The sequence below is a fragment of the Nocardia sp. NPDC057227 genome (assembly GCF_042669725.1).
Lineage (GTDB): Bacteria > Actinomycetota > Actinomycetes > Mycobacteriales > Mycobacteriaceae > Nocardia > Nocardia asteroides_A.
Window position 1 is genome coordinate 1 of sequence record NZ_JBHUXA010000008.1, and the last position, 55,327, is coordinate 55,327.

The 55,327-nt window shown below is 71.9% G+C and carries 56 protein-coding genes and 2 pseudogenes (1 of these 58 cut by a window edge); 29 read left to right on the top strand and 29 right to left on the bottom strand.

What is annotated here, in order from left to right:
- Positions 1-54: 54 nt before the first annotated feature.
- The 4 genes from ACFUJ1_RS13265 to pdxH form a co-directional block, all read right to left on the bottom strand.
- A complete protein-coding gene (locus ACFUJ1_RS13265) occupies positions 55-414 on the bottom strand; it encodes an FKBP-type peptidyl-prolyl cis-trans isomerase (protein WP_378645357.1) in 360 nt (119 codons plus the stop codon).
- 22 nt (positions 415-436) lie between these two features.
- Positions 437-1,750 carry a citrate synthase gene (locus ACFUJ1_RS13270; protein ID WP_378645358.1) on the bottom strand — a complete coding sequence of 438 codons (1,314 nt, stop codon included), beginning with the start codon at positions 1,748-1,750 and terminating at the stop codon, positions 437-439.
- Positions 1,751-1,910: 160 nt separating this feature from the next.
- A complete protein-coding gene (locus ACFUJ1_RS13275) occupies positions 1,911-3,194 on the bottom strand; it encodes an MFS transporter (protein ID WP_378645360.1) in 1,284 nt (427 codons plus the stop codon).
- A gap of 25 nt (positions 3,195-3,219) precedes the next feature.
- The gene (gene pdxH / locus ACFUJ1_RS13280) at positions 3,220-3,903 is read right to left on the bottom strand and encodes a pyridoxamine 5'-phosphate oxidase (protein ID WP_378645362.1); all 684 of its coding nucleotides are present in this window, start codon (positions 3,901-3,903) and stop codon (positions 3,220-3,222) included.
- A gap of 111 nt (positions 3,904-4,014) precedes the next feature.
- On the opposite strand from pdxH, the gene ACFUJ1_RS13285 reads away from it, so the two are divergent.
- Positions 4,015-5,142 carry a citrate synthase 2 gene (locus ACFUJ1_RS13285; protein WP_378645363.1) on the top strand — a complete coding sequence of 376 codons (1,128 nt, stop codon included), beginning with the start codon at positions 4,015-4,017 and terminating at the stop codon, positions 5,140-5,142.
- Positions 5,143-5,153: 11 nt separating this feature from the next.
- Here the strand turns inward: ACFUJ1_RS13285 and ACFUJ1_RS13290 are convergent, their stop codons facing one another.
- Positions 5,154-5,798, bottom strand: a complete 645-nt coding sequence (locus tag ACFUJ1_RS13290) for a hypothetical protein (protein ID WP_378645364.1) — start codon at positions 5,796-5,798, stop codon at positions 5,154-5,156.
- Positions 5,799-5,861: 63 nt separating this feature from the next.
- On the opposite strand from ACFUJ1_RS13290, the gene serC reads away from it, so the two are divergent.
- The 3 genes from serC (at position 5,862) to ACFUJ1_RS13305 (ending at position 9,090) form a co-directional block, all read left to right on the top strand.
- The gene (gene serC / locus ACFUJ1_RS13295; protein WP_378645365.1) at positions 5,862-6,986 is read left to right on the top strand and encodes a phosphoserine transaminase; all 1,125 of its coding nucleotides are present in this window, start codon (positions 5,862-5,864) and stop codon (positions 6,984-6,986) included.
- 145 nt (positions 6,987-7,131) lie between these two features.
- Positions 7,132-8,211, top strand: coding sequence for a septation protein SepH (sepH, locus tag ACFUJ1_RS13300; protein ID WP_378645367.1), 1,080 nt, complete (start codon positions 7,132-7,134; stop codon positions 8,209-8,211).
- A 102-nt stretch (positions 8,212-8,313) separates the two neighbouring features.
- Entirely contained in the window at positions 8,314-9,090 is a 777-nt protein-coding gene (locus tag ACFUJ1_RS13305; protein WP_378645369.1) for a DUF6928 family protein, read from the top strand.
- Positions 9,091-9,198: 108 nt separating this feature from the next.
- Here ACFUJ1_RS13305 and ACFUJ1_RS13310 read toward each other — a convergent pair whose 3' ends face one another.
- Positions 9,199-9,486, bottom strand: coding sequence for a DUF2537 domain-containing protein (locus ACFUJ1_RS13310; protein WP_378645370.1), 288 nt, complete (start codon positions 9,484-9,486; stop codon positions 9,199-9,201).
- Positions 9,483-10,286 carry a TrmH family RNA methyltransferase gene (locus ACFUJ1_RS13315; protein WP_378645371.1) on the bottom strand — a complete coding sequence of 268 codons (804 nt, stop codon included), beginning with the start codon at positions 10,284-10,286 and terminating at the stop codon, positions 9,483-9,485. Before ACFUJ1_RS13315 ends, ACFUJ1_RS13310 begins: the two co-directional genes overlap by 4 nt.
- A gap of 76 nt (positions 10,287-10,362) precedes the next feature.
- Here ACFUJ1_RS13315 and ACFUJ1_RS13320 point away from each other — a divergent pair, with 76 nt between their 5' ends.
- Both ACFUJ1_RS13320 and ACFUJ1_RS13325 read left to right on the top strand, forming a co-directional pair.
- On the top strand, positions 10,363-11,553 hold the full coding sequence (locus tag ACFUJ1_RS13320) for a GNAT family N-acetyltransferase (RefSeq protein WP_378645372.1): 1,191 nt from the start codon (positions 10,363-10,365) through the stop codon (positions 11,551-11,553).
- Between the two features lie 32 nt (positions 11,554-11,585).
- Positions 11,586-11,999, top strand: coding sequence for a YccF domain-containing protein (locus ACFUJ1_RS13325; protein ID WP_378645373.1), 414 nt, complete (start codon positions 11,586-11,588; stop codon positions 11,997-11,999).
- Here ACFUJ1_RS13325 and ACFUJ1_RS13330 read toward each other — a convergent pair.
- The gene (locus ACFUJ1_RS13330; protein ID WP_378645374.1) at positions 11,996-12,433 is read right to left on the bottom strand and encodes a MarR family winged helix-turn-helix transcriptional regulator; all 438 of its coding nucleotides are present in this window, start codon (positions 12,431-12,433) and stop codon (positions 11,996-11,998) included. The two genes, ACFUJ1_RS13325 and ACFUJ1_RS13330, sit on opposite strands and share 4 nt — an antisense overlap.
- A gap of 65 nt (positions 12,434-12,498) precedes the next feature.
- On the opposite strand from ACFUJ1_RS13330, the gene ACFUJ1_RS13335 reads away from it, so the two are divergent.
- On the top strand, positions 12,499-12,738 hold the full coding sequence (locus tag ACFUJ1_RS13335; RefSeq protein WP_378645376.1) for a DUF2530 domain-containing protein: 240 nt from the start codon (positions 12,499-12,501) through the stop codon (positions 12,736-12,738).
- Positions 12,739-12,749: 11 nt separating this feature from the next.
- On the opposite strand, the gene ACFUJ1_RS13340 is transcribed toward ACFUJ1_RS13335, so the two are convergent.
- On the bottom strand, positions 12,750-14,783 hold the full coding sequence (locus ACFUJ1_RS13340) for a neutral/alkaline ceramidase (protein WP_378645378.1): 2,034 nt from the start codon (positions 14,781-14,783) through the stop codon (positions 12,750-12,752).
- 114 nt (positions 14,784-14,897) lie between these two features.
- Here ACFUJ1_RS13340 and ACFUJ1_RS13345 point away from each other — a divergent pair, with 114 nt between their 5' ends.
- Positions 14,898-15,524: a TetR/AcrR family transcriptional regulator gene (locus ACFUJ1_RS13345; RefSeq protein ID WP_378645379.1), complete on the top strand. Its 627-nt coding sequence runs from the start codon at positions 14,898-14,900 to the stop codon at positions 15,522-15,524.
- A 3-nt stretch (positions 15,525-15,527) separates the two neighbouring features.
- Here the strand turns inward: ACFUJ1_RS13345 and ACFUJ1_RS13350 are convergent, their stop codons facing one another.
- Together ACFUJ1_RS13350 and ACFUJ1_RS13355 are read right to left on the bottom strand one after the other, a co-directional pair.
- On the bottom strand, positions 15,528-18,455 hold the full coding sequence (locus ACFUJ1_RS13350; RefSeq protein WP_378645716.1) for a sacsin N-terminal ATP-binding-like domain-containing protein: 2,928 nt from the start codon (positions 18,453-18,455) through the stop codon (positions 15,528-15,530).
- Entirely contained in the window at positions 18,452-19,315 is an 864-nt protein-coding gene (locus ACFUJ1_RS13355; protein ID WP_378645381.1) for a DUF3027 domain-containing protein, read from the bottom strand. Before ACFUJ1_RS13355 ends, ACFUJ1_RS13350 begins: the two co-directional genes overlap by 4 nt.
- A gap of 17 nt (positions 19,316-19,332) precedes the next feature.
- On the opposite strand from ACFUJ1_RS13355, the gene ACFUJ1_RS13360 reads away from it, so the two are divergent.
- Genes ACFUJ1_RS13360 through ACFUJ1_RS13370 form a run of 3 tightly spaced genes read left to right on the top strand, consistent with a single transcriptional unit; the run spans position 19,333 to position 22,470 of the window.
- Complete coding sequence (locus tag ACFUJ1_RS13360; RefSeq protein WP_378645382.1) at positions 19,333-20,109, top strand: glutaminyl-peptide cyclotransferase; 777 nt, start codon at positions 19,333-19,335, stop codon at positions 20,107-20,109.
- 49 nt (positions 20,110-20,158) lie between these two features.
- Positions 20,159-21,925, top strand: a complete 1,767-nt coding sequence (locus ACFUJ1_RS13365; RefSeq protein ID WP_378645384.1) for an MFS transporter — start codon at positions 20,159-20,161, stop codon at positions 21,923-21,925.
- A gap of 14 nt (positions 21,926-21,939) precedes the next feature.
- A complete protein-coding gene (locus tag ACFUJ1_RS13370) occupies positions 21,940-22,470 on the top strand; it encodes a DUF2771 domain-containing protein (RefSeq protein ID WP_378645385.1) in 531 nt (176 codons plus the stop codon).
- Between the two features lie 7 nt (positions 22,471-22,477).
- Here the strand turns inward: ACFUJ1_RS13370 and ACFUJ1_RS13375 are convergent, their stop codons facing one another.
- Positions 22,478-22,906, bottom strand: a complete 429-nt coding sequence (locus tag ACFUJ1_RS13375) for a cold-shock protein (protein ID WP_378645718.1) — start codon at positions 22,904-22,906, stop codon at positions 22,478-22,480.
- 141 nt (positions 22,907-23,047) lie between these two features.
- Between ACFUJ1_RS13375 and ACFUJ1_RS13380 the strand changes: the two genes are divergently transcribed.
- Positions 23,048-23,269 (top strand): hypothetical protein, encoded by a 222-nt coding sequence (locus ACFUJ1_RS13380; protein WP_378645387.1) that lies wholly within the window; start codon positions 23,048-23,050, stop codon positions 23,267-23,269.
- A 319-nt stretch (positions 23,270-23,588) separates the two neighbouring features.
- Complete coding sequence (locus ACFUJ1_RS13385; protein ID WP_378645388.1) at positions 23,589-24,212, top strand: resuscitation-promoting factor Rpf1 domain-containing protein; 624 nt, start codon at positions 23,589-23,591, stop codon at positions 24,210-24,212.
- A gap of 88 nt (positions 24,213-24,300) precedes the next feature.
- On the opposite strand, the gene ACFUJ1_RS13390 is transcribed toward ACFUJ1_RS13385, so the two are convergent.
- Positions 24,301-24,489 (bottom strand): hypothetical protein, encoded by a 189-nt coding sequence (locus ACFUJ1_RS13390; RefSeq protein WP_233015873.1) that lies wholly within the window; start codon positions 24,487-24,489, stop codon positions 24,301-24,303.
- A gap of 74 nt (positions 24,490-24,563) precedes the next feature.
- Between ACFUJ1_RS13390 and ACFUJ1_RS13395 the strand changes: the two genes are divergently transcribed.
- Positions 24,564-26,855, top strand: a complete 2,292-nt coding sequence (locus tag ACFUJ1_RS13395; protein ID WP_378645390.1) for a helicase-associated domain-containing protein — start codon at positions 24,564-24,566, stop codon at positions 26,853-26,855.
- Here ACFUJ1_RS13395 and ACFUJ1_RS13400 read toward each other — a convergent pair whose 3' ends face one another.
- Entirely contained in the window at positions 26,856-27,350 is a 495-nt protein-coding gene (locus ACFUJ1_RS13400) for a hypothetical protein (protein ID WP_378645391.1), read from the bottom strand.
- Between the two features lie 337 nt (positions 27,351-27,687).
- On the opposite strand from ACFUJ1_RS13400, the gene ACFUJ1_RS13405 reads away from it, so the two are divergent.
- Complete coding sequence (locus ACFUJ1_RS13405) at positions 27,688-28,554, top strand: hypothetical protein (protein ID WP_378645393.1); 867 nt, start codon at positions 27,688-27,690, stop codon at positions 28,552-28,554.
- Here ACFUJ1_RS13405 and ACFUJ1_RS13410 read toward each other — a convergent pair.
- The 5 genes from ACFUJ1_RS13410 to ACFUJ1_RS13430 form a co-directional block, all read right to left on the bottom strand.
- Complete coding sequence (locus ACFUJ1_RS13410; RefSeq protein WP_378645394.1) at positions 28,548-29,888, bottom strand: DnaJ C-terminal domain-containing protein; 1,341 nt, start codon at positions 29,886-29,888, stop codon at positions 28,548-28,550. The two genes, ACFUJ1_RS13405 and ACFUJ1_RS13410, sit on opposite strands and share 7 nt — an antisense overlap.
- 118 nt (positions 29,889-30,006) lie before the next feature.
- Positions 30,007-31,404 carry a M1 family metallopeptidase gene (locus ACFUJ1_RS13415; protein WP_378645396.1) on the bottom strand — a complete coding sequence of 466 codons (1,398 nt, stop codon included), beginning with the start codon at positions 31,402-31,404 and terminating at the stop codon, positions 30,007-30,009.
- A 42-nt stretch (positions 31,405-31,446) separates the two neighbouring features.
- On the bottom strand, positions 31,447-32,091 hold the full coding sequence (locus tag ACFUJ1_RS13420; RefSeq protein WP_378645397.1) for a LysE family translocator: 645 nt from the start codon (positions 32,089-32,091) through the stop codon (positions 31,447-31,449).
- Positions 32,092-32,138: 47 nt separating this feature from the next.
- The gene (locus ACFUJ1_RS13425) at positions 32,139-32,804 is read right to left on the bottom strand and encodes a DUF3239 domain-containing protein (protein ID WP_378645399.1); all 666 of its coding nucleotides are present in this window, start codon (positions 32,802-32,804) and stop codon (positions 32,139-32,141) included.
- Positions 32,805-32,845: 41 nt separating this feature from the next.
- Complete coding sequence (locus tag ACFUJ1_RS13430; protein ID WP_378645400.1) at positions 32,846-34,516, bottom strand: DNA repair helicase XPB; 1,671 nt, start codon at positions 34,514-34,516, stop codon at positions 32,846-32,848.
- Positions 34,517-34,606: 90 nt separating this feature from the next.
- On the opposite strand from ACFUJ1_RS13430, the gene ACFUJ1_RS13435 reads away from it, so the two are divergent.
- From ACFUJ1_RS13435 to ACFUJ1_RS13450, 4 genes are all read left to right on the top strand, one after another.
- Positions 34,607-34,906: a hypothetical protein gene (locus ACFUJ1_RS13435; protein WP_378645402.1), complete on the top strand. Its 300-nt coding sequence runs from the start codon at positions 34,607-34,609 to the stop codon at positions 34,904-34,906.
- Positions 34,903-36,102, top strand: a complete 1,200-nt coding sequence (locus ACFUJ1_RS13440) for a DUF6973 domain-containing protein (RefSeq protein ID WP_378645404.1) — start codon at positions 34,903-34,905, stop codon at positions 36,100-36,102. Before ACFUJ1_RS13435 ends, ACFUJ1_RS13440 begins: the two co-directional genes overlap by 4 nt.
- A gap of 139 nt (positions 36,103-36,241) precedes the next feature.
- Positions 36,242-36,634, top strand: a complete 393-nt coding sequence (locus ACFUJ1_RS13445; RefSeq protein WP_378645406.1) for a hypothetical protein — start codon at positions 36,242-36,244, stop codon at positions 36,632-36,634.
- Positions 36,635-36,695: 61 nt separating this feature from the next.
- The gene (locus ACFUJ1_RS13450; RefSeq protein ID WP_378645408.1) at positions 36,696-37,340 is read left to right on the top strand and encodes a LysE family translocator; all 645 of its coding nucleotides are present in this window, start codon (positions 36,696-36,698) and stop codon (positions 37,338-37,340) included.
- 4 nt (positions 37,341-37,344) lie between these two features.
- Here the strand turns inward: ACFUJ1_RS13450 and ACFUJ1_RS13455 are convergent, their stop codons facing one another.
- Entirely contained in the window at positions 37,345-37,890 is a 546-nt protein-coding gene (locus ACFUJ1_RS13455) for a dihydrofolate reductase family protein (protein WP_378645410.1), read from the bottom strand.
- 41 nt (positions 37,891-37,931) lie between these two features.
- On the bottom strand, positions 37,932-39,107 hold the full coding sequence (locus ACFUJ1_RS13460) for a pyridoxal phosphate-dependent aminotransferase (RefSeq protein WP_378645412.1): 1,176 nt from the start codon (positions 39,105-39,107) through the stop codon (positions 37,932-37,934).
- A gap of 170 nt (positions 39,108-39,277) precedes the next feature.
- Between ACFUJ1_RS13460 and ACFUJ1_RS13465 the strand changes: the two genes are divergently transcribed.
- Positions 39,278-39,481 (top strand): hypothetical protein, encoded by a 204-nt coding sequence (locus ACFUJ1_RS13465; RefSeq protein WP_378645414.1) that lies wholly within the window; start codon positions 39,278-39,280, stop codon positions 39,479-39,481.
- 39 nt (positions 39,482-39,520) lie between these two features.
- On the opposite strand, the gene ACFUJ1_RS13470 is transcribed toward ACFUJ1_RS13465, so the two are convergent.
- Positions 39,521-40,417, bottom strand: coding sequence for a sigma factor (locus ACFUJ1_RS13470; protein WP_378645415.1), 897 nt, complete (start codon positions 40,415-40,417; stop codon positions 39,521-39,523).
- Between the two features lie 91 nt (positions 40,418-40,508).
- Between ACFUJ1_RS13470 and ACFUJ1_RS13475 the strand changes: the two genes are divergently transcribed.
- Entirely contained in the window at positions 40,509-41,069 is a 561-nt protein-coding gene (locus tag ACFUJ1_RS13475) for a GNAT family N-acetyltransferase (RefSeq protein ID WP_378645417.1), read from the top strand.
- Between the two features lie 318 nt (positions 41,070-41,387).
- On the opposite strand, the gene ACFUJ1_RS13480 is transcribed toward ACFUJ1_RS13475, so the two are convergent.
- Together ACFUJ1_RS13480 and ACFUJ1_RS13485 are read right to left on the bottom strand one after the other, a co-directional pair.
- Positions 41,388-42,479: a 3-deoxy-7-phosphoheptulonate synthase gene (locus tag ACFUJ1_RS13480; RefSeq protein WP_378645418.1), complete on the bottom strand. Its 1,092-nt coding sequence runs from the start codon at positions 42,477-42,479 to the stop codon at positions 41,388-41,390.
- Between the two features lie 167 nt (positions 42,480-42,646).
- Entirely contained in the window at positions 42,647-43,114 is a 468-nt protein-coding gene (locus ACFUJ1_RS13485) for a carboxymuconolactone decarboxylase family protein (RefSeq protein WP_378645420.1), read from the bottom strand.
- A 221-nt stretch (positions 43,115-43,335) separates the two neighbouring features.
- Between ACFUJ1_RS13485 and ACFUJ1_RS13490 the strand changes: the two are divergent.
- The 5 genes and pseudogenes from ACFUJ1_RS13490 to ACFUJ1_RS13510 all read left to right on the top strand — a co-directional run.
- Positions 43,336-43,437, top strand: a pseudogene (locus tag ACFUJ1_RS13490) (hypothetical protein); the annotation flags it as partial.
- A gap of 78 nt (positions 43,438-43,515) precedes the next feature.
- Positions 43,516-45,451: pseudogene (locus ACFUJ1_RS13495) on the top strand (molybdopterin oxidoreductase family protein).
- Entirely contained in the window at positions 45,448-45,801 is a 354-nt protein-coding gene (locus ACFUJ1_RS13500; RefSeq protein WP_378614144.1) for a molybdopterin oxidoreductase, read from the top strand. The pseudogene ACFUJ1_RS13495 and the gene ACFUJ1_RS13500 overlap by 4 nt, the downstream one beginning before the upstream one ends.
- Before the next feature lie 113 nt (positions 45,802-45,914).
- Positions 45,915-48,350 carry a nitrite reductase large subunit NirB gene (nirB, locus tag ACFUJ1_RS13505; protein ID WP_378645720.1) on the top strand — a complete coding sequence of 812 codons (2,436 nt, stop codon included), beginning with the start codon at positions 45,915-45,917 and terminating at the stop codon, positions 48,348-48,350.
- A complete protein-coding gene (locus tag ACFUJ1_RS13510; RefSeq protein ID WP_378614143.1) occupies positions 48,347-48,682 on the top strand; it encodes a Rieske (2Fe-2S) protein in 336 nt (111 codons plus the stop codon). The genes nirB and ACFUJ1_RS13510 overlap by 4 nt, the downstream gene beginning before the upstream one ends.
- An 8-nt stretch (positions 48,683-48,690) precedes the next feature.
- Here ACFUJ1_RS13510 and ACFUJ1_RS13515 read toward each other — a convergent pair whose 3' ends face one another.
- Entirely contained in the window at positions 48,691-49,575 is an 885-nt protein-coding gene (locus tag ACFUJ1_RS13515) for an oxidoreductase (RefSeq protein WP_378645421.1), read from the bottom strand.
- A gap of 88 nt (positions 49,576-49,663) precedes the next feature.
- Here ACFUJ1_RS13515 and ACFUJ1_RS13520 point away from each other — a divergent pair, with 88 nt between their 5' ends.
- Positions 49,664-51,277: a (2,3-dihydroxybenzoyl)adenylate synthase gene (locus ACFUJ1_RS13520; protein ID WP_378645423.1), complete on the top strand. Its 1,614-nt coding sequence runs from the start codon at positions 49,664-49,666 to the stop codon at positions 51,275-51,277.
- 3 nt (positions 51,278-51,280) lie between these two features.
- On the opposite strand, the gene ACFUJ1_RS13525 is transcribed toward ACFUJ1_RS13520, so the two are convergent.
- From ACFUJ1_RS13525 to ACFUJ1_RS13535, 3 genes are read right to left on the bottom strand one after another with little or no spacing between them, the layout of a single operon-like run.
- Positions 51,281-51,760 carry a hypothetical protein gene (locus tag ACFUJ1_RS13525; RefSeq protein ID WP_378645425.1) on the bottom strand — a complete coding sequence of 160 codons (480 nt, stop codon included), beginning with the start codon at positions 51,758-51,760 and terminating at the stop codon, positions 51,281-51,283.
- A 57-nt stretch (positions 51,761-51,817) separates the two neighbouring features.
- Positions 51,818-52,468 carry a 2'-5' RNA ligase family protein gene (locus tag ACFUJ1_RS13530; RefSeq protein ID WP_378645426.1) on the bottom strand — a complete coding sequence of 217 codons (651 nt, stop codon included), beginning with the start codon at positions 52,466-52,468 and terminating at the stop codon, positions 51,818-51,820.
- Positions 52,469-52,473: 5 nt separating this feature from the next.
- Positions 52,474-53,760, bottom strand: a complete 1,287-nt coding sequence (locus ACFUJ1_RS13535; RefSeq protein ID WP_378645428.1) for a helix-turn-helix domain-containing protein — start codon at positions 53,758-53,760, stop codon at positions 52,474-52,476.
- Between the two features lie 163 nt (positions 53,761-53,923).
- Between ACFUJ1_RS13535 and ACFUJ1_RS13540 the strand changes: the two genes are divergently transcribed.
- Positions 53,924-54,124, top strand: a complete 201-nt coding sequence (locus ACFUJ1_RS13540; RefSeq protein ID WP_378645429.1) for a hypothetical protein — start codon at positions 53,924-53,926, stop codon at positions 54,122-54,124.
- Positions 54,121-54,552 carry a hypothetical protein gene (locus ACFUJ1_RS13545; protein ID WP_378645431.1) on the top strand — a complete coding sequence of 144 codons (432 nt, stop codon included), beginning with the start codon at positions 54,121-54,123 and terminating at the stop codon, positions 54,550-54,552. Before ACFUJ1_RS13540 ends, ACFUJ1_RS13545 begins: the two co-directional genes overlap by 4 nt.
- Before the next feature lie 197 nt (positions 54,553-54,749).
- Here ACFUJ1_RS13545 and ACFUJ1_RS13550 read toward each other — a convergent pair whose 3' ends face one another.
- A protein-coding gene (locus ACFUJ1_RS13550; RefSeq protein ID WP_378645432.1) for a salicylate synthase crosses the window boundary here: on the bottom strand, positions 54,750-55,327 show its 3' portion. The gene runs 673 nt beyond the window's last position; only the last 578 of its 1,251 coding nucleotides appear in the window; the start codon falls outside the window, past its right edge — the gene reads right to left on this strand; its stop codon occupies positions 54,750-54,752.

Consider the following 55,327-nt stretch of genomic DNA (forward strand, 5'->3'; position numbering starts at 1 on the left):
CTTCAACGGCAAGGGGCCCGCCACGTCGGTGGCGGGCCCCTTGCCGAGAAAGATTCAGTTCGCGTTCAGCAGATCGATGACGAAGACCAGCGTCTTGCCGGACAGCTGATGTCCGCCACCGGCCCGCCCGTACGCCAACTCCGGCGGAATCGTCAGCTGACGCCGCCCGCCGACCTTCATCCCGGGAATCCCGTCCTGCCACCCCTGGATCAGCCCGCGCAGCGGGAAGGTGATCGACTCCCCACGCCCCCAGGAGGAGTCGAACTCCTCACCGGAATCGAACTCGACACCGACGTAGTGCACTTCCACGGTCCCACCGGGCACCGCTTCCTGCCCCGACCCCTCGATGATGTCCTTGATCACGAGTTCGGTGGGCGCAGGGCCGGCCTGGAATTCGATCTCCGGCTTGCTCATTCGCTATCCCCTTCGATAGTTGTCAGCGGGTGGTGATGTCGTTGTAGTCGCGGGCGCCGTACCCGGTGTAGATCTGCCGCGGGCGGCCGATCTTCAGCGGCTCGCTGTGCATCTCGCGCCAGTGCGCGATCCAGCCCGGCAGCCTGCCCATGGCGAAGAGCACGGTGAACATCCGGGTCGGGAAGCCCATCGCCTTGTAGACGACGCCGGTGTAGAAGTCGACGTTCGGGTACAGCTTGCGCTCGACGAAGTAGTCGTCGGTGAGCGCCGCCTCTTCCAGCGCCTGCGCGATGTCGAAGAGCTCGTCGCCGCCGCCGATCTTGCTGAGGATGCGGTCGGCGTGCTTCTTGGCGAGCGCGGCGCGCGGGTCGTAGTTGCGGTAGACGCGGTGCCCGAAGCCCATGAGCTTCACGCCGTCTTCCTTGTTCTTGACCTTGCGGATGAACTCGTTGACGTCGCCGCCGGACTGCTTGATGCCGTCCAGCATCTCCAGCACGGCCTGGTTGGCGCCGCCGTGCAGCGGGCCCCAGAGCGCGTTGATGCCGCCGGAGACCGAGGTGAACAGGTTGGCGTCGGAGGAGCCGACGAGCCGCACCGTCGAGGTCGAGCAGTTCTGCTCGTGGTCGGCGTGCAGGATGAGCAGCATGTCCAGCGCGGCGGCGACCTCGGGGTCGACCTCGTACGGCTCGGCCGGGAAGCCGAAGGTCATCCGGAGGAAGTTCTCGACCAGCGAGAGCGAGTTGTCCGGGTAGAGGAAGGGCTGGCCGACGGACTTCTTGTAGGAGTACGCGGCGATGGTGGGCAGCTTGGCCAGCAGCCGGATGGTGGAGAGCTCGACCTGCTCGGGGTCGCGCGGATCCAGCGAGTCCTGGTAGTACGCGGAGAGCGCGTTGACCGCCGAGGAGAGCACCGGCATCGGGTGCGCGTTGCGCGGGAAGCCGTCGAAGAAGCGCTTGAGATCCTCGTGCAGCAGGGTGTGCCTGCGGATCTTGTCGGTGAAGTCGTCCAGCTGGGCCTGCGTCGGCAGCTCACCGTAGATGAGCAGGTAGCTGACCTCGATGAAGTTCGAGGTCTCGGCCAGCTGCTCGATCGGGTACCCGCGGTAGCGGAGGATGCCCTCCGCGCCGTCGATGTAGGTGATCGCCGACTTGGTCGGCGCGGTGTTCATGAAACCGGGGTCGTAGGTGACATACCCGGTGCTGGCCAGCAGCTTTCCCAGATCGATGCCGTCGTTGCCCTCGGCGGCCGGGGTGACCGTCATGGGGAAGTGACCGCCGGGGTACTCGAGTACCGGCTTGGCGTCGTTGTCGACCTTGGAGTTGTTCTCAACGGGCACGGCAGGATCCCTCTCAGGCTAGGACCGTCGGCATCGGAGTGCGCCTCGGCACGTCGGTGCGATCACCTAGACGCTAGTCGCACTCCGCCGACTGCGGCGGACGAGGGTGCCCGGGCACCGACCTCACAATCCGAGGATCGTCACGTGAGGGTTCTCCGCCTCAGCCCGCGGCGGGTACCTGCGTGGACCGGGTGATCCGGTAGCGGATGAAGGCCGGGAAGGCGACCGCGGCGAGCACCGTCGCGAGCACCACCAGAACACCGCCGCCCGCCGCCGCAACAGCGGTACCCAGGGAGGCGGCGGCGAAACCGTGGGCAACGTCACCGATCCGCGGCCCACCGGCCACGACCACGATGAACACGCCCTGCAGCCGCCCGCGCATCTCGTCGGTGGCGACCGTCAGCAACATCGCGGTGCGCAGTGCGGCGGAGACCATGTCGACCGCGCCGCCGAAGGCGAGGAAGCCGAGCGCGATCCAGAGCCAGACGCCGAGCCCGAACACGTGCCCGGCGAACCCGACCGCCAGCCCGAAGCCGAGCATGGCGACGCCCCACAGCACGATGCAGACGATCACCGCCAGCCCCTGCCGTCGAATCCGCGGTATCCAGCCGGAGAAGACCCCGCCGAGCACCGCGCCCGCGGAGAGCGCGGCGAAGAGCAGCCCGAGCGCGACCCCGCCGGAGGCCGGGTCGCCGAAGGTCTCGTGCGCGATCTGCGGGAAGAGCGCGCGCGGCATGCCGAAGACCATGGCGATGATGTCGACGACGAACGAGGCGAGCAGCACCTTCTGCCCGGCCAGGTAGCCGAAACCCTCGAGCACCGTGCGGAATCCGGCGCTGCGCACCGCCCCGGTCGGCGGGATGGCAGGCAGCCGCCAGACCGCCCAGAGCGTGGCGAGCAGCGCGACGGCGTCGATGAGGTAGAGCGTGGCGAGCCCGACCACCGGGATGAACATGCCTGCCAGCACCGGCCCGGCGATCGCGCCGGTCTGCATGACGGTCATGTTCAGCGAGCTGGCCGCGGCCATCTGCTCGGGCGGGAGCAGCCGGGAGATGGCGGCGTTGCGGGTCGGCTGGTTGACCGCGAAGAAGGCCTGCTGCACCGCGAAGAGCAGCAGCACCACCCAGACGTTGCCGAGCCCGGCGGCGGCCTGCGCCCAGAAGGCGAGCGCGGTCAGCCCGGTGCCGGCGGTGGTGATCAGCAGCAGCAGCCGCCGGTCCATGACGTCGGCGAGCGCACCGCCCCACAGCCCGAACACCACCAGCGGGACCAGCCCGAAGAGCCCGGCCAGCCCGACGTAGCCGGAGCTGCCGGTGATCTCGAAGATCTGCTGCGGAACGGCGACGACCGAGAGCTGCGCGCCGATCACGGTGACCACGTTCGAGGTCCAGAGCCGCCGGTAGGCGGGGGTGCGCAGCGGGGTGGTGTCGGCGAGCAGTCTCACCGAGCAGAGCTTAAAGGTAGGACGATTACGGCTGCAGCCGGGCGACCTGCGGCTCCGCACCGAGCCGGAGCACGATCCGGTTGTGCAGCCTGCCCCGCCTGCCCTGCCAGAACTCGACCTCCTCCGGGCGCAGCCGGAAGCCGCCCCAGAACGGCGGGAGCGGGACGTCCTCGGTGCCTGCGAAGCGGGCGGTGACCTCGGCGAGCCGCGCGTCCAGCTCGGCGCGCGACGCGATCGGCTCGGACTGCGCCGATGCCCAGGCGCCGAGCCGGGAATCGCGCGGCCGGGACCGCCAGTACGCATCGGTGACCTCGGGCGCCACCCGCTCGACCGGGCCGCGCAGGTGCACCTGCCGCGACACCGGCTGCCAGAGGAAGGTCGCCGCGGCGAACGGCACCGCGGCGAGCTGGCTGCCCTTGGCCGATTCGTAATTGGTATAGAAGTCGATCCCCTCCGGCGCGAGCCCCTTGCACAGCACGGTGCGGGCGACCGGGCGCGGCGTGCCGTCGACCTCGCGCACGGTGGCGAGCACCATGGCGTTGGGATCGACCGCACCCGCCGCGCGCGCCTCGTCGATCCAGCGGCGGAGCAGCGGGGCCCAGCCGTCGGCGACCCAGGTCTCGTCCAGGTCACCGGCGCCGTCGGCCTGGGAGGCGGCGTATTCGACTCGCATGGCGGCGAGTTCGTCGACATTCTGCTGGTCGGGCATGGGTCAGACGTTACTCCGCGGTAGCCGAGGGCTAAGGTGCTGCTGATCCGTCTGTGCTCGGCGCGTCACCCGTCGCCGGCCTGCGACCCGAAGTGCAAGGAGAGTCACACCATGACTACCAGCCCCGCGGTACCCAGCGACTTCGTGAGTGGCCTGGAGGGCGTCGTCGCCTTCACCACCGATATCGCGGAACCGGACAAGGACGGCGGCGCGCTGCGCTACCGCGGCGTCGACATCGAGGACCTGGTCGGTGGCCGGGTGACCTTCGGCGACGTGTGGGCACTGCTGGTCGACGGGGAGTTCGGGCGCGGGCTGCCGCCCGCCGAGCCGTTCCCGCTCCCGGTGCACACCGGCGACGTGCGGGTCGACGTGCAGGCCGGGCTGGCCATGCTCGCCCCGATCTGGGGCTACCAGCCGCTGCTCGACATCGAGGACGAGACCGCGCGGGACAACCTGGCGCGCGCCTCGGTGATGGCGCTCTCCTACGTCGCGCAGTCCGCGCGCGGGATCTACCAGCCCGCGGTGCCGCAGAAGCTGATCGACCAGTGCACCACCGTCACCGAGCGGTTCATGACCCGCTGGAAGGGCGACCCGGACCCGAAGCACACCGAGGCGATCGACGCCTACTGGGTCTCCGCCGCCGAGCACGGCATGAACGCCTCCACCTTCACCGCCAGGGTGATCGCCTCCACCGGCGCCGACGTGGCCGCCGCTCTGTCCGGCGCGATCGGTGCCATGTCCGGCCCGCTGCACGGCGGCGCCCCGGCCCGCGTCCTCCCGATGATCGAGGAGGTCGAGCGGACCGGCGACGCGCGGGCGCTGGTCAAGGGCATCCTGGACCGCAAGGAGAAGCTGATGGGCTTCGGCCACCGGGTGTACCGGGCCGAGGACCCGCGCGCCCGCGTGCTGCGCGCCACCGCGCAGCGGCTCGCCGCGCCGCGCTACGAGGTGGCGGCCGCGCTGGAGCAGGCCGCGCTCGCCGAGCTGCGCGAGCGCCGCCCGGACCGCGCCATCGAGACCAACGTCGAGTTCTGGGCCGCGGTCATCCTGGACTTCGCCGAGGTGCCCGCACACATGATGCCCGCCATGTTCACCTGCGGCCGGACCGCGGGCTGGTGCGCGCACGTGCTGGAGCAGAAGCAGCTCGGCAAGCTGGTGCGCCCGGCCGCCATCTACACCGGCCCCGACCCGAGGCAGCCCGCCGACGTCCCTGGCTGGAGCACCATCCAGCACCGCTGAGCGCGCGGGGTTCAGCCCTCGTCGAGCGTGGCGGCCCAGTCCACCGCGACCGATTCGCCGCGGTCGACCTCGAAGAAGCCGACGCGGAGCCGGGCCCCGAGGTCGACCGCGCCGATCGCGGCCAGCGGTACCGGCGTCACCAGCCGGACGCACCACGGCTTCGGCTCGTCCCAGGCGATGAGCTCGAGGTCGAGCCGGAGCACCGGGTCGTCCCGGCCCGCGTAGTCGGCGGCGACCGGGGTCGCGGCGAGCACCGTCGCCTCGGCGCGGCGGCCGTCGGAGAGGATCTCGGCCTGCCCGACCCGCCCGGATTCGGCGGGGTCCGGGACGAAGAGCACCAGCCGCTCCCGGTCGCCGGGATCGACCCGGCAGCCGACCACGTCGCCTGGGCTCATCCAGTGCAGGTCGGTGTCGGACACCCACTGGCGAATCCGCACCTCATAGCTCTGCTCGCCCTCGATCGCCACCCGCACCCAGAACACGTGGCCGGGCTCGCCGCGCCGCGGCCGCACGCCGAGCACCGTCGCGGTGCCGCGCACGCCGCGATGGTGCAGCTCCGTGCGGGCCGCCTCCGGGAGCGGCCCCACCGGTAGCCCGAAAGCCCCCGCACGCCGCCCGCGCACCCGCCACCCCGAATTCGCCGACCACGCCGTCATGGCGGTCAGATTAGCCGGAGTGTGGTCCCGGACACAGCAGTACCACCGTCTACCCTGTTGCCCATGACCTCAGCGTTCCCGACGATTCCCGACGATCTCAAACCCGCCGACGGTCGCTTCGGATGCGGTCCGTCCAAGGTGCGGCCCGAGCAGCTGCGCAACCTGGTCGAGGTCGGCGGTTCGGTATTCGGAACGTCGCACCGGCAGAAGCCGGTCAAGGATGTGGTGGCCAGGGTGCGCTCCGGCCTGCGCGAGCTCTTCGCCCTTCCGGAGGGGTACGAGGTGGTGCTCGGCAACGGCGGCACCACCGCCTTCTGGGACGCGGCCGCCTTCGGCCTGATCCGCGAGCGCTCGCTGCACCTGAGCAACGGCGAGTTCTCCAGCAAATTCGCGGCGGTCGCCAAGGGCAACCCGTTCATCGGCGACCCGATCGTGGTGAAGTCGGAGCCGGGCAGCGCGCCGGAGCCGACCGCTGACCCCGAGGCCGACCTGATCGGCTGGGCGCACAACGAGACCTCGACCGGTGTCGCCATCCCGGTGAGCCGCCCGGCGGGCTCGGAGCACGCGCTGGTCGCGATCGACGCCACCTCGGGCGCGGGCGGGCTCCCGGTGAACACCGCGGACGCCGACGTCTACTACTTCGCCCCGCAGAAGTGCTTCGCCGCCGACGGCGGGCTGTGGGTCGCGCTGATGAGCCCGGCCGCGCTGCAGCGGGTCTCCGAGATCAAGGAGAGCGGGCGCTGGACCCCCGAATTCCTCTCGCTCCCGATCGCGATCGACAACAGCGTCAAGGACCAGACCTACAACACCCCCGCGGTCGGCACGCTGCTGCTCTTCGCCGACCAGATCGAATGGCTGAACAGCAACGGCGGCCTGGACTGGGCGGTGAAGCGCACCCTCGATTCCTCCTCGCGGCTCTACGCCTGGGCCGAGTCGAGTGAATTCGCGACCCCGTTCGTCACCGATCCCGCGCACCGCTCGCAGGTGGTCGGCACCATCGATTTCGCCGAATCGGTGGACGCCGCGCAGGTCGCGAAAATTCTGCGGGCCAATGGCATCGTGGACACCGAGCCGTACCGCAAGCTGGGCCGCAACCAGCTGCGCGTCGGCATGTTCCCCGCCATCGATCCGGAGGACGTCACCCAGCTCACGAAGAGCATCGACTGGGTCGTTCAGCAGCTCGGCTGAGTGCGGCGAACAGAGCAGATTATCGGGGGGCGGGAATCTTCGTCCAGGTTTCCGCCCCGCGTGTCTGGCCTCGAGAACCCCAGGAGTGCACTACTGTTTCGGAAAGTGGGCGCTGTCGCGAGTCGACGCGGTGAGGAGGTAACCGGTGCGTGAACTTCGAGTGATCGGGGTGACGCCCGACTCCACCCACATCGTCTGCGTCGACACCGAGTCCGGTCAGAAATTCCGGCTGCCCGCGGACGACAAACTGCGTGCGGCGGCGCGCGGCGACCTTGCACGATTCGGCCAGATCGAGATCGAAATGGAAGCTTCCATGCGTCCTCGCGATATCCAGGCCCGTATCCGCGCCGGTGCCTCCGTCGAACAGGTCACTCTGGAATCCGGCATGCCCGCGAGCAAGGTCGATCGCTTCGCCTACCCGGTGCTGCTGGAGCGCGCACGGGCCGCCGAGCTCGCGCAGAAGGCGCACCCGGTGCGCGCCGACGGCCCCGCCGTCGAGAACCTCATCGATATCGTCACCGCCGCCTTCACCGCCCGCGGGCACACCCTCGACCATGCCGTCTGGGATGCCTGGAAGGACGAGAAGGGCTTCTGGGTCGCCCAGTTGCAGTGGCAGAACGGCCGCTCCGAGATCGCGGCGCATTGGCGGTATCAGCCGGATGCGCACGGCGGCTCGGTCTCGCCGCTGGACGACCCGGCCTCGGATCTCATCGATCCGGACTTCGGCCGCGCGCTGCGCGGGCTCGCCTCCATCCTGCCCAGCGAGCCCGAGCCGGAGCCGGTCCCCGAGCCCGCGCCGCGGGAGCAGGCGGCCACCGCGCGGGACACCGAGTTCTTCGAGCAGCGCGCCGAGGCCGAGGAGCCGGTCGAGCAGCCGGAGCCGGAGCAGCAGCCCGCCGCCGAGGCGGCCGAGGCGGAGATCACCGCCGAGGCGCCCGCACCGGAGCCCGCCGAGGCCGAGGCGGCCCCGGCCGCCGAGGCGCCGCAGCAGCCGACCCGGCGCAGGCCCCCGGCTCGCCGCCAGGCGCAGGCCGCCACCGCGCCCGTCGCGGAGCCGGAGGTCACCGAGGAGCCGGCCGAACCGGTTGCGCCGGAGGAGAAGTCGGAGCCCGCCGCCAAGCAGGCGCCGAAGCCGCCCGCCAAGCCGGCCAGGACCAAGCGCGGCAAGGCGCCCATGCCGTCCTGGGAGGACGTGTTGCTCGGAGTGCGCAGCTCCGGCCACTGAGTCGCGCAGCGCGGGGGTTTCACCAGCGCAGGGCGGAACTCTTTCGGCGCGCATCGGAGTTGCTCGGGGGGTCGGACGTCCGTTTCGTGCCACCATCGACTGGTGTCCGAGCTGAAGAGGGTCGCCGAGCCGAGCCGAGCCGCCGCGCAGGAACCGCCGTCGTCCGGGAGGGCGTCGACGCTCTGGTACATCGACGCCGCCGACCCGCTCGCGGTGCTGCGCGCCGGGCACGAACCCGACCAGGCCGCCGCGCTCGCGCTGGCCCGGCTGCTGTACGCCGATTGCGACGTGGTGCCGCACCCGGTCGGCACCCTGGCCGGGTCGGCGGGGCCCGCGGCGAACGAGGTGTGCATCGCCTCGCTGCCCGGGGTCACCGTGCTCTGCACCGCGCAGGCCGCGCTGATCCGGCCGACCGCGCTACCCGAGCTGCTGGTCCGCCCGCTCGCCTCCGAGCACACCTACCTGGTGTCGTTCGACAGCGCGCACGGCTGGGGCGCCTTCGCACACTGGGAGCGCGGGGAGTTCCGCCGCTCGTTCAGCTCCAGCAGGCTGCACATCCTGGAGGACGAGGGGCTGCCGCTGGTCTGGGAGCGGCCGTACTGGGCCGGTGAGCACCCGGTGCGCTGGCGCGCGGGCGAGCTACCCGACCCGGGGTCGCTCCCCTTCGACCCGCCGGACTTCGCCGACGCCGCCAATAACGAGTGGCTCGGGTTCCACTACCGCTCCGCGCCCGCGGAAGGGGCCTTGACCTCGGCCGACGTCACCGTCTGCGGTTTCACGCTCTTCCCGCGCGGGGAGGCGCCCGCGCAGCCCGTCGCCTCCGCCCGCCCGCGCGGGCGCGGCCTCCTCGACCGGCTGCGCGGGCAGCACCCCCGCTGAATCGGCGCCGCGAGCCCGGGCGCCGCCGCGAGCTCGACCGGCCGAGCGCACCGCGGCGTCGGCCGCCGCGTGCGACACCGAGGTCGACCGCCGAGTGCGACGCCGGGGTCAACCGCCGAATGCGGCGATGACGAGGGCTATCCAGCCGAGGACGACGCCGACCGCGCCGCCGCCGAGCACCCAGCGGGTGACCGGGGCGTGGCGCCAGCGCCAGGCGGTGGGTGCGGCGCCGCCCGCGGCGATCAGGTTCACCGCGACGGCGAGCAGCGGGTGCACGGCGCCGAGCGCGGCGCCGAAGGCGAAGACGGCGACCGCGGTGAGCGCCCCGACCAGGGCGCCGACCGCGATGCCCGCGGCCAACGGGGCCGGGTCGCGATAGGGCGGCGGCTCGATCATCGGGTCCGCACCCGCTCGTAGAAGGCCATGGCGGCGGCCGTGGCGACGTTCAGCGAGTCGGTCCCGGCCGACATGGGGATGCGGGCCCTGACATCGCAGGCGTCCATGGCCTCCGGCGTGAGCCCCGGCCCCTCCGCGCCGAGCAGCAGCGCGACCCGCTCCCCCGACATGGCGGCGGCGAGGTTCGCGGCGGCGGGGTCGGGGGTGAGCGCGATGGTCCGGAAACCGCGGCGGCGCAGCTCGGCCAGCCCGTGCGGCCACTCGGGAACCGGCGCGAACGGTACCCGCAGCGCGTGCCCCATGGAGACCCGCACCGAGCGCCGGTAGAGCGGGTCGGCGCAGCGGTCGCCGAAGAGCACCGCGTCCGCCCCGAGCCCGGCCGCGTTGCGGAAGATCGAGCCCAGGTTCTCGTGGTCGTTCACGCCCTCCAGCACCGCGACGGTGTGCGCGCCGTCCAGCAGCTCCGCCATGCTGAACGCGGCGGGTCGGCGCGCCACCGCGAGCACCCCGCGGTTCAGGTGGAACCCGACCACCTCCGCCATCACCTCGGCCGAGGTGCGGTAGCAGGGCACGTCGACCCCGGCCAGGTCGCCTGCGAGCTCATCGAGGCGCCTGGCGACGCCGAGCAGCGCGCTCGGGGCGAACCGCGAGCCGAGCATGCGCCGCACCACGATGGTGCCCTCCGCGATCACCAGCCCCTTGCGGCCGGGCAGATCCGGGCGGCGGTCGGCGTCCTTGAGATCGCGGAAGTCGTCCAGCCTTGGGTCGGCGGGGTCCGCGAGGTCGATCACTTCGGCCACCGCACCATCCTGCCCGCTCGGCGGGGCGGGCGTAAATCCGATGCGACGCACCGGCGCGCCGTGCGAGGGTCGAGGGATGACTTCGCATCCCGCAGCGCGTGTCCGCCCGGCGGAGCAGGCCGATCTGGCCGCGATCCGGCTGCTGATCGAGACCGCCTTCGGCACCCGCTTCGAGGCAGCCGAGCCGAAGCACATCTGGAACCTCTTCCCGGTGGACCGGGCGCTGGTCGCCGAGGCCGAGGGCCGGGTGGTCGGCCACTCGCACTCCGGGCCCATGACGATCACCGTTCCCGGCGGCGAGCTGCCCGCCATCGGCGTCTCGGGGGTGGCGGTGGCCGCGCCGCAGCGCCGCCGCGGCGTGCTCCGCGCGCTGTGCCTGGAGCAGCACCGGCAGATCGCGGCCGATGGCGTTCCGCTGGCCGCGCTCACCGCCAGCGAGGGCGGCATCTACGGCCGCTTCGGCTACGGCCCGTCGGCGCGCGAGAACCAGATCAGGCTGGACCGCCGGTTCGCGCGCTTCCTGCCGACCGCGCCCGATCCCGGCGGTGTGCACCAGGTGCCGGTGCCCGACGCCGAACCCGAGATCCGCCGGATCTACGACACCTGGCGCCGGGTGACCCCCGGCGCCCAGGAGCGCCCGGACGCCGCCTGGGCGCTGCGCTTCGCCGACCCGGTGCGGATGCGCGGTGGCGGCGGCGACCTCTTCGCCTTCCTGCACCCGGACGGCTACGCGCTCTACCGGCACCACGGTGACCGTTCGATCGAGGTCAAGGAGCTGCGCACGCGCACGGCCGACGCGCACGCGGCGCTCTGGCGCGCACTCTGCGGCCGCGACCTCAGCCACGACCTGGTCGCCGGGCTCCCGGCCGACGACCCGCTCCCCTACCTGCTCACCGACCCCAGGCAGGTGCGCACGGTGAGCAGCTACGACACCCTCTGGCTGCGGATCATGGACGTGCCAGCCGCGCTCACCGGCCGCCGCTACGACGCCGACCTGGAAACCGTTGTCGCGGTCGACGATCCCTTCCTGGACGCGGGCGGCACCTTCGCGCTGCGAATCGCCGGCGGGGTGGCCGAGTGCGCGCCGACGACGGCCGAGCCGGAGCTGTCCATGGGGCTGGACGTCCTCGGCGCGATCTATCTGGGCGCCCATCCGGCCCGTGCCTTCGCGGCGGCGGGCAGGCTGCGGGGTGCGCCGGGGGCGCTGCGCGCGCTGGAACGGGCCTTCGCCTGGCCCCAGGACGCCGTGCTCGGCTGGGGATTCTGACCACCCATGTCCGATTCTGGCATTCTGGTGCTATGAAGCCGATTCAGCTGGTGCTCAATATCCTGTGGCTCGTGTTCAGCGGATTCTGGCTGGCACTCGGCTACCTGGCCGCGGCGCTGCTCTGCTTCCTGCTCTTCTTCCTGGTGGTGCCGATTCCGTTCGGCGTCGCCTCGCTGCGGATCGCGGTGTACGTGCTGTGGCCGTTCGGGCGGACCACGGTGGAGAAGCCGGGGGCGGGCGCCGGGTCGCTGATCGGCAACGTCATCTGGTTCATCGTGGCCGGCTGGTGGCTGGCGCTCGGGCACCTGCTGACCAGCATTCCGCTCTTCCTGTCGATCATCGGGATCCCGTTCGGCTGGGCCAATCTCAAGCTCATCCCGCTGTCGCTGTTCCCGCTGGGCCGGGACATCGTGGAGAGCGATCAGCCGTTCGGGGCGACCCGCTAGTCGCTCTCCGCGACGATCTTCTTCATGATGCCGACGGCGCGGTTCAGCACGTCGATCTCGTCGGTGTCGAGGCCGGAGAGCTGCTCGGTCATCCACGCCTCGCGGGCGCTCGCCTCGTCCGCGAGCAGTGCCTGCCCGGCGGGCGAGAGCGAGACGATGATCTGCCTGCCGTCGGTGGGGTGCGGCTTCCGCTCGACCAGCCCGAGCTCGGTGAGCGAGGCGATCACCCTGGTCATCGACGGCGGCTGCACCCGCTCCCTGGCGGCGAGCGCGCCCGGGGTCATGGCGCCGTCGCGCAGCAGGGTGGCGATCGCGGAGAGCTGGGTCAGCGAGATCTGCGAGTCGGCACGCCTGCCCCGCAGGTGCCGCGTCAGCCGGACCACCGCCAGCGAGAGCTCGCCGGCCAGGGCGCGGACGTCCGTTGGCGTTGTCACAGTGGTGAACGATACGTGACCGGCGGGGGCCGCTGCCGATTTCGCCGGACGGCTACTGTGGAGCCGTGACGCAGCAGGTACCCGCCATCCCGCAGCGGCTCACCGACCCGAGGCCGGTGCTCGCCGTCGGCAGTGCGCTGTGGCTGGTCGCGACGATCGTGGTGTGGTCGGGCGGTGCGCGGTGGGCCGAGGCGCGGCCGCTCTGCCTGATGGGGCTGCTGGTCGGCGCGCTCGCGCTCGGGATCTACCTGATCCAGCTGCGTGGGGCGCGGCGCGGGGACAAGGGCGCCCAGACCGGGCTGTAGGCCGAAACCTCTCAGCCGACCTCGAATTCGGCGCTGGTACCGGTGAACGGGCGGGTCGTCCCGTCCTCGGCGAGCGCATCCGCGAAGTGCACGAAGCGGAACCGGCCGCTGGTGCCCGCCGGGATATCCCAGAGGAACCGCGCCACCGACTCGCCGGACCCCCCGCGCCGCCAGAGGAACCGCACCTCCCACTCCCCCTCGTTGGCCGCCCGCCGCCAGGAGCCGTCGGCCCCGAGCCGCTGCACCTCGAGGAAGGTGCCGTTGCGCCGCGGATTGTGCTTCGGGTGCGCGGAGACGAACTCCACCTCGGCCCGCGTTCCGGCCGGACAGCTCGGCGCCGGCTGCACCAGCACGTCGCCGAAGCCCTGCCCGGGAGGCAGCGGGTCGGGCCCCGCGCCGACCTGGAGATTGGGCTGCAGGTTCGAGACGTCGCGCGGGGCCGGACCACGCCCCACCCGCTGCCTCGCCGCGAGCGCCCGCGCCACCCGGTCGAATTCCTGCTGGTAGGCGCAGAGCGTGTAGCGGCCGAAGAGCGTCGAGCCGCCCTCGTACTGCTGCGCGTCGTACTCCTCCGGCGTCGCCACGTACTGCGCGTAGGCATTCGCGTAGCCCTGCAGCAGCACCAGCGCCGGGTCGACGCCGAGCGCAGCGGCCACGGTGCGCCTGACCCGCAGCCCGGAGACGATGGTGAACTCCGCGCCCGCCGCCGCCAGGTACAGCTCGCCGAGCCGGACGACCTGCACCGGAAGCACATTCGGCACCCACGGCACCGGCGGCATCAGCCCGAGCGGGGCCGCGATCAGCTTGGGCGCCTGGGCGTCGGCCAGCCAGGCCGGGATCGGGGTGTCGGCGCCGCCGAGCGCGTCGGCGAGCGGATTGCGCACCCCCTCCGGCACCGGCCCGCCCGGCAGCCCCGGCCCGTCCTCCACGCTGCCCGCGAAGAGCGAGACCCCCACCGCGGCGGGCGCGGTGCGGTGCGGCAGGCCGTCCGGGGTGAAGCGGCCGTCGACGGCGGTGTCGGCGAGATCGATGTAGCAGAGCAGCGAGTCCACCGTGCCGCCGAACGGCTCCGCGGCGGCCAGCGCGCGCTCGGCGGCCGCGTACTGCCGCTCGCCGAGGATCCTGGTGTTGTCGAACTCGTCCTCGGTGGGGCCGGAGCCGGGGCGCAGGTTCAGGTTCGGCGACATGTCGCCAGCGTTGGTCTGCGCGAAGGCGGCCACGAAATCGGGGGCGCCGTCCAGGTAGCGCACGCCGTTGCGGTCGTGCTCGAAGGTGTAGGCGGCGTAGCCCTTGTTGTCCGAGCTGATCAGCCGGTTGCTGTTGGTCATCGAGGTGTTGTGCGTGGCGAACCAGGTGATCACCCCGATCCGCCTGCCGCCGCGGACCAGCGCGAGCGCGGTGACCGCCGGGTCGATGGCGTCCGGGAACTCGGCCCGGTCGGGTGCGGGGTTGCGCTCGAAGGCGACGCGGGAGCGGTTCACGCTGGCGTCGCGCAGCTCGGCGCGGCCGAATTCCAGTGTGCCCGGCGCGAGGTCGTCGTGCGCGGCGGCGATCGCCTCGACGATGCCGTTCACCTCGGCGTCGTAGACCTGCTGCTGGAAACCGAGGACGGAGAGGTTGTAGGCGTAGTCGTTGCTGGACCCGCCGCAGGTCGCGTGCGAGTGCGTCGAGGTGAGCACGACGTTCTGCTCGGTGTACAGATCGCCGAAGCGGCGGGCGAGTTCGGTCAGCACGCCGCGGTGCACGGACTGGAAGATCATGCCGTTCTCGGCAACCACGAAGACCACCCGGCGCCCGCCGTGCGCGAGCGCGAAGGCGCGGGCGCGCGGCCGCAGGTGGATGCCGGCGGTCTGCTGGTCCTGCTGGGAGTAGCCCATCATGCCGCACTCCGCGGCGGGGCCGGTGATATCGGAGATGCCCGCGCCCACCAGGTATCCGCCCGGCTCGGCGCGTGCCGGGGCGCGCCCGGCGAGCACCCCCGCCGCCAGCCCGGCGACGGGCAGCGCCGCCGCACCGTGCAGAACGGTCCTGCGTGCCATCGACATCCACGTCTCCCTTCGCTGTCCTGCGAGGGAACCATACAACTGGACAACCGTCCAGGGGGTACGGACAGCGCGGTGAAATTGACTGGGACCGCCGCGGCAGGTTTGCTTGCCGGTGTGTCCTCCCGATTGAGCGTCGAAGAACGACGGGCCCATCTCATCGAGGCCGCCATCGGTCTCGCCGAGAAGAAGGGCGTGGCGGGAGTGACGACGCGGGATGTCGCGCAGGCCGCCGGGGTCTCGCTCGGGGTGGTGCACTACTGCTTCGAGAACAAGGACGCGCTGATGACCGAGCTGGTCAAGGCGCTCTCCACCGAGCTGCGCGACTCCATCGACACCAATGCCGCCATCTGGGACGGCGCGGGCTCCGGTACCGGGGCGCTGCGCGAACTGGTCAGGGCCGGGCTCGAACTGCTGTGGCAGAACGTGGAGTCGACGCCGGAGCGGCAGATGCTCAGCTACGAGACCACCACCTACGCGCTGCGCGAGGGCGAGCAGACCCCGGCCAAGCTGATCATCGCCCGCGAGCAGTACACCTTCAACGACGCGACCGTCGGCGCGGTGCTGGAGAACGCCCGCGAGGCCACCGGCACCCGCTGGACCACCCCGGTCACCTCGCTCAGCCGCTTCACCCTGAACCTGATCGACGGCCTCGTGCTGCGCTGGCTGGTCGACGGCGACAGCGCCGCCGCGCGCACCCAGCTCGACCTGCTTGCCGAGCTGGTGGCGAGCAAGGCGGAGTAGCCGTCAGCGCGGGGCGCGCAGGTGGGTGGCGGCGCCGTCGTACCACCACGGCACCGAGGCCTCGGCCGTGAGCGCGCCGGTGAGCCGCACCCGCAGGTCGCCGTCGTGGAGCAGCAGCGGCCCACTCGACTTCGGCAGGGCGTAGAGCTCGCTCGCGATGGTGGCGAAGGGCTCGCTCTCCCACTCCGTTTCGCGGCCGGGGGTGAGCACCTCGGCGGTGACGGCGGCCGAGGCCAACGGCAGCTCGAGCAGCGTCGCCAGGGCTTCGGCCTGCGCCGGGTCGCCCGCCACGATGCGGTCGGCGGGGAGCGCGAAGCCGAACCAGGGCAGGTCGAGCACGAGCGCCGCGCTCGGCTCCAGCACCGCGCCGGAGAGCGCGCGTACCCGTTCGGGCAGCTCGACGTCTTCGATGTCGATGGTCTCCGCGGCCACGGCGGCCGCGAGCAGGCGGTGGGTCCGCGCGATCACGGCGGGCAGCGGGGTGCGCTCCGGGTCGGCCAGTGCGGCGAGCAGGGCGCTCGCCAGCTCCGGGTTCAGCGCGGCGGGGTCGGCGAGCAGGGGTCGCAGGGCGTTGAGACGACCCGTGAGCTCCGGCGGGTCGAAGACCGGGAGCAGCCCGGCGAAGGCGGGGTCGGCGGGGTGCCGGTGCAGGCCGAGCGGGGTGCCCTGCCAGCGCGCGTTGGTGCGCAGCCACCAGGCGGTGTAACCGTCGCGGTCGGCGAGCAGCGGGCGGGTGCGCTCGCCGTCGAGCAGCAGGGTGAGCGCGCGCGGCCAGGCGTCGTCGGCGACCAGGTCCAGGTCGCGGACCGCGGCGAGCAGCGGGGGGTCGTCGGCGAGCCCGTCCCACCAGGTGTCCTCGTCGTCCAGGTCGTGGTCGGGGCCGGTCGGGTCGGGCTCGGTGATGACGGAGAAGTCCCAGCTCACGCCGACCGCGCGCAGGGCGGTCGAGCCGTACCCCTCGACCACCGCGGCGGCCACCGTGCCGAACGGGGCGTCCTCGACCAGGACCTCGCGCAGGGGGGCGCCCGGTAGCAGCAGCTCGTCGGCGGGGCGCGGCTCGCCGGTCTCGTCCGGCACCTCGAGCAGGCCGATCCAGCGCGGGAGCGGGACCGTGGTCAGCTCGGCCAGCCGGAGCACCGCGTCGACCAGGTCCTCGTCGGCCGGGGCGTCGTCGAGCTCGGCGCGCAGGGCAGGGTCGGTGAGCAGGTCGAGCGCGTCGGCCTGGCGCGCGCCGAGCCGGGTGAGCAGCGGGTGCGCCGCCTCCGGGTGCACCAGCCGGGACCAGTGCACCGGGACCACCACGGTGAGTTCCTCGTCGAGCACGGTGGTGCGCGGCCCGGTGACCAGCCTGCCGTCGGCGAGCGGAACCGCGAGCGCGCCCAGCTCCTCCGCCGTGCGCGGGTCGGTGACGTAGGGCTCGAGCGCGGCGTAGAGCCGGTGCCACCAGCGCGCCGGGCGCTCCAGGCCGGAGCTGCGCTCGGCGATCAGCGCCGGGGTGAGCAGCGGGACGTCGAGCGTGGCGAGGGCGCGGACGGCGGCGGTGTCGGAGAGCTCCGGGATCACCAGGGGGCCGGCGAAACCGGCGAGGAGGTCGGCGAGTTCCCGGGTGAGGTCGGGGAGGACCCGGGTCCGCGAGGGGATCTGCGCGGAGGCGTGATCGGCGGCTGCATCAGCGGGTACCGGGGTGCCCGGCCACAGGGCCGCCGGCTCGGTGGCCCCGCCCGGCGGTGCGGTCACGACGGACGGTTCCGGCAGGTCCCACGGGTCGACGACCAGCGACTCCGTCGGCGCCGGAGCGTAGGCGGAGGTCGAACCCTCGCCAGGGCCTGCGAACTCGTCGGGAACGGCGACCACCGGCAACCACGGCCGGGTGCGGAGTTCACGCACGACGGCCTCGCGGAGCACGGCATCCACCTCGCCGAGCGGAAACCCGGGCTCGGGAACCAGCACCAGCCGGTCGCGCGGCGGCAGCGCGGCCGCGAAATCGGCGTACCCCGCGGCGTACTCGGCGAGCGCGACGCCTGGCAGCAGGCGGCGCCGGTCCGGCTGCATGGGGATATCGGCGATGAGCAGCGCGGGGAGCGAGAGCTCCTCGTCGGAGCGGGTGGGGGCGCGCAGCACGTCGGGCGCGGCGGGGTGCGGGCGGCCGTCCCGGAGCGGGACCAGCCAGCGGCCGCGCGCGGTGCGGTACTCCCACCAGCGCCCGGTCTCGGCGCCGCCGGTGATGGTGAGCTCGGTGAGGCCGGGCCCGGCCTGGCGCTCGGTGCGGGCGTACCCGACGCCCGCGATCTCCAGCACCGTGAGCGCGGGCAGTTCGAGCAGCAGCTCGGCCGCCTCGGCGGCGAACCCGGCGAGCAGCGCGGCGGAGTCGACATCCGCGCGCAGGGTGAGCACGACCTCGGTGTCGCCGGTAGCGGGCGCGGTATCGACCGGCCAGGCCAGGCGCAACACCGGCACGGGCACCCCGGCCAGCTCGGCGAGGTGCCCGGGGGCGGTGGCCGCGGTAGCCGCACGGGTCTCGGCCAGCGAGAAGCGCACGCCGCCGGTGCGCGAGCGCACCTCGATCTCGTCGGCGACCGCGCGCACCGCGGTGAAGCCGACGCCGAACCGCCCGACGCTCTCGTCCGCCTTGTCCGAGGCCCGCAGCGCCGTCAGCGCGCGGACCCCGGTGATGTCGAGCGGCGCACCGGTATTCGCCACGTGCAGGGAACGGCCGTCCAGCCACACCGTGAGCACGCCGTCGGCGCCTGCCTTGGCGGCGGCATCCGCCGCGTTCTGCGCCAGCTCGGTGAGCAGCCGGTCGCGGTAGCCTGCGACCACCAGGTCGGCCTCCGAGGCGGCGTCCTCGCGCAGCCGGGTCGGCGAATCCCGCCAGGCCGCGAGGACCGCCGCGCGCAGTGCCGCCGTGCCGAACGGGTCGTCCCCGGTCAGCTCCACGATCCCGGCTCGGCCGCCCGTTCCGCCTCGTCCGGCGTCAGCGCGGGCGCCACCGCCGACCCGTCGGCCGCGATCGACTCGCCATCGGCCACCGGAGCGGCGGCCTGCGGCGCGATGGAGACGATCTCGACCGCGGCGTCGTCGTACGCCTCGTACCGCGCCGACCCGCCGCCGGAGGGGAACTCGGTGTCCGAGTGCGCCCCGCACCCGTACCCGGTGTGCACGACCCGCCCGTCCGCCCCCATGGCGTTCCCGCAGACCCCGAACGCGGCCCGCATGGCCCCGGCCAGCGGCAGGAAGAACCCACAGAGCCCGCAGGTCGACGGCGCCGCCTTGGCCATGTCGGCGCCCGGCCCGAACTCGCCGAACCAGCGCTCGGCCGCCTCCTCGCGCCCCTCCAGGCTCAGCACCCGCGGGCGCCCGAGCCCGATGTCCCGCGCCACCTCGTCGACGGCCGGGTCGCCGTTCAGCACGTACCCCGGCACCAGCCGCGGGTCGTTCTCGGTGGACGGCAGCAGGTCACCCGGCCCGAGATCACCGGGGCGGACCCGCTGGTCCCACGGCACGAAGTCCGGCGCGACCAGCGCGTCCGGCCCCGGCAGCAGGGCGGACTCGCTCACCGTCACCCGGTCGTCGCCGGGCGCCGCGGCCACGACGACGGCCCACTGCCAGCCCCGGTACCCGGGGAGGGTGGCCTCGAAGCGGTGCGTCGCCGCGGCCTCGTCCTCGGAACTGACGCCGAGGTGCTGCCCGACGCCGGTCGATTCCAGCTCCACGAGCGCACGTCGAGCCAGCTCGACGGCGTCGGCCAGGAGGGGCCGTACGCCGGCCTCCGTAACAGAAACTGCGCTCACGGCCTACATTTTGCCGCATGAACCCCAACCGGCGTACGTCGGCTGCCCTGCTCGCGCTCGCTCTGCTCGCCATGGCGGCGTGTGGGGGCGCGGGCGAGGAAACGCCACGCTGGCGGATCGAAGTCGTCGGCACCCGTCCGCACGACCCCGGCGCCTTCACCCAGGGCCTCGATGTGGCCGGGCCGGTGCTCTACGAGGGCACCGGCAAACCGGGGCAGTCCTGGGTCCGCGCCACCGAGCTGGAGACCGGCGCCGAGCTCGCGCGCGCCGACCTCCCCGCGCCGCTCTTCGGCGAGGGGGTGGCCGCCGTGCACGACTCCGTGTGGCAACTCACCTGGCAGGACGGCGTCGCCGTCGAGCGCGACCCCGGCACCCTGGCCGAACGCCGCCGGGTGCGCTACGAGGGCGAGGGCTGGGGGCTCTGCGCCAGGGAGGGCACGCTGGTCATGAGCAACGGCTCGGACACCCTGACCCTGCGCGACCCGGCCACCTTCGACATCGTCGGCAGCACCAGGCTGACCGGCCACAACGAGGCGCGGCTGAACGAACTCGACTGCGCGCCGGACGGTTCGGTGTACGCCAACAACTGGCCGACGAACGAGATCCTGCGCATCGACCCCGGCTCCGGCGCGGTGCTCGCCGCCATCGACGGCTCCGGGCTGCTCTCCGCCACCCAGCGCGCGGGCGCCGATGTGCTGAACGGCATCGCGCACCTGCCAGGCACCGATCGCTTCCTGATCACCGGCAAATACTGGCCGTCGGTCTTCGAGGTCCGGTTCGTCCAGGAGGGGTGAGCACGCCGCCGGTGAACAGCACCGGCGCGGATGCGCCAGAATTGAGGACGTGACCACTCCCCGCGAACCCACCGGTGCCAACCGCGGTCGCTGGGACGGCGACGACGAGACGGACCGGGGCCACCCCGGCTTCGACCGGTATCCCCCGCCGAACAACGCCCGCGGGCCGCTGCCCCGGCCCGACGCCGAGCAGGCGCCGAACCGCCCGCTGCCACCGCGGCGCGGTGTCGACGCGGCGCCGCGCACCCGCCCGTTCATCCGCAAGCGCGCCCCGCGCACCGGCCCGCGGGTGGACCGCCCCGGCACGACCCGCCCGAACACCGTCCCGTTCGAGACCGACGCCGCGCCGCCGGAGCAGCAACCGCCCGGCGACGAGCCGCGGCGGACCCCGCGCAAACTCACGGTGACCCGGGTCGCCGCCATGCGCGGCCGTCAGCTCACCGAGCGCGGCATCGCGACCTTCCAGCGCGCGGCGAAGGCGGACGGCGCCGACGAGTCCGGGCTGACCGCGCTCACCTACGCCACCATGGCGAACTTCGCGCTGGACGCGGCGATCGCGGTCGCGCTGGCCAACACCCTGTTCTTCGCCAGCGCCACCGCGGAGAGCAAGACCAACGTGGCGCTCTACCTGCTCATCACGATCGCGCCGTTCGCGGTGATCGCCCCGCTCATCGGCCCGCTGCTCGACCGGCTGCAGCGCGGGCGCAGGCTCGCGCTCGCCTCCTCGTTCGCCTTCCGCGCGGTGATCGCGGTGCTGCTCATCCTGGAGTTCGACACCTGGGGGCTCTACCCGCTCGCGCTCTGCATGCTGATCGGCAGCAAGTCCTTCGCGGTGCTGAAGAGCGCGGTGACGCCGCGGGTGCTGCCACCGGAGATCGACCTGGTCCGGACCAACTCCCGGCTCACGGTCTTCGGGCTGGTCGGCGGGACGCTCGGCGCGGGCGCGGTGGCGGGCGGCACCGCGGCGATCTTCGGCTCGAACGGCGCGCTGGTGCTCGCCACGCTGATCGCGGCCGCCGGCGTCTACCTGAGCCTGCGGATCCCGTCCTGGGTGGAGGTCACCGAGGGCGAGGTGCCAGCGACGCTCGGCTACCACGGCGCCGACGCCACCACCGAGGTGCTCGCGCCGGACGCCGCCTCCACCGTCCCCGCGCGCAAGCGCAGGCAGCCGCTGGGCCGCTCGGTGGTCACCGGGCTCTGGGGCAACAGCGCCATCCGGGTGCTTACCGGCTTCCTGACCTTCTACGTGGCGTTCGTGGCGAAGGGCAGCGGGGAGAGCCCGGTGCGGCAGGCGGCCATGCTCGGCGCGGTCGGCGCGGCCGCCGCGATCGGTAACTTCACCGGCAATGCCAGCGGCGCCAGGATCCAGCTCGGCAAGCCCGCGCTGATCGTCGTGTACTGCGCCACCGCGTGCACGGTGGTCGCGGTGCTCGCCATCCTGCTGAACAACCTGCTCGGCGCGGCGATCGCCGCGCTGATCGCATCGGCCGCCAGCGCGCTGGCCAAGGTCTCGCTGGACGCCGCCATCCAGGACGACCTGCCGCCGGAGTCCATCGCCTCCGGTTTCGGCAGGTCGGAGACGGTGCTGCAGCTGAGCTGGGTGATCGGCGGGGCGGGCGGTGTGCTGCTGCCGACCGAGTGGTGGAAGGGTTTCGCCGTGGTGTCCGGCGTTGTCCTGCTCGGGCTGATCCAGACCGTGCTCAGCCACCGCGGCCACTCGCTGCTGCCCGGCCTGGGCGGCAACCGGCCGCAGCACGCGGAGCAGGAAGTGCCGCACGCCACCAGGGTCGACCCCGGCCCGCCACCCACTCGCTGAGGAGAGCCCCGCTGGTGTCGACCAGAACCCGTACCGTCGTCGCGATCTCCGCCGTCGCCCTGCTGGTGGCGGTCACCGCCTACGCGGGCGTGCTCGCCGTGCTGATCCGGGACGCCCCGCGCAAGGACCCGGCGGTCACCGCGTACGCGCACGGCCGCACCGTGACCGTCGCACCGTTCCTCTACTGCTCGGTCTCGATGGCGGACTGCCGCTACGGCGAGACCGTCGACCTCGCCGTCCCGGCCGGCTACCCGCTGCAGCTCTCGCTGCCGCCGCAGATCGCCGAGGCTCCGTGGCTGGCCCAGCTGATCTACGAGCGGCCGGACGGCGAGCAGGTGGATCGGCTGGTCGCCCACGACGACTTCGGCGACGAGGCGCTCGCGGTCACGCTGGATTCCCGGCCGGAGCCGAACCTGCGGCTGGTCGGGGTCGAGATCCAGCTGCCGATCCTGGCCAGGGACGAGACCGGTAGGGAGTTCTACGTGCCGCACGCCGCCTGGTCGATCAATACGGCGCCGGACGAGGGCGGGCGGCCCGCGGAGTGAGGCTGGCTCAGTGGTCGAGCTCGCGGGCCACCGCGCGCACGACCTCGGAGATCCGCTGCGCGGTCTTGCGATCCGGGTAGCGGCCCTTGCGCAGGTCCGGCTGCACGGTCGCCTCCAGCAGCGTGATCATGTCCTCGACCATGCCGTGCAGCTCGTCCGGGGTGTGCCTGCGGGCGATCGGCTCGCGCCGCTCGCTGCGGCCCGCGCGCTCCTGGCCCTGCCGCACCGACGGCGGCGCCTCAAGCAGCTTCAGGCTCAGCGCCTGCGGGCCGCGCCGACCGGCGGCCATACCGAACTCGACCCGCTGGCCGGGCTTGAGCCCATCGATACCGTCGGGCAGCGCGGACGAGCGGACGTACACGTCCTCACCCTCGTCCTGCGAGAGGAAGCCGAAGCCCTTTTCGACGTCGTACCACTTCACCTTGCCGGTCGGCACTGTGCTCACCCGTTCATGTTCGGAATTGCCGGGGACGCCCCGGTGCGAAAAATACGCGCCCCACACCCGTGGGACGCGACCGTTCCGCCGAGTCTACCCCGGTGCGGGTGCCCCGAGCACCCGAGTTCTACGGTCGACGGCGTGACCTCCCCCTCCAGCCCGCGCAGGCCGGGCGATCGGCTGCTGCACGTCGCGCTCGCGCTCTTCGGCGTCGGGCTGCTGGCGATCATCGCGATCTTCCTCACCCCGATCGTCAGCGACGCGGAGCCGGGGCTCCCGCTCTACCTGCTCGCGATGCTGGCCCCGCTCGGCTTCCTGCTCGCGCTGATCTACGCGCTCCGCTCCGGGCGCCGGGCGCGATAACCGGGGCGGTCCGTTTTTCGTTACCCGCCAAGGGTTGTGATCCTCGTCACATAACGGCGGGATAACGAAGCGGTGACGATCGGGAGCGGCTCCCTATTACCGCCGATCACCTGGGCGGACGCGCGGGCACGGCCGCGATGCGGGTTCGAGACCCCCGACGCGCGGCGGTTACCAAATAGTGATTTTTCCCCGGATCCGTCGTACCGTTTGTCACACAGCCGGAAGACATTCCGGCAGTGCCGGACCCGCCGCACCGAGCTTCGCCCCGCGGGAACGGAACAAGCCGACCCAAGGTGCGGACGAGAGGAAGACACCGGACATGAGTGGACGCCATCGCAAGCCGACCTCCACGGGGCGCACCGTTGCCAAGGTTGCCCTGACCGGCGCCGTTATCGGCAGCGCGGGTGTGGCCCTCGCGGGTAACGCCGCCGCCGCGCCGGATTCCGACTGGGATCGCCTGGCGACGTGTGAGGCCGGCGGCAACTGGGGCATCAACACCGGCAACGGTTTCCAGGGTGGGCTGCAGTTCTCGCCGAGCACCTGGAAGGCGCACGGTGGCGGCGAGTACGCCGCGTCCGCGCACAATGCCTCGCGCGAAGAGCAGATCGTGGTGGCCGAGCGGGTGCTCGCCTCCCAGGGCTGGGGCGCCTGGCCGTCCTGCTCGTCCAAGCTCGGGCTGAGCAGTGCGCCGACCCAGCGTTCGGCCCCGGCGGAGACCCAGGGCTGGGCCCAGCAGGTCGCGCCGCAGCAGCAGGCGCAGGCCGACCCGAGCCAGGAGATCTTCACCGCCGTCGACCGGGCGGTCGCCGTTGTGCAGGCGCAGGGCGTGCAGATTCCGCAGCAGGCGCTCGATCTCTTCAACGCCGCGAAGGCGCAGAACACTCAGCTCGATCCGGCGCTCATCGGCTTCTACGAGGCGAACAAGGGCATGCTGCCCTCCTGAGCCGCGACAAACGTCGACGGGCCCCGCATCCTCGAGGATGCGGGGCCCGTGCTCGTTCGGGCGCCGGTTGCCCGGCGGCCGGACTCGATCAGCGATTGACCACCGTGTGCGGGTGCACGTAGGGCAGGTCCTCGACGGGGAGCGGGAACTCGGTGTCCTCACCGAACGGCGAAAGGTTGCCGGATCGGGCCGCGGCGAGTTCGGTCACGGCGTGCTCGCCGTCGGCGACCTGGGGCCAGCCGTTGTCGACATACGGTTTCTTCGATTTGTTCACCACGCGTCCCATTCTGGCAGATTCCCGGCGACATCGGAGTGGGGACACCGCATCGCCGCACCCGTAGGCTGAATCGGATGTCCACGATCGACTCGCTCACCGGCTGGCTCTCGGCCAGGGACGACGCCACGCTGGTCAGGCTGCTGGAGCTGCGCCCGGATCTGGCCGTGCCGCTGCCCTCGTCCATGACGGTGCTCGCCGCACGGGTGGAGCAGCGCGCCTCGGTGCTGCGCGCCACCGAGGAGCTGAACACGCTCGAGTTCGCGATCGTCGAGGTGCTGGCCAGGTACGGCACCGAGCGCGCCCCCGGCGACCGCACCCCGCTCACCCGCACCGCCCTGCACGAGCGGCTGCGCGACCGCGTCGGCGCCGCCGCGATCGACGCCGCGCTGGCCCGGCTCACCGCCCGCGCCCTGGTCCGGGACGAGGGCGACGACCTGCACCTGGTCCCGGCCGCCGCCGACGGGCTGCCCTGGCCGATCGGCAGCGCCACCGAGATCCCGGACGAGCTCACCGAACCCGAGGTCACCGCGGCGCTGGCCCGGCTCGGCGAGCCGGAGCGCGGCCTGCTGGAGAAGCTCGCGAGCACCGGCCCGCGCGGGCGGACCAGGGACGCCGCCCCCGGCGCCGACCCGGACCGGCCCGTGCCCCGGCTGCTCGCCGCCGGGCTGCTGCACCGGGTGGACGACGAGACCGTCGAGATCCCGCTCACCGTCGGCCAGCTGCTCCGCAACGAGGCCGTCACCCGGCCGCACGTGCTGGTCCCGCCGGTGCCCGCGCGCACCGAGTACACCCCGGCCGAGGCCAATGCCGCCGCCGCGGGCGAGGCGGGCGAGTTCCTGCGGCACGCGGCAGCGGTGCTCGCCGCGCTCGGCGCGATGCCTGCCCCCGCGCTGCGGGCGGGCGGGCTCGGGGTGCGCGAGCTGCGCCGGGTCTGCAAGCAGGCCGGGGTGGACGAGCCGAGGGCCGGGCTGCTGGTCGAGGTGCTCGCCGCGGCCAAGCTGCTGGAGAAGGGGCTGCCCGACCCGGCACCCGAACTCGACGCCACCGACGACTTCTGGGCCCCGACCCCGCAGGCCGACGGCTGGGGCGAGGCGTCGCCCGCCCGGCGCTGGGCCGGGCTGGCCAGGGCCTGGCTGGAGCTGGACCGGATGCCGTGGCTGATCGGCAGCAGGGACGCCGCCGACAAGCCGCTGCCCGCGCTGGCCCTCGAGCTGCGCAGCCCGCACGCGGTGCGCGACCGGCGCGCCATCCTCGGGCTGCTCGCCGAATTCCCGCCCGGCACCGCGATTCCGGCCGCCGACATCTCCCGGATCCTGGCCTGGCGGGAGCCGCGGCGGCGCAGGCAGTACCGCCCGGAGGCGGTCGCCCGCACGCTGGCGGAGGCCGCCGCGCTCGGCGTGGTCGGCCGCGCCGCGCTGACCTCGGCGGGCCGGGCGCTGCTGCACGGCAGCGCCGACGGCGACGCCGAGGCCGAGATGGCGGCCGCGCTGCCCGCACCGGTCGACCACGTGCTGGTGCAGGCCGACCTGACGGTGGTCGCGCCGGGGCCGCTGCTGCCCGAGCTGGAGCAGCGCATCGCGCTCACCGCGGACGTGGAGTCGGCGGGCGCCGCCACCGTCTACCGGGTCGGCGAGACGTCGGTGCGGCGCGCGCTGGACGCCGGGCTGACCGCGGCCGAGCTGCACGCGCTCTTCGGCACGCACTCACGCACGCCGGTGCCGCAGGCGCTCACCTACCTCATCGACGATGTCGCGCGCAGACACGGCAGGCTTCGTGCGGGCATGGCGCAGTCCTTCCTGCGCAGCGACGACCCGGCGCTGCTCGCGCAGGTGCTCGCCGCACCGGTGGCAGCCGATCTCGCGCTGCGCGGTATCGCCCCGACGGTGGCGATCGCACAGGCCCCGCTCGGCGAGGTGCTGGAGCGGCTGCGCGCGGCGGGTTTCGCCCCCGCGGGCGAGGATTCCGCGGGCGCGGTGCTCGACCTGCGCCCGCGCGGGGCGCGCATCCCGGCGCGGAGCAACGGCAGGCAGGCCTACCGCCCGACCCCGCCCAACACCGACCAGCTGGAACAGCTGGTGGCCGAGCTCAGGGCCGGGGAACGCGCGGCGGGCGCGAGGTCGGGGCGCTCGGTGCGCACCGACGGCACCAGAACGAGCACCGCCGCCACCCTCGCGCTGCTGCAGCTGGCCGCGCGAGTGCGGCGTTCGGTGAATATCGGCTATGTCGACGCCGCGGGTGTCGCCACCCAGCGGGTGGTCGAACCCCTGAAGGTCGGCAACGGTCAGCTCGACGCGCTGGACCCGGTGACCGGCGCGGTCCGGCAGTTCACGCTGCACCGGATCGCGTCGGTCGCACTCCTGGAGTGACTAGGCCGCCGCAGGCGAGCCGAGGCAGAAGGTCACCTTCGGGTCGTTCACCGTGATGAACTTGTCGGCGTCCTCGCCGCACAGCAGCTCGTCGACCTGGCCGTCGATCCGCTTGACCACCTTGAAGGTGGCCTCGGTGGAGGCGCAGTCCGCGTACTTGTACCCGGTGAGCATGCTGTCCACGTAGCAGCTGCCCTCCTTGAAGTTCGGCGCGAGGCACAGGAAGGCCGTCGTGCTGTCGCCGAGGGTCTCCTCGTAGGAGGTGTAGTCGGCCGCGCACTCGGTCTTGGTGTCGTAGGTCTGGACGACCTTGTAGACGGCCTTGTCCGAGGAGCAGTCGATCGGCTCCGTCTTGGAGTCGACGGCCGAGCCCTCGATCACGTTGATGCAGTCGCCGACAGCCGCCTTGGCGGTGTCGGACTTGCCCGCGTCCTCGATGAACGAACAACCGACAACGGCAACCGCGGCAACGGCCGCCGACACGAGTGCGAGCACGACACGTGCCGACCGCCTCGTCGCAGGGAACTTCACGGAATAGACCTCTCTCACCGAATGTTCGCGCTGTTCGCGAACTCGGTGAGACTATCGTCAGGCCCGGAGCCGCGCATTAACGACATCTCCGGCCGGGAATCGAACGTGGAGGCGGGGTCAGCCCAGGGCCCAGAGCGCGAGCATGCTGCTGCGGAGAATGTTCGGGAGAAGCTGTCCGAGCAGGTACAGGGACGAGTAAGAGGTTTCCACAGGGCATACCTTCCGCAGAGCTCAGGTCGAGCAGTCGAGCAATTCGTGATTCGTGTCGAGCCGGGGAATCCGGTCGTTACGCTCGAGAAGTATGAGCCTCAGCGACGTCGCCGTCGAGCTGTACGATCTCGCCCCCGGCGAATTCGTGGCAGCCAGGGCCGAGCGGGTGGCCGCCGCCAAGGCGGCCGGCGACAGGGAGCTGGCGGCCGCGATCGGGGCGCTGCGCAGGCCGACGGTGGCCGCGTGGGCGGTGAACCTGCTGGCACGGTCGGCATCGGATGAGGTCAGCGCGCTGCTCGCGCTCGGCGATGCCCTGCGCACGGCCCAGCGCGAGCTCGCCGGGGCGCGGCTGCGCACACTCACCGCGCAGCGCGGGCAGGTGGTGAATGCCCTGGCCAGGCGGGCCGCCGAGCTCGCCGCCGAGCGGGGCAGACCGGTCGGCGATGCGGTGCTCCGGGAGGTCGGCAACTCTTTGACCGCGGCACTGGCCGATCCGGAGGTGGCCGAAAAGGTCCGCCTCGGCACCCTCGCCAGTGCGACGAGCTACGACGGCTTCGGCCCCGCCGCGCCGGAGCTCGCCGCCGTTCCCGCCCCGCACAGGACCGTCCCGAAAAAAGCTGCCCCGCAGCGCGATTCCGCGAAGGCGCGGAAACAGGACGCGGCGGCCGAACGCAAGCGAGCGACAGAGCGGCGAATCACCGAAGCCGAGGCGGAGCTCGGCACCGCGGATTCCGAGCGGAGTTCGGCCGAAAAGGCCGCAGCCGCGGCGGCGGAGACCGTGCGCGACACCGCCGCCCGCATCGAGGATTTGCGCGCGGAGTTGACCGCCGCCGAGGAGCGGCACCGCTTCGCCCGCACCGCCGAGAAGGCGGCGCGGGAGGCGCTGCGCGCCGCCGAGACCGAGGCCGAGCGGGCCCGCCGCAGGCTGGCGAAGGCGCGGGACGGCTCCGCTCAGTAGACGTTCAGGTGGACGTGCAGATCCCCGCGCCGCGCGGTGCCGAGCACCGGCATGCCGAGACCTGTGAGTGTGATGACCGTGCCCGGTGCGGTATTCGGCGCCACGACCGCGGGCACCTCGCCGTCGAGCAGGGTCGACACCGTGATCGGGCCGCCGTGCACGGCGTTCGCCCGAGAGATCCCGAAGCCGGTGCGCAGATCGGTGCCGTCCCTGGTGAAACCGGGATGCGGCCGCTCGGCCACCTCCAGGTAGAGGTCACCGAAATCGCCGCCCGCAGGCCCCTTCTCGCCCTGCCCGGCCAGCCGGATTCGCTGCCCGGCCGCGACGCCGGGTGGAATCCGGGCTTGGATCGTGCGCCGGGCGCGCACCCGCCCGTCCCCGGCGCACGGCGCACACGGCCCGCCGGTGCCGCCGCAGCTCGTGCAGGCCACCGCGGTGTCGACGGTGACGGGGACGACCGCGCCGACGCCGCACTCGGCGAGGGTCAGGTCGATGCGCAGCACCGCGTCCTGACCCCGCCGCGGCCCGCTCGGAACGGGCGCGGGCGGAGCGACGGTCGAACCCGCCATCTTCCGCAGCCGGTAACCACCGACCCCGGCCGTCCCGAGCCCGCATACCAGCACGAACGCACCCGCGACGTTGTAGAGGCTCTCCCGGTTCGCGATCTGCTCGAGTTCGACCTCCCGATAGGGCTTACCGACCTTCAGCTTGGCGGCGGCGGCGTCGGCGGCGCACGTGGTCCCCGGCGCCATCACCCGCTCGCCGCACAGCACCTCGTCCACCGAGGTCACCTCGTGCGCGATCGCCGCGATCCCGGCGCCGGCCAGCAGCAGCCCGGCGCCGACGAGCAGCCCCGCCGCCAGCTTCTGCGTTCCGGTCGGCGGGCCGCCGGGCACCGCGTCGGGGGCCGGGTACAGCTCGTGACCCTCCCGGTCCAGCAGCCGCACCCCGTCGGCCCGTTCGAATCGCGAGACCACGGCGACGAACCCGACGAACAGCGGCAGGTAGGCGAACCACAGGGCTTCGCTCGGCCGTTCGTCCCGCGGGCGGGTGAAGGTGCCGACGACCATGTAGGTGAGGAAGGCGGCCAGTGCCACGCTGAAGATCCACATCAGCGCCTGCCAGACGGCGACCCGGCGCCGAGCCGCGGCGGCGCCCGCGATCTCCACCCGGACCGCCTGTCCGCACCGGACGCAGGTCACCGCGGTCTGTGCCGGGCCCGCCGGTGGGCGCGGCGCGGCGATCGGAGTCAGCGCGGGGGTGCTGCCCGCCTGCGTCGGATCCCCGTGCGCGAGGAGCACCGAGGGGCGCTCCCCCACCTGATACCAGAGCATCTTCCGCAGACCACCAGCGAACGACACGGCCACTTCCCATCAGCGGAGAGAACTCGATTGCGGTGATCATGCCAGCGCGGACGGGCGCGGGCGCGAATAGCGTGCGAATAGCCCCGCGCTAGCCGCGCAGGTTGCCGGGGAAGAGGTACTCGTCCGGCGGCGGGGTCTCGCCGCCGAGCCAGGCGTCGAAGAAGCCGTCCAGCGGGAGCTGCGCGCGGCGCTGCACGAAGGTCCGCCAGTCCGCCATCGAGGCATTCCCGCCCGCGTAGGCGGACGGGAAGTCGCGCAGCGCGGCGAAGAAGACCTCGTCCCCGACGGTGCGGCGCAGGGCGTGCAGGAACAGCGGGCCGCGGTAGTAGACGGAGGTGAATTCGTCTCCGGCGCCCGGGTTTCCGAGCGGGATCTGCCAGAACCGCGGCTCGTCCCTGAACCGCTGCACGGTGTCGCGGTACTCGGCGTCCACGTCGGTGCCGTCGATCCGCTCCGGCCACAGGTAGTCGGCGGTGTAGGAGGCGAAGCACTCGTTCAGGCAGATGTCGGCCCAGGAGCTGATGGAGACCGAGTCGCCCCACCACTGGTGCGCGATCTCGTGCACGACGGTGTTCAGGTCGACCCACTCGGCGTAGGTCGGCCTGGTCTGGGTCTCCAGCGAGAAGGGCAGCTCGGTGTCCAGGTAGATGCCGCCGACCGCCTCGAACGGGTACGGGCCGAAGAGCTCGGCGGAGAAGTCGAGGATCTCCGGCAGCCGCTGCTCCAGCTCCCGGTGGCGGAGCGCGCCGGGGGCGAAGCCGCTCAGGATCGGGGTGCCGTCCGACGCGGTCTGCTCCAGGAATTCGAAGCGGTCGATGGCGACGGTGGTCAGGTAGCCGATGGTGGGGTGCCGGTTCTCCCAGTCCACGTGGCGCTGCCCGGCGATCACCTCGTCCCTGGTGCGCACGCCGTTGCCCATGACCTGCCACTCGGCGGGGACGGTGGCGCGCAGGGTGAAGGTGGCCTTGTCCAGCGGGGTGTCGTTGAGCGGGTACCAGGTGCGCGCCGAGTGCGGCTCGCCCGCGGCGAAGGCGCCGCCGCCGGGCGCGTAGGTCCAGCCCGCGCCCTCGGTGTCCGGCATCGGGCCGCCGTAGTCCACGATCACCCGGAACGGGAGCCCGGGCAGCAGCGGGAGCAGCGGGGTGACCACCAGTTCCTGCTCGTCCTGGCTCCGGAAGGCGGCGGGCAGGCCGTTCACCGTCACCATGCGCACCGGGGGGCCGGTGTAGTCCAGGTGGAAGGCGCGCAGCGGCTGGGTGGCGGTGGCGTCGATGGTGGTGGTGCCGTCCAGGACCCGGCTCGGCGGGTCGTAGCCGAGCTCGACCTCGTAGTGCACCGCGTCGTAGCCGCCGTTGCCGTCCAGCGGGTAATACGGGTCGCCGAGGCCGGGGGCACCGGCGAACGGGTCCGGCTGCGCGGCCGCCGGACCCGCCGTGACCAGCACACACAGCGTCGCCGCCAGCAGTGCCGCGCCCGTCGACCGCATACCCCTCCTCCGCCCGCCGTGATGTTGCCGAGCGTACGCGGTTCAGCGTGCGGCGAGCCCCTGCTCCACCGCGACCGACGCGCCGAGTCCGACGATGAGCACCCCGCCCGCCCCGCCGACCGCCTCCAGCCGCTTCGGCGAGCGCGCGAACCAGCCCCGCGCCGAGACCGCGAGCAGCGCCCAGACGCTGTCGCTGACCAGCGCGATGACCAGGAAGATCGAGCCGAGCACCAGCAGCTGCAGCACGAGCCCGCCCGCCGCCGGGTCGGTGAAGTGCGGCAGCACCGCCGCGAAGAACACGATCGCCTTGGGGTTGGTCACCCCGACCAGCATGCTCTGCCGGAATACCCGCGTCCCGGAGGCGGCGGGCACCTGCGTCCCGAGCACCTCGCGCAGCGCCCTGCGCTCCCGGATGGCCTGGATCCCCAGGTGGATCAGGTACAGCGCGCCCCCCAGCTTCACCACCGCCATGGCCGTCGCCGATGCGGCGAGCACCGCGCCGAGCCCGACCGCGACGAAGACCAGCGCCACCTGCACGCCGAGCGCGTGCCCGAGCACCGAGATCAGCGCGGCGCGGCGGCCGAGCGTCAGCGCCCGGCCGATGGTGAACAGCACCCCCGGGCCGGGCACGACGACGATCAGCGTGGCGGCGGCGAGGAAGGCGAGCAGGTTGGCGGCCGGGATCATGGCGGCAGTCTAGGTTCGGGCCGCGCGGGCGGCGAGCGATTTCCGGCTCAGGCGCCGAGCTCGTCCGGCAGCTGCTGCGGGTCGAGCAGCAGCCGCTTGAAGGTGCTGCTGCGCACCTTGGCGGCCAGCTCCAGGTTGTCGGTGAGCAACCGCCACTCGGCTTCGCCGATGGCGTCGCGGGCGCGCTCGAGCACGGCGGTGTCGCCGGTGCCCCAGGCGATCGGCATGACGCTCACGATCGACCAGCGCTGCCCCACCTGCTTCGGCGCGCCGTCGGTGCGCACCGCGATGGCGGGCACCCGCTCGCCCTCGGCGGCGCGGTGCCCCGGTAGCACCCGCACCTTGCGGGTGACCAGGGCGTACCGCGGGCCGGGTGCCTCCGGCCCGGCGACGTTCACCAGCGCGAGCAGCACCAGCCCCGAGTCGAGCGTCGCGGAGACGACGGCGGGCACCAGCTCGCCCTCGTACAGCCGGTCGACGGTGCCGAGCCGCGCGCTCCACAGCACCACCCACACGGCGACCACGAAGCCGAGCGCGAAGGCCACCGCGAGCAGGTAGGACCAGGGGTGGTTCAGCCATACCAGCCAGGCCGTCGCCGCACCGGCGAGCACGGCGCCGATCGCGGCGAGCACCCGCCGCCTGCGTAGCTCGGCCGCGACCTCGTTCACCGCGTGCGCGTGCCGGTGGTCCACCGCGAATTCGAAGCGTCGCACGTCGTCATTCCTAGCACAGCTATCGGAGGACGCGCCTCCACTTATTGGCTCTGGTCGCCGATCGCCGGGCCGAGCAGGTCGTCCGCGTCGGTAATGCGGTAGGCATACCCCTGTTCGGCCAGGAAACGCTGGCGGTGCGCGGCATACTCGGCGTCGAGCGTGTCGCGCGCGACCACCGAGTAGAAGTGCGCCTGCCCGCCGTCCTTCTTGGGCCGCAGCAGCCTGCCGAGCCGCTGCGCCTCCTCCTGCCTCGACCCGAAGGTACCCGAGACCTGCACCGCCACCGAGGCTTCCGGCAGGTCGACGGAGAAGTTCGCGACCTTGCTCACCACAAGCACCGGAATCTCGCCGCGCCGGAACGCGTCGAACAGCGCCTCGCGCTCCTTGACCTTGGTCGCGCCCTGGATGACCGGCGCGTCCAGCTCGGCGCCGAGCTCGTCGAGCTGGTCCAGGTAGGCGCCGATCACCAGGCACTGGGACCCGGCGTGCCGCGCCAGGATCGAGCGCACCACCGCCACCTTCGTGTGCGCGGTCGAACAGAGCTTGTAGCGCTCCTCCGGCTCGGCGACGGCGTAGGCCATGCGCTCGGCGTCGGTGAGCGTCACCCGCACCTCGACACAGTCGGCGGGCGCGATCCAGCCCTGCGCCTCGATGTCCTTCCACGGCGCGTCGTAGCGCTTCGGGCCGATCAGCGAGAAGACGTCGCCCTCCCGGCCGTCCTCGCGGACCAGCGTCGCGGTCAGCCCGAGCCTGCGCCTGGACTGCAGATCCGCCGTCATCCGGAAGACCGGCGCGGGCAGCAGGTGCACCTCGTCGTAGATCACCAGCCCCCAGTCCCTGCTGTCGAAGAGCTCCAGGTGCCGGTACTCGCCCTTGGTGCGCCTGGTGATCACCTGGTAGGTCGCGATGGTGACCGGGCGGATCTCCTTGCGCTCGCCGGAGTACTCGCCGATCTCGTCCTCGGTGAGGCTGGTGCGCGCCAGCAGCTCGCGGCGCCACTGCCTGCCCGCGACGGTGTTGGTGACCAGGATCAGCGTCGTCGCCTTCGCCTTCGCCATCGCCGCGGCGCCGACCATGGTCTTGCCCGCGCCGCACGGCAGCACCACCACGCCGGAGCCGCCCGCCCAGAACGAGTCGGCCGCCATCTCCTGGTAGTCGCGCAGGTGCCAGGCGTTGGTGGCGGTGTCCAGCTCGATCGGGTGCGCCTCGCCGTCCACGTACCCGGCCAGGTCCTCGGCCGGCCAGCCGATCTTCAGCAGCATCTGCTTGATCCGCCCGCGCTCGGACGGATGCACCTGCACGGTGTCGTCATCGATCCGCGTGCCGAGCATCGGCGCCAGCTTCTTGTGCCGCAGCACCTCCTCCAGCACCGCGCGATCCTTGCTCAGCAGCATCAGCCCGTGCGCCGGGTGCTTCACCAGCTGCAGCCGCCCGTACCTGGCCATGGTGTCGACGATGTCGACGAGCAGCGGCTGCGGCACCGCGTACCGGGAGAACCGCACCAGCGCGTCCACCACCTGCTCCGCGTCGTGCCCCGCCGCCCGCGCGTTCCACAGCGCCAGCGGGGTGATGCGGTAGGTGTGCACGTGCTCCGGCGCGCGCTCCAGCTCGGCGAACGGCGCGATCGCCATCCGCGCCGCGCCTGCCGACTCGTGGTCGACCTCGAGCAGCAGCGTCTTGTCGCTCTGCACAATCAGCGGACCGTCGGTCACAGTCCCTCCTCGCCCTCGGTTTGCTCTCCATTGTCCCAGCGCCGCGTACTGGGTGGCGCGGTAAGGTCCCCTCCGGAGGAAGGGGGCAGGGTGGGGAATCCCGGATTCGATCCCGAGCGCGTTGCCGCGCTGGCAAGAACGGTCCGCGCCGAGGCGGAGGCGATCGGCGCGATCGAGCCGGTCGCGGACGGTTCCACGATAGACGGCACGATGCCGGACTCGCAGATCGCGGACGTCACGAAGGGCATCGCCGAGGCGCTGGACAGCGTCGTTCGCTACCACGCCGCGCGGTTCGGCGATTTCGCCGGCGTGGTTGACCGCGCGCTCGCCGAGGCGCTGAGTCAGGAGTCCCGCTCGGCCCAGCAACTCGAAGGCTCGGGCCCCCGATGAGCGGCGGCAGTTACACAACGCCGCTGACGGTCTCCACCGTCCTGTCCTGGAATCCGGCCGCGACGATCGCCGTCGCGAAGAATTTCCGAGAGGCGGGGACCGTGATCGACACGCACAGCGAAGCTATCGCCCGGGTAGCCGAGGGCTCGCACGAGTACTTCGTCGGCACCGCCGGCGATGCGGCCCGCGAGCGGGCCGCCGGCGACCGCACTATCGCCAAGCGATCGGCTGATGTCTTCACCGATATCCAGCGGGAGATCTATACCCAGCTCGACGCGATGTCGAACTACGTGGCGCTGCTGCGCGCGAAGAAGGCGGAGGCCGAGTCCTCCGGCTTCGACCTGTTCGTCCGCGACGACGGCGCGGTCGACTCCCGTATGTCGAATGCGGAGGTGCTGCTGAAGTTCGGCCCGACCGGGCTGGCCGAGAAGGAGGGGTACGAGTACTTCCTGACCTCACAGATTCGCGCAGCGCTCACCGCGATCCAGCAGGTCGATCTGGAGGGCGCGGAGAAGATCAAGCGCCACCTGGAGAATTTCGCCCCCGAGGTTCAGTACGGGGCGACGCCGATGCCGTCCGACCCCGTACTCGCGGACATTCTGCGCAAATACCAGACCGCGGCCTCCGCCGAACCGGCCGAACTGTGGCCGAGCGGAATCGTGCTCGACCGGATCCGGGCGATCAGCCCCGACTTCCAGCCGATTCTGATGACGCCGGCCGAGATCGACCTGCTCACCGCGCGGATGGGGACCTCCGGCCCGCTCGCGGTCCGCGATATCTCCGACTTCTTCGATATCAAGTCCCAGGCGGAGACCGCCGCGAACGCGACGTATCCCGATTCGCTATCGGACGGTCACGGCGACGCTTTCCGGCACATGTACTGGAATGCCCTCATGACCCAGCGGTACGGCGAGGACTGGACCGACCGCTACGGGACCGCGCACGAGCAACTGGGCGCGAGCCCGCCGACCAGGGAGGCGATGGATCTGCACAACAACTCGATCGGCCGGGAGGTGGCGCTCGCCAACCCGGACGCCTCGCCCGCCGAACTGCAGAACCTGATCAGCGATCGAATTCGAGCCGGTGACGCCATCGTCCTGAACCCGCAGGGACAGATCGAATGGAGCAACCGAGTCACAGAGGGCTATCACGGTGACCTTTCGGGTGTTCAAATACCGCTGCCGGGTGGTGCCTGACATGCGGAATGCCGCTCGACTGCTGCTGACGGTCTGCCTCGGGCTCGCGGTCGTCGCGTGTGGTACCTCCGGTGACGAGGTGGATTGCGCAGGCAGCTTCGATTTCCGTTCCCGGGACGAGCCTCTCGGCTCCGGGACCATGCTCGAGAAAACAATGGCGGCGGCGGTGAAGGAGCCGCGCACCGTCACACTGGGCGAACTCACCGCGAACGCGGCCTGGGACAACTCCGGCTGGGATCGCCTGGTCCTGGTGAGCTCCGGAATTCAACGGGAGCGACTCGACGCCCTGGTGGGAACACCCCCCGGTTTCTGCTGGGCGAACGTGCCCGAGTTCTACTCCGATCGGACCGCCGCCCGGTACCGCCTCTTCCTCCTCGGCAGCACGCCGCGGCAGGTGGTCACGGAGACACCGGGCTCCGGATCGATCCGCGGTGTGCCCGTCGACGTCGTCCTGACTCCGGCCTCCCGCCTGCTCTCCGTCCAACCCGACCCCGGACCGACGAACCCGTACTTCGTCCGAGCGCCGGAGTAGCCCGTCCAGCACCTTCCCACTGGCCCGCGACAACACCGCAGGACCGCACCACGATCGAGACATGGTGACGACGACGGCGGTGGTGGGAGTGGCGCTGGCGGCACTCGGAATGGTGCTGACCCCTGGCCCGAACATGATGTACCTGGTCTCCAGGACCGTCTCGCAGGGGCGGGCGGCGGGGCTGATCTCGCTGGGCGGGGTCGCGGCCGGGTTCGGGGTGTACCTGGCGGCGGCGACGGCGGGGATCACGGCGGTGTTCGCGGTGGTCCCCGGGCTGTACCTGGGGATCAAGGTGGCGGGGGCGCTGTATCTGCTGTGGCTGGCGTGGCAGGCGGTGCGGCCGGGCGGGGTGTCGGTGTTCGCGCCGAGCACCCTGCCCGCCGACCCGGCGCGCCGGTTGTTCGCCATGGGGCTGCTGACCAACCTGCTGAACCCGAAGATCGCGATCATGTACATGGCGCTGATCCCGCAGTTCGTGGAGCCGGGCGCGGGCGGGGTGTGGGCGCAGAGCCTGACCCTCGGCGCGGTGCAGATCGCGGTCGCGCTGACGGTGAACGGGCTGATCGTGCTCGGCGCGGGCGGGATCGCCGGGTTCCTGGCCGGGCGGCCACTGTGGCTGCGGGTGCAGCGCTACGTTATGGGGACCATGCTCGGCGCGATCGCGGTGCTGCTCGCCACCGACCGGGCCCGGCCGGTTCCCGCCTGACGGGTCAGCCCACCCGGTAGGTGAGGATGGCGAACTGTTCGATCTGCCGCACCTCGGTGAGCGTGAGCCGGTCGCTGAGCAGGCGGCGCGGCAGCAGCGGCGCGCCCCCGCCGAGCGTGACCGGCGCGACCGCGGCCACCACCTCGTCGAGCAGTCCGGCGTCGGCGAACTGACCGGCGAGGTCGCCGCCGCCGATCACCCAGATGTCCCTGCCCCCGGCCGCTTCCGCCATCGCGGCATGTACCGCGCGCACGTCGTCGGCGACGAAGTGCAGGTTCGCGCCGGGGAGCGCGGGCAGCTCGCGGTGCGTGAAGACCCAGCACGGCCGTTCGCCGTAGATTTGCTCCCACTGCCCGGGCTCGTCGTGCGCGAGCATCCACTCGTAGGTGGTCGCCCCCATGCACATGGCGCCGGTCTTCGCGACCAGCTCGGCGGTGTCCTCCTCCGCGGTGCTCGCGCCGGGGACGGCGAAGAGCCACTCCAGGCTGTTGTCGGGGTCGGCGATGTAACCGTCGAGGCTGGTGGCGGTGTAGAACCTGGTCGTCGTCATGCGGCAAGGCTCCCCGATAACCCTGACAGGGAGCGTCAGTGTTATCGAGAAGTTGCGCCGACGCCCGCGCGCAGCCGCTTGACCCCCTCGTCCAGCGTCTCGTCCCGTTTGCAGAAGGTGAACCGGACGAGGTGGTTCCAGGCGGCGGCATCGTCGGCGAAGACGCTCACCGGCACCGCGGCGACGCCGAGCTTCGCGGGCAGCTCGCGGCAGAAGGCGAGGCCGTCGGCGGTGCCGAACGGGGTGACGTCGGCGCAGACGAAATAGCCTCCCTGACTGCGCCGCACGGCGAAGCCGGTGTCGGCGAGGGCGGCGGCGAGCCGCGTCCGGCGGGCGGCGAGCGTGGCGTTCAGCTCGACGGCCCAGCCCCGCTCGTGCTCCAGCGCGTGCGCAACCGCGGGCTGGAACGGCCCGCCGCCAACGAAGGTGAGGAACTGCTTGGCCGCGAGCACGCCGTCGATCAGCGGGCGCGGGCCGAGCGCCCAGCCGATCTTCCAGCCGGTCACGCTGAAGGTCTTGGCCGCGCTGGAGACCACGACGGTGCGCTCCGCCATCCCGGGCAGCGCGGCAACGCTGACGTGCTCGCCGCCGTCGTACACCAGGTGCTCGTACACCTCGTCGGCGAGCACGAGCAGGTCGTGCTCGCAGGCGATCTCGGCGATGACGGCCAGCTCGGCGCGGCTCAGCACGGCGCCGGTGGGGTTGTGCGGCGAGTTCACCACCAGCATCCGGGTGGCCGGGGTGATCGCGCGGCGCAGGCTGTCCAGATCGAGCGCGAAGCCGTCGCCGTCGGGTACCAGCCGCGCGGTGCGGCGGTGCGCGCCCGCCAGCGCGACGGCGGCGGCGTAGGAGTCGTAGTACGGCTCGATCAGCACCACCTCGCTGCCCGGCTCGACCAGCCCGAGCAGGGTGGCGGCGATGGCCTCGGTGGCGCCGACGGTCACCAGGACCTCGGTCTCCGGGTCGTACTCGGCGCCGGTGCGGCTCGCCCGCTCGGCGGCGATGGCCCGGCGCAGCGCGGGGACGCCGCGGCCGGGCGGGTACTGGTTGAACCCGCCCGCGATGGCCTCGCGGGCCACCTCGAGCATCCCCGCGGGGCCGTCGCTGTCCGGGAAGCCCTGCCCCAGGTTGACCGCGTCGTGCCGGACGGCCAGGTCGGTCATCTCGGCGAAGATCGTGGCCGCGAAAGGGCGGAGGCGGGCGACGGTGGCGGTCATGCCGGAAGCCTATCCCGGCCCTTTTCGTTGCGGAGTGATAGCGAACGCCAATATTTCACATTTCATTCACCGCCTCTAGCTGGGCTGTTGTGCGGTGTCCGCACGAGCGCTAGCCTCCCGGTGTTCTACCTCACAGCCACCCGCCGGGTGGTATCTCGAAAGGGGCGTGTATGGCCTCGTACCTCGACCTGCTACTGCAACCGGCCGCGTCGGAGGTCGCCGGATCAGTACTGGGTCTCATCCGAGCCGGAGCCAACGATCTGATCGTCGGCCTCGGCTCCTCGACCGGTGACTGGTTCACCGGATCCTCCACCGGCAGCGGTGGATTCGGCTCGTCGACCCCGGACTGGTTCCTGGGCTCCTCGACGCCGTAGCGGGTTCCGGCCGGGGTGCTGCGCGGCGCCCCGGCCGGGTCAGCCCCAGCCGTGGCTCGGCGCGGGGGCGGCGAGATCGAAGACGCGCCACACCGCGTCGTCGCGCACCGCGAAGGCCAGTACTCGATTCAGCTCGGGGCCGCGCAGCAGCAGCCCCAATTCGCCGTTCACCGAGACGAATTCGTACCCGTCGGCCGGGTCGGCGTCCGGGCAGCCGATGCCGTGTTCGGCGGCGAGCGCGAGTAGCCGGGCGGCCACCCGATCGGGGCCGTCGGTGACCACAGGGCCGTGCGGCGTCGCCGCCATTCCCTGGGCGCCGGGATGCAGCCTGCTCGCTACTTCTTCCGCACCGCACTCCGATTCGCCGCCCTCGCGGACCGTTGCCCGCGCCCTGGCGCGCAGGGCGGTGAGCAGGCGGCGGACCGCGGCCTCGTGGTCGGGTTCGGCGGCGGGGCCGGGGAGCGCGGCGGCCGCGGCCCTGCCGATGGCGGCGGCCTGCTCGGCGGCGGCGGGGTCGAGGTCGAGCCAGGTCGCGATCTGCTCGGCGGGCAGGTCGGGGAGGACAGCGGCGAGGCGCTGCGCGGGGGTCAGCGAGGCGAGGGCGACCAGGGTGGCGAGGCGGTTCGCCCGGTGCCCGGCGATGGCTGTCCACTCGCCGCCGCCACGCGGAACCAGCGGGGTGACCAGGGGGTCGGGGAGCCGGTGGGGCGCGCAGCCGCGGCCGGAGACGAGGTGGTCGGCGCAGATGCGGGCGACGGTGGCGGTGAGCCACTCGCCGAAATCGTCGATCTCGGACTGGTGGACGCCGTTCAGGCGGAGCAGGCACTCCTGGAGCGCATCCTCGGCGGCGCCGGTGCTGCCGGTGAGCCGGTAGCCGACGCCGAGCAGGCGGGGGCGGTGGGACTCGAAGAGTTCGGCGAGGTAGGCGGCGACCATCGCGCACGATTCTACGGAGCGCGCGTACCCGGCCCGCCGACAGGTCGGAAAAGGGGATGATCCGGCGTCTCGCGGCGTGCCACCATGCGGTATGGATCTCTCGGACGGCACCGTTCTGCTCGACCGGCCGCGGGTCGGGGATATCGACACCATCGTCGCGCACTGCCAGGATCCGGCGATCGCGGAGTGGGTGACGATTCCGGTCCCCTACGACCGGGGCGACGCCGAGTTCTATCTCGCCGAGCTGGTCGCCGCAGGCTGGGCGGGGCGCTCGCCCGTCTGGGCGCTCCGGCGCGCGAGCGGCGGGCCGATGCTGGGGAGTATCGGGTTGCACGACAAGGGGGAAGGAGCTGCCGAGATCGGGTTCTGGTTGGCGGCCGGGGAGCGCGGGGGTGGGCTCATGTCGCGGGCGGTCGCGCTGGTGTGCGAGTTCGGTTTCGCCGAAGATGGTTTCGGGTTGGCGCGGATCGGGTGGTTGGCGTACGTGGGGAACCGCGCTTCGGCCGCCGTGGTGCGGCGCAATGGGTTTCGGTTCGAGGGGACACAGAGGTTGGGCGCTGTTCAGCGGGGAGTCCGGCGGGACTGCTGGTTGGCCGGACGTCTGGCGACAGATCCGCCCGGCCCCGCCGACGGGTGGCCCGAGGAAACCTGAGTTCCCGGCACCCCACCGAATCCTGGCATCCCCCGAACTCCCGGCACCCCACCGAACTCCCAGCACTCTGCCAAATTCCCGGCACCCCATCGAACTCCCGGCACCCTGGCGAATCCCGGCACACTGCCGAATTCCCGGCACCCTGCCGAAATCCGGCACCCTGCCGAATCCCTGGCACTCTGCCAAACCAGTCGAGCCGCCGCAGGCGAAGCGACAGTAGCTACCGCGCTACCGCGCCTGTCGCATCGCCTTGCGGCGGCTCGACTGCTTGTCCCGAGGCTCCCCCGGCCGGGGTGCGGGGTGCACCCGGCGTCCCGATCAGTGCGCGCGACGCGAAGCGACAGCGGCGGCGAGCCGATCGAGCTGAACAGCCGTGGTCTCCCAGTCGATGCACGCATCGGTGATGGACTGCCCGTACGTGAGCTGATCCGCATGCCCGAGCGCCAGATCCTGCCGCCCGGCAACAAGGAAGCTCTCCAGCATCATCCCGACGACGCCGGGCTCCCCATCGGACAGCCGCTGAGCGATATCCCCGACCACATCGACCTGCCGATTATGATCCTTGTTGCTGTTGCCGTGGCTCGCATCGACAACGATCCGCTGCGGCAACCCCGCCTTCTCCAGCCGAATGCACGCCTCGGCGACCGACGCCGCGTCGTAGTTCGTCCCGGTGCTCCCCCCACGCAGGATGACGTGGCAGTCCGGATTCCCGGTGGTCCGGATGAGCGCGGCGCGCCCGTCCAGATCGGTCCCGGGGAAGACGTGGCTCGCCCCGGCGGCCCGAACCCCGTCCACCGCGACCTGCACATCCCCGTCGGTGCCGTTCTTAATGCCGACCGGCATGGAGAGCGCACTGCTCAACTGCCGGTGCACCTGGCTGGCGGCGGTGCGGGCACCGATGGCACCGTAGGAGACCAGGTCCGCGATGTACTGCGGGGTGATCGGGTCGAGGAACTCGCACGCCACCGGGAGCCCGAGCGCGGTGATGTCGACGAGCACCTTGCGGCCGATGCCGAGCCCGGTGTTGACGTCGAACGAGCCGTCCAGGTGCGGATCGTTGATCAGCCCCTTCCAGCCAAGCGTGGTACGCGGCTTCTCGAAGTAGACGCGCATGACGATGTGCAGCCGGTCGTCCAGCTCGGCCGCCTTCGCGGCCAGTTTGCGGGCGTACTCCAGCGCGGCGACCGGGTCGTGCACCGAGCACGGCCCGACGATCACCATGAGACGGTCGTCGGTGCCGTTCAGGACGTCGATCGTGGCCCTGCGGCCGCGGCGGACGGTGTCGGCGAGCTCGTCGGTGATCTGGTGCACGCGACGGACCTCGGCGGGCGAACGCAGCGGGCTGACCGCGAGGGTGCGCTGGTCGTCGAGGTCGGAATGTCGGGCATCGACATCGGCGGCGGTAGTCATTCGTGGGTTCCTTTCTCAGGCCGGCCCACGAAGCGAAACCCCGTCGAGCCGGTCGGTACCGGCTCGGGGTGGAGAATCAGCGCGCGCGGTCCACGCACGCCGGCCCACCCTGGGCCGGCCTGCTAAACCAGTAATCGCGCTGCATGGAAGAAACTGTAACAGCTCGGTCAGCCGAACTGGCCCGCCACGTACGACCCGGCCGGGGTGCCCGCGATCACATTGATCCTGTTCCAGGCATTGATGGTGGCGATGCAGGCGATCAGCCCGGCGGCCTGGTCGTCGTCGTAGTGCTTGCGCACCTGCTGCCAGGTGTCGTCGCTCACACCGCCGCCGTCGGCGATCCGGGTGGCCTCCTCGGTGAGCGCGAGCGCGGCCCGCTCCGGCTCGGTGAAGAGCGTCGCCTCCTTCCAGGCGGCGACGAGGTTCAGCCGCACCGGGTCCTCGCCTGCGGCGATCGCGTCCTTGTAGTGCATGTCGGTGCACATGCCGCAGCCGTTGATCTGGCTGGCCCGCAGCTTCACCAGCTCCTGGGTGGCGGCGGGCACGGCGTCCTCGAAAACCCGCGAGGCGTTCGTGAGGCGCTTGACGAAGCTGCCTGCGACGGCGTTGCCGAAGAGATCGATCCGAGCGTTCATGGCGGTTCCTTCCGGTGTGCCCGCCGTTCGCCGGCGGGCTGTACCAGGAGGACGACACCGGCCCGGAGAGTGTGACATCGGCGTGCGTTGCCGCGACTTGTCACGGCAACAACGCGGAAATACCTGCTGGCTAGCGTGGGGAGACCGCGCACTCGGTCCACACCGTCGCTGTAGCCGCGGAGCGCGTTCGAGCGCGGTCGCCGGCTGCTGAGGGTGGAGCTATGACGCAATCGTCCACGACCGAGACCCACTGCCCGTACTGCTCCCTGCAATGCGGAATCGTCCTGCGGCAGCGCGAGGGGAAGTTCGAGGTCGAACCCCAGTCCGACTTCCCGTCGAACCGCGGTGGGCTCTGCGCGAAGGGCTGGACCTCCGCGGAGCTGCTGTCGCACCCCGACCGATTGACCACGCCCCTGGTCCGGGACCACCGGGATCTGCCGCTGCGGCCCGGCACCTGGGACGAGGCGCTGAGCAGAATGGTCAGCGCGTTCGGCGCGGCGCAGGGGCGGCACGGCCGCGACGCCGTCGGCTGCTTCGGCGGCGGCGGGCTCACCAACGAGAAGGCCTACCAGCTGGGCAAATTCGCGCGCGTCGCGCTTGGCAGTTCGGCGATCGACTACAACGGACGCTTCTGCATGTCCTCCGCGGCGGTCGCCGGGTCACGGGCTTTCGGAATCGACCGGGGTATGCCGTTTCCCCTGGACGACATCGCCGAGACCGATGCGATCCTGCTGGTCGGCAGCAACCCCGCCGACACCCTGCCCCCCGGCCATGCAGTTCTTCGACGCCGCGAGGGAGCGCGGCGCGCGGCGCGTGGTGATCGATCCGCGCCGGACGGCCACCGCCGCGAAGGCGGATCTGCACCTGCAACCGGTTCCAGGGACCGATCTGGCGCTGGCGAACGGGATGCTGCACGTTGCGGTCCGGCAGGGCCTCATCGACGAGGCCTACATCGCCGCGCGGACTACAGGTTTCGACGCGGTCCGGCGTGCGGTCCGGCTGTACTGGCCGGACCGGGTGGAGCGGATCACCGGCGTCCCGGAGAGCGCTCTCGTCGAGGCGGTGCGGATACTCGGCACCGCGCGGCGCGCGATGATCTTGACCGCACGCGGCGCCGAGCAGCATCGGGCCGGTACCGACACGGTGTCGGCGTTCATCAACCTGGCGCTGGCGCTCGGCCTGCCCGGCCGGCCGTACTCGGGGTTCGCGACGGTGACCGGGCAGGGCAACGGTCAGGGTGGACGTGAGCACGGCCTCAAGGCCGACCAGCTACCCGGCTACCGCCGCCTCGACGATCCGGCAGCACGAGCCCACGTGGCCGCGGTGTGGAACGTCGATCCCGGCGAGCTGCCGCTTCCCGGCATCTCCGCGTACGAGATGCTGGATCGGATCGCCACCCCCGGCGGCGTGCGGGCGATGTGGGTGCTCGGATCGAACGTCGTGGTCTCCGCGCCGAACGCGGGCCACGTCGCGGAACAGCTGCGGCGGCTGGACTTCCTGGTGGTGTCCGACATCTTCCTGTCCGAGACCGCGGAGCTGGCCGACGTGGTGCTGCCCGCCGCGCAGTGGGCCGAGGAAACCGGGACGATGACCAACCTGGAGGGGCGGGTCGTGCTGCGCAGCGCCGCGACCGCACCGCCGCCGGGCGTGCGGACCGATCTCCAGGCGATCAGCGACGTCGCGCTCCGGCTCGGCAAGACCGGATTCTCCGACGATCCGGAGACGGTCTTCGAAGAGCTGGGGCGGGCGAGCCAGGGCGGCAAGGCCGACTACTCGGGAATCGGCTACGCCCGGATCCGCGCCGGGGACGGCGTGTTCTGGCCCTGCCCATCGGTCCGGCATCCGGGCACCCCCCGAATGTTCATGGTGGATTTCCCGACCCCGGACCGCCGGGCGCGGTTCTGCGTGACCGAACAGGGCGACGCGGCGGAGCCGCCGGACACCCGATTCCCGTACTACCTGACGACCGGCAGGCTGCTGAAGCAGTACCAGTCCGGCACCCAGACCCGCCGGGTCGGCGCCCTCGCGGCGGCCGAGCCCGCACCGCACGTGGAACTGCACGAGCAGCTCGCCCGCCGGATCGGAGTCGTCGACGGCGATCCGGTGCTGCTCCGGACCCGGCGCGGCGAAGCGGTGATGGCCGCCAGGATCGACCGGGCGATCCGCCCCGACACGGTGTTCGTTCCGTTCCACTGGGGCGGCCGGGGCAGCGCCAACCTGCTCACCAATCCCGTACTCGACCCGCACTCGCGCATGCCGGCGTTCAAGGTGTGCGCGGTCGCCGTCGAGCGCGCACAGCCGTCCTCGCCGAATCCCGACAAGGAGCAGAGCCGATGACCGATGGCAGCACCCCCCGTTTCCTGCAGGGCGTCTACACCTTCACCGGGAAGGGGCTCGAACAGCCCGTGCCCCTTGACGCAGCGCTCCGCTACACCGTGCCCGCGGGCGCGACGACCCAGCCGGTGTACTTTCGCGGCGGCAATTCCAGCGACGAGATGGTCGCGGTGGTACTCATGCGCGACGGCGCCGCGATGCGCTACTTCCCGATCGGCGCGAAGGACGCCGTCCACGTGGCGCTGCGGGTGGTCGAGGATCTGCTCGGCGATACCGTGCTCGAGCTCTTCCTCGCCGCGCCCGAGGGATGCACCGGCACGGTCGTCGTCGATCTCGGCCTGGTCGAAGTCTGACCGGCCGGGACGAGGAGGAGAAGACGATGACAGTCCTCGAGCACGACACCGCCCCCGCCCGCAACGGCGCCGCCGCGACCACCAGGGCCAGGCTCGTCGTGGTCGGCAACGGCATGGCGGGCGCCCGCGCGGTCGAAGAAATCCTGGCTCGCGACGGTGCGAACCTGTTCGACATCACCGTTTTCGGTGCCGAGCCCTACGGCAACTACAACCGGATCCTGCTGTCCAACGTGCTGGCCGGGAGCGACAGCACCGACGAGATCTACCTGAACCCCCTCGACTGGTACGGCGCGAACGGAATCGACCTGCGCGCCGGGGTCCGGGTGGTGCGGATCGATACCTTCGCCCGGCTGGTCTGGGCCGATGACGGCACCCGCATCCGGTACGACAAACTCGTCCTCGCCACCGGGAGCCGGTCGTTCTTCCCGCCGATGGATGGACTCTGGGCGGACGACACCACGCTGGCCGACGGCGTCTTCGGGTTCCGCACCATCGAGGACTGCGCGGCGATGATCGCCGCCGCGGGCGAGCGGACGAGGGCGGTCGTGGTCGGCGGCGGGCTGCTCGGCCTCGAGGCCGCCCGCGGCCTGCAGAGCCGCGGGCTCGCCGTCGACGTGGTGCACGCCCGGCCGACGCTGATGGACGCGCAGCTGGACAGCACCGCGGGAAAGATCCTGCGGCGATCCCTGGAACGGATCGGCATCGGGGTACACGTCGAGAAGTCGACGGTCCGCGTCCGCGTCGGCGACGACGGGCGGCTCAGCGGCGTCGAGTTCGCGGACGGCGGCGTGCTCGACTGCGACATGCTCGTGATCTCCGCGGGCATCCGCCCCAACGTCGATCTCGCCCGCAGGGCCGGGCTGACCACCGAGCGCGCGATCGTCGTCGACGACCACATGCGCAGCGTCGACGCCGACGACGTCTACGTCGTCGGCGAGTGCGCGCAGCACCGCGGCCAGGTGTACGGGCTGGTCGCGCCGCTGTGGGAGCAGGCGGCGGTGCTCGCCACCCACCTCACCGGGAACGGAGAGCAGACCGCCTACCACGGATCGCGAGTCGCGACGAAGCTCAAGGTCGCCGGCGTCGACGTCGCGGCGATGGGGCTCAAGGCGCCGCAACACGAGGACGACGAATTCGTGCAGTACTCCGAGCCGAGGCACGGGGTCTACAAGACGGTGATCATCCGGGACGGCAAGCTGGTCGGCGCCACCCTGCTCGGCGATGTCAGCAAGGTGTCGTTCCTCATGCAGGCCTTCGATCGGGGGCTGCCGCTGCCCGAGGAGCGGGTGGCGCTGATGTTCGACCTCGGCACCCCCGATGTCGAGCTCGGCGCCGCCGAACTCGCGGACGACGCGCAGGTCTGCAACTGCAACGGGGTGACCAAGGGCACCCTGGTCGGCTGCGTGGCGGACGGGGTGCAGACCGTCGCCGGGGTCATGAACGCGACCAGGGCGGGCAAGGGCTGCGGCTCCTGCAAGCAGCAGGTGGCCCAGATCGTCGAATGGGCCGCGGGCGGCGCGGTCGAGGAGGACCCCGCGGCCTCCTGGTACGTGCCAGGCGTCCCCTACGACAAACCCGAACTGATGCGGAAGATCCGGGAACTGCGGCTGCACTCGGTGTCATCGGTGTTCGCCGCACTCGCCCCGGACGGCAGGGAGGACGCGGGCTCGAAGATGGCGCTGGCCTCCCTGTTGAACATGATGTGGGGCACCGAATTCGTCGACGAGCGCGACGCCCGCTTCATCAACGATCGCGTGCACGCCAATATCCAACGCGACGGCACCTTCTCGGTCGTCCCCCAGATGAAGGGCGGCGTGACCGATTCCGGGCAGCTCCGGCGGATCGCCGACGTCGCCGACAAGTACGCGATCCCGCTGATCAAGCTCACCGGCGGGCAACGAATCGACCTGCTCGGCGTGCGGAAGGAGGATCTCCCGGCCGTCTGGGCCGACCTCGACATGCCATCGGGCTACGCCTACGGCAAGAGCTTCCGCACGGTGAAAACCTGTGTCGGCACCGACTTCTGCCGCTACGGCCTCGGCGACTCCACCGCTCTCGGCATCGCGATCGAGGAGCGCTACCAGGGGCTGGCCGCGCCGGCGAAGATGAAGCTGGCCGTCACCGGGTGTCCGCGCAACTGCGCGGAGGCGCTCTGCAAGGATCTCGGGGTGGTCGCGATCGGCGACGGCCGGTGGGAGATCTACGTCGGCGGCGCGGCCGGTGCCCATGTGCGCAAGGGCGACCTGCTCGCCACCGTCGACTCCGCGGCCGAGGTGATGACCGTGACCGGCCGGTTCCTGCAGTACTACCGCGAGAACGCGAGCTGGCTGGAGCGCACCTACGCGTGGGTTCCCCAGGTCGGGATCGAGCGGATTCGCGCCGTGGTACTCGACGACGCCGATGGCATCGTCGAGCAGCTCGACGCGAACATGCAGAAGTCCGTCGACGCCTACCGGGATCCGTGGCAGGACGGCCGGAGCCCGGCCACACCGGGCCAGTTCCGCACCTCGCTACCGCTGGTCGAGCTGCCGCAGGTGCCGATCCGATGACCGAATTCACCGTGGGCAGGATCGACGATATCCCGATCGGCGAAGGCCGCGCGTTCGCCGTCGACGGCGCGCAGGTCGCGGTGTTCCGGCTGCGCGACGGGAGCCTGCGGGCGCTCGGCGCGGTGTGCCCGCACCGCGGCGGGCCGCTCGCGGACGGGCTCGTCGACGACGCGGTCGTCGTGTGCCCGCTGCACGGCTACACCTACGACCTCTGCACCGGCACCGAGCGCACCGGCAGCGACCTGACGGTGCCGGTGTACCACGCGCTCGCCGACCCCGACGGCACGCTGCGCGTCAGGATCGGCAGTCCTGCCGAGTCCGGCGCGGGGTAGCGGCGCGCTCAGTAGGCCGAGAGAACAGGAACCCCGGTGAGCTGCTCCGAGAGCTCCCAGAGCTGCCGGGCGACCACGTCGTCCTTGGCCGCGGCGGTCGAGCCCGACGGTCCCGGGTAGCCGCGGGTGCCGCCGAAGCCGGTCGGGCCGTAGTAGCCGCCCGGCTTCGCGTCGGCGGCGGTGGCGGCGTAGAGCTCGGGCAGCGCGCCCATCTCGGCGCTCTGCGCGAAGATTCGGTTGCCGACCGACATGAGGCCGTCCAGGAAGGTCTCGGTGTGCGACTGGAGTTCGGTGGCGGCGTAGCCGGGGTGTGCGGCGATGGCGATCACCGGCGAGCCCGCCGCGGTGAGGCGGCGCTGCAGTTCCCGGTTGAACAGCAGGTTCGCCAGCTTGGACTGGCCGTAGGCGCTCCAGCGCTGGTAATCCTTGCGCTCCCAGTTCAGGTCGGCCAGGTCGATCTTGCCCGCGCGGTGCGCGCCGCTGGAGACCGTGACCACCCGGCCGGTGATCCGCGGCAGCAGCAGGCCGGTGAGCGCGAAGTGGCCGAGGTGGTTGGTGCCGATCTGCATTTCGAAGCCGTCGGCGGTGCGGCGCAGCGGCACCGCCATCACCCCGGCGTTGTTGATCAGTACGTCGACGGGGGTGTCGAGCTCCGCGGCGAAGGCGCGCACGGAGGCGAGATCGGCCAGGTCGAGTCTGCGCACGCTCGCGCGCTCGCCCAGGTCGGCGGCGACCTTCTCCCCCTTGGTCACGTCCCGGCAGGCCAGGACGACGGTGGCTCCCGCCTTCGTCAGAGCCCGGGCGGCGACCGCCCCGAGCCCGCTGTTGGCACCGGTGACCACGAAGGTCCGGCCGGTCTGGTCGGCGATCTGCGCTGTGTCCCAACGACCCATGCGGGCGAGTCTACGGTTCTCCCCGGCCGTCCATCCAGCCTGAGATAGGGTTGCCTAACCTATACCCGCTCGTCAGCTGTGAGGAATCGTGACTTCGACATCCACGTCCGCCCATCGTGACGGTTACGTCCCCTTCCCGGCGGCGGCCGCGGCCGAGTACCGGGCAGCGGGGTACTGGGCCGGGCGCGCCATCGGCGACCTGCTCACCGACGCCGCGCGCCGCGCGCCCGCCGCCCCCGCGGTGCTCACCGACGCCGGCCCGTGGAGCTACGCCGACCTGGACGCGGCGGCGGACCGGATGGCGCACGGCCTGCTCGCGTTGGGCATCGCCCCCGGCGACCGGGTGGTGGTGCAGCTGCCCAACGTCCCCGAGTTCGCGACCGTGCTCTTCGGGCTGCTGCGGGCGGGCATCATCCCGGTGCTCACGCTGCCCGCGCACCGCCGCGCCGAGATCGAGCACCTGGCGAACCTCGCCGAGGCGGTGGCGTACGTGATCGCCGACGAGCTCGGCGATTTCGACTATCGGGCGCTCGCCGCCGAGGTGCGGCCGGCCGTGCCGACCCTGCGGCACGTACTGGTCCTCGGCTCCCCCGGCGAGTTCACGGCGCTGGCCGCTGTGCCGCGCGACCCGTCCGGTGCGCTGCCCGCTGTGGACCCATCGGACATCGCGCTCATGCTCGTCTCCGGTGGCACCACCGGCCTGCCCAAGCTGATCGCCCGCACGCACGACGACTACGCCTACAACGCCGCAGCCAGCGCCGAGATCACCCAGCTCACCGCCGCCGACGTCTACCTGGCGACGCTGCCCGCCGCACACAACTTCCCCCTCGCCTGCCCCGGCATCCTCGGCGCGATTACCGTGGGCGCCGCCTTCACCTTCGTCACCGACCCCAGCCCCGAGAGCGCCTTCGCCGTGATCGAGCGGCACCGGGTCACGGTGACCGGCCTGGTCCCGCCGCTCGCCCAGCTCTGGACCGCCGCGGTGGAGTGGGAGGAGGCCGACCTCAGCTCGCTGCGGCTGCTCCAGGTCGGCGGCGCCCGGCTCGCCGACGTGAACGCCCGCGAGGTCACCCCCGCGCTCGGCTGCACCCTGCAGCAGGTCTTCGGCATGGCCGAGGGGCTGATCAACTACACCCGGCTGGACGATTCCTCCGAGCTGATCTGCACCACCCAGGGGCGGCCGATGTCCCCCGCCGACGAACTGCGCGTAGTCGACGAGAACGGCGTGGACGTCGAGCCCGGGGCCGAGGGCGAGCTGCTCACCCGCGGGCCGTACACCATCAACGGCTACTACCGCGCCCCCGAGCACAATGCCCGCGCCTTCACCCCCGACGGCTTCTACCGCAGCGGCGACCTGGTGCGCCGGTTGCCGAGCGGGCATCTGATCGTCTCCGGGCGGATCAAGGACGTGATCAATCGCGGTGGGGAGAACGTCTCCTGCGACGAGCTCGAGGAGCACCTGCTCGCATACCCGGGCGTCCGGCACGCCGCCGCCGTCGGGCTGGCCGATGCGGTGCTCGGCGAGAAGGTCGGTGTCGTTCTCGTGGTGACCGGCACGATGCCGTCGCTCACCGAGGTCAAGACATTTCTCACCGGGCGTGGGCTCGCCACCTACAAGCTTCCCGATGTGCTTCGGCAGGCGGAGACGTTGCCGGTGACGGCGGTCGGGAAGATCGACAAGAAGGTGCTGCGCGAGCAGTGATGATCAAGCGCGGGCGGCGCCCGCAGGCCAGACCACGTCGACCGGAATTCCGCGCTCGCGAGCGAGCGCGACGACCGAGCCGGTGCCGCCCGCCTGCCCGGTATCGCCGTCCCACACCGCGACCAACCGGTCCACAGTGCCGAGAACGGCCTCGTTCGCGACTTCGTAGGCTTCCCGGCCCGCGTCATCGAAGTCCATGGTTCGGACTTCGGTGGCGCGCTCGATGAGGTCGCCGAACTCGGCTGCGTGGTCCGGCTTCACCTTCGCACTGCGGTAGTTCCGCGAGGGCAGAACAACTTCCAGCCGCGCATCGGAGTCGAGCACCGCGCGGGCGAACACGCTGTCGGCGCCGCGGGCGATGCAGCTGACGCCGACCAGCTCGCCGGACTCGTACTCGGCGAGCAGCGCGCGCACAGCGGCGTAGACCGCGGTGGCGGTGTCGTCGGTGATGTTCATGTGGCCGGTCACGCCGATCCGCACCATGGTCTGCACTCCTCTTCGAACTCGTCGCCGGTCAGGCGGGCTGCTCTCGCGCCGAACTTACTGAAGTGCCACGGAGGTAATGTCACGCCATTCGTACCGGCCGTGATCCCGGTTCAATTCGATGAGTGACACCTCCGACACCACATCGGTGATCGTGTAGCCGTCGAGCTGGTCGGCCTCGAGTTTCGAGCGCAGTTCCTCGATCGGTGCGATGCCGGTCGAGTAGCCGACCGTCAGGTGCGGCCGGAAATCAGATCCCTGTTCCGGAACTTTCGCCGCTCCCCAGATCTCGGCAATGGCGGTCTGAAGTCGATCGCGGACCGCTCGGAGCGGTTCGGGATCGGCGATCGGAAACTGGACGGTCTCGCTGTCGACGATGGGTGGGCCGATGGCGATGGCGAATCGAGGCAGGTCGGCAAGGCTGCGCCGGGCGGCTTCGACGATCCGATCGACATCGGACCTCGGCACGGTGTCGGTGAACCCGATGCCCTGCACGGTGATGTGAAGCCCGTCGGCGCTCACGGGTTTCATGGTCGGCGACGCCGAAAGCGTCTGCGCGAAAACGTCACTCAGCTCCCGGACCGATGACGCCGGCGGGAAGGTGATGTGCCAGGTGTAGAACGACTTCCCGACAGACCACCCCGGCCGCCACCACCAGTGGTCGCGGGTAACCGCGTGTCCATCGTGTGCGGTCTCCTCGATCACCATTTCGCTCATCCCATCCCGCCCGACAGCATCGGAAGCGTCCCGGCTCGCGGTGCCCGACGAAACTCGACCGCGCAATCCACGACACCACGCGCGCCGGCGGCGGCGACGTCACGCGCCATCCACGCTATCTCCTCGACCCGCTGCGCGAGCGGTCCGATTCGGTGCTCATCCGGCGTCGCCTCGGCGACATGCTCGAGCTGTGCCTGCGCGACATCGAAGTTCCCGAGCGCCACGTGGGCCTTGATCTCCTGGCATCGCACCATGCGCTCGGAGCCGACGTTGCGGCGGTCATCCGGGATACTCGCGTATCCCTGCACCGCCGCGGTCGCGAACTCGAGCGACCGGGCCGGGTCGACCTGGGTGAGGCTGGTATCCGCCCACAGCCCACCCGCACGCTCGATCGAGCAGGAGAACGGCCCTGCGAGCACATCGGGGCCGGGACTCTCGGCCGACGCTGCTCCGAGGTCGATCGCGCGATCCCGCGCGGAGGCCGCACCCCTCCCGTCGCGGGCGTGAGCCAGGTCGAGCGCGAGTGCGCTGTACAGGAACAGTGCCGCCGTGCCATCGGTGGCGTACTGCAATCCGTCTCGGGCGTACTCGGCGGCCGCCAGGTAGTCCTCGCGCCAGAACGACGATGTGTGCTGAGAGGCGCGAACCCAGGCGCGCAAGTTGTCGTCGTCGGCATTCTCCGCGAAGGCCCACGCCGCCCGCAGATGCTTGTCGGCGATGTCGGGCTTGCCGAGGTCGATCGTGATCCAGCCGAGCAGGGTCAAAGCCCACCCCGCGACCCCGTAGAGCAGTGCGGCGTGACTCGGATGCTGCCTGCCGCTCAGCAACTCGGCAGCGCGATCCCGCACCACTGTGCTGCGATCGAACAGGGGCCGAGTCGGCTCCTTCAGATACGACCGCGACACCGAGCGCAATTCGTCACACATTCCCGCGATGGTCAGTGGCCCGGTGTTACTGGCTTCGGCCCAATTCAGCAACGCAGCGGACCGATTTGCCGAGTCCGCGACCAGGTCGACGTTGGGCGCGGGAGTCTTCGGTGTTGCCAGGGAAGTCCGCTGCCGGAGACTCCAGTGGAACCGGCTCACGATGCCGTCATCGGCCTCGGCGAGCACCTTGTCCAACAGACGACGGCTCGCCGCATGCATCGATGTCGTGGTGCCGCTCTCCCACAGCGCCAAGGTGCGCTTCGAAACGCCTACCGTGCGCGCGAACTCCGCCCTGCTGCGCCGCATCGCCGCACGCAGAGCGACCACGGCATCTGCATTCCACTCGACTTCGACCATCGTTCGCGTCCCCCTGATCGCCTCCCGATACCTCCGGGAAACTACCCCTTTCGAGCCGACTCGGCACTGTTTTCCCATCACCGTCGACGCGACGCTCGAATGAGCCCCGGCGCAGGGCGACAGGGTCTTCGGCGTCGGGTGCGAACCCGAGGGGAGAGCACTGGTGAGCCAGCCGGAAGGCGCTGAAAGAGCGCGCCACTTCGAACAGCGCGACGGCATACGCACCTACCGGTGCGCCGAGCCGCCTCCGACGCTACAGCGCTGGGACGCCGCGAGCGTGCTCACCCGGCACGCGGGCCACGACCCTAAGCGGTGCCTGCCCTACGCCGCCGCGCTCGCCCGCCTGTCCACCCCGCTGGAGTGACCGCTGACCTGCCGCACTGGCGCGAACTCACCAGGGTGTTCCGCAGTCCAGTGCGCCGGCACGACTCCGCACTGTTGAAGCAGGCCCGGATGCTGGCCTCGGTGCACCGGGTACGCGCACTGCGACCCGGTCGCGATGCGGTCTTCGAGGCCAGCCGAGCGGCACTACGAGGCCGGATCGCCGAATGGATCATCGGCCACACCGGCGCCCGGCCCGCCGCCGCGGCGGCCTGCGCGGCCGTGATCGACGATATGGCGGCGGCGCACGTCACCGCCGAGCGGCTGCTCCAGGCCGAGCCACCGCCCAGCGCGGAGCAACTGCACGCAGCATGGTCCGATGTCGGCTACCTCGCCACCTATTGGGCAGATCTGGTCGCCGAGGTGATCGACGGACAGCCCCCAGTGCCATGGCCGTTGCAACGCCGGTGACCTTGCTCGCCACCGACGGCCCCGGGCACGAGGTGACGGCGGCCGGGAAATCGAAAAGAGGGCGCCGCGAGAAGGGAATCCGTCGCGATGCGCGAGTCGGCTGGACACAGTGGAGCTGGAACCGGACGCCCTGCCGCCGGTCAAAAGCCGATGCCCGGCGACCGAGGGCCACCGAGCATCGAGAAACGCGGAAAGACCTACCCCTTCACCACATACGGCGCGACACTGCTCAACTTCTCGCAGGTCTCCTCGAACTCCCGCTCGGGCCGCGACTGCCCGACGATCCCCGCCCCAGCGCGCAACCAGGCCCCCTCGGTCGTCTGATAGACGGCACGCAGAACGAGCGTCGCCTCCAAGGCGCCGGTGCCGGAAACAGTCACCACCGCACCGGAATACAGCCCGCGCGGATCGTGGTCGAGCCGGAAGACCGAGTCGACGCCCTCGCGCTTGGGGATGCCGGAGGCGGTGACCGAGGGGAAGAGCACCTCGACGGCGTCCCAGGCGCTGCGATCATCGGCGAGCGTGCCGCGCACGGTGGAGGCCAGGTGCTGCACGCTTCCGCGCTCGCGCACCGCCATGAAATCGGAGACGGCGGTGGTGCCGGGCTCGGCCAGGGCGGCGATCTCGGCGAACGAGGTCTGCACGGAGATGGCGTGCTCGACGATCTCCTTGGGGTCGGCGAGCAACTCGGCCTTGGTGGCGGCGTCGATGTCGGCGCCGCGGCCGAAGGCGCGGGTGCCCGCGAGCGGTTCGGTGGTGACGACGCGCTCGTCGT

Coding starts and splice junctions, on each gene's coding strand:
- ACFUJ1_RS13450 (WP_378645408.1), top strand. CDS start 36,696: ATGGTGACGACGACGGCGGTGGTGGGAGTGGCGCTGGCGGCACTCGGA.
- ACFUJ1_RS13535 (WP_378645428.1), bottom strand. CDS start 53,760: ATGGTCGAAGTCGAGTGGAATGCAGATGCCGTGGTCGCTCTGCGTGCG.
- ACFUJ1_RS13410 (WP_378645394.1), bottom strand. CDS start 29,888: ATGCTCTGGTATCAGGTGGGGGAGCGCCCCTCGGTGCTCCTCGCGCAC.
- ACFUJ1_RS13385 (WP_378645388.1), top strand. CDS start 23,589: ATGAGTGGACGCCATCGCAAGCCGACCTCCACGGGGCGCACCGTTGCC.
- ACFUJ1_RS13475 (WP_378645417.1), top strand. CDS start 40,509: ATGGATCTCTCGGACGGCACCGTTCTGCTCGACCGGCCGCGGGTCGGG.
- ACFUJ1_RS13395 (WP_378645390.1), top strand. CDS start 24,564: ATGTCCACGATCGACTCGCTCACCGGCTGGCTCTCGGCCAGGGACGAC.
- ACFUJ1_RS13325 (WP_378645373.1), top strand. CDS start 11,586: ATGAAGCCGATTCAGCTGGTGCTCAATATCCTGTGGCTCGTGTTCAGC.
- ACFUJ1_RS13265 (WP_378645357.1), bottom strand. CDS start 414: ATGAGCAAGCCGGAGATCGAATTCCAGGCCGGCCCTGCGCCCACCGAA.
- ACFUJ1_RS13445 (WP_378645406.1), top strand. CDS start 36,242: ATGCTCGAGAAAACAATGGCGGCGGCGGTGAAGGAGCCGCGCACCGTC.
- ACFUJ1_RS13460 (WP_378645412.1), bottom strand. CDS start 39,107: ATGACCGCCACCGTCGCCCGCCTCCGCCCTTTCGCGGCCACGATCTTC.
- ACFUJ1_RS13310 (WP_378645370.1), bottom strand. CDS start 9,486: ATGATCGAGCCGCCGCCCTATCGCGACCCGGCCCCGTTGGCCGCGGGC.
- ACFUJ1_RS13525 (WP_378645425.1), bottom strand. CDS start 51,760: ATGGTGCGGATCGGCGTGACCGGCCACATGAACATCACCGACGACACC.
- ACFUJ1_RS13515 (WP_378645421.1), bottom strand. CDS start 49,575: ATGGGTCGTTGGGACACAGCGCAGATCGCCGACCAGACCGGCCGGACC.
- pdxH (WP_378645362.1), bottom strand. CDS start 3,903: ATGCCCGACCAGCAGAATGTCGACGAACTCGCCGCCATGCGAGTCGAA.
- ACFUJ1_RS13465 (WP_378645414.1), top strand. CDS start 39,278: ATGGCCTCGTACCTCGACCTGCTACTGCAACCGGCCGCGTCGGAGGTC.
- ACFUJ1_RS13420 (WP_378645397.1), bottom strand. CDS start 32,091: ATGATCCCGGCCGCCAACCTGCTCGCCTTCCTCGCCGCCGCCACGCTG.
- ACFUJ1_RS13340 (WP_378645378.1), bottom strand. CDS start 14,783: ATGTCGATGGCACGCAGGACCGTTCTGCACGGTGCGGCGGCGCTGCCC.
- ACFUJ1_RS13480 (WP_378645418.1), bottom strand. CDS start 42,479: ATGACTACCGCCGCCGATGTCGATGCCCGACATTCCGACCTCGACGAC.
- ACFUJ1_RS13290 (WP_378645364.1), bottom strand. CDS start 5,798: ATGACGGCGTGGTCGGCGAATTCGGGGTGGCGGGTGCGCGGGCGGCGT.
- serC (WP_378645365.1), top strand. CDS start 5,862: ATGACCTCAGCGTTCCCGACGATTCCCGACGATCTCAAACCCGCCGAC.
- ACFUJ1_RS13470 (WP_378645415.1), bottom strand. CDS start 40,417: ATGGTCGCCGCCTACCTCGCCGAACTCTTCGAGTCCCACCGCCCCCGC.
- ACFUJ1_RS13440 (WP_378645404.1), top strand. CDS start 34,903: ATGAGCGGCGGCAGTTACACAACGCCGCTGACGGTCTCCACCGTCCTG.
- nirB (WP_378645720.1), top strand. CDS start 45,915: ATGGCGGGCGCCCGCGCGGTCGAAGAAATCCTGGCTCGCGACGGTGCG.
- ACFUJ1_RS13500 (WP_378614144.1), top strand. CDS start 45,448: ATGACCGATGGCAGCACCCCCCGTTTCCTGCAGGGCGTCTACACCTTC.
- ACFUJ1_RS13320 (WP_378645372.1), top strand. CDS start 10,363: ATGACTTCGCATCCCGCAGCGCGTGTCCGCCCGGCGGAGCAGGCCGAT.
- ACFUJ1_RS13285 (WP_378645363.1), top strand. CDS start 4,015: ATGACTACCAGCCCCGCGGTACCCAGCGACTTCGTGAGTGGCCTGGAG.
- ACFUJ1_RS13485 (WP_378645420.1), bottom strand. CDS start 43,114: ATGAACGCTCGGATCGATCTCTTCGGCAACGCCGTCGCAGGCAGCTTC.
- ACFUJ1_RS13415 (WP_378645396.1), bottom strand. CDS start 31,404: ATGCGGTCGACGGGCGCGGCACTGCTGGCGGCGACGCTGTGTGTGCTG.
- ACFUJ1_RS13405 (WP_378645393.1), top strand. CDS start 27,688: ATGAGCCTCAGCGACGTCGCCGTCGAGCTGTACGATCTCGCCCCCGGC.
- ACFUJ1_RS13510 (WP_378614143.1), top strand. CDS start 48,347: ATGACCGAATTCACCGTGGGCAGGATCGACGATATCCCGATCGGCGAA.
- ACFUJ1_RS13530 (WP_378645426.1), bottom strand. CDS start 52,468: ATGGTGATCGAGGAGACCGCACACGATGGACACGCGGTTACCCGCGAC.
- ACFUJ1_RS13360 (WP_378645382.1), top strand. CDS start 19,333: ATGAACCCCAACCGGCGTACGTCGGCTGCCCTGCTCGCGCTCGCTCTG.
- ACFUJ1_RS13455 (WP_378645410.1), bottom strand. CDS start 37,890: ATGACGACGACCAGGTTCTACACCGCCACCAGCCTCGACGGTTACATC.